This is a genomic window from Variovorax sp. J22R115 (assembly GCF_030317005.1).
Classification (GTDB): domain Bacteria; phylum Pseudomonadota; class Gammaproteobacteria; order Burkholderiales; family Burkholderiaceae_C; genus Variovorax.
Window position 1 is genome coordinate 169,508 of record NZ_JASZYM010000008.1, and the last position, 56,284, is coordinate 225,791.

The 56,284-nt window shown below is 63.2% G+C and carries 55 protein-coding genes and 1 pseudogene (2 of these 56 cut by a window edge); 31 read left to right on the plus strand and 25 right to left on the minus strand.

All coding sequences use genetic code 11. The features are described 5' to 3' along the window. The 8 genes in view from QTI04_RS15885 to QTI04_RS15920 are tightly spaced (at most 35 nt apart) and all read right to left on the minus strand, a layout consistent with a single transcriptional unit that may run on beyond the window. Positions 1–717, minus strand: partial view of an aromatic ring-hydroxylating dioxygenase subunit alpha gene (locus QTI04_RS15885; RefSeq protein WP_286616458.1) — the 5' portion only. It extends 381 nt beyond the left edge of the window; only the first 717 of its 1,098 coding nucleotides appear in the window; the start codon lies at positions 715–717; the stop codon falls past the left edge of the window. Positions 718–747: 30 nt separating this feature from the next. After that, entirely contained in the window at positions 748–1,704 is a 957-nt protein-coding gene (locus QTI04_RS15890) for a PDR/VanB family oxidoreductase (RefSeq protein ID WP_286616459.1), read from the minus strand. Beyond that, positions 1,701–2,270, minus strand: a complete 570-nt coding sequence (locus QTI04_RS15895) for a MarR family winged helix-turn-helix transcriptional regulator (RefSeq protein ID WP_286616460.1) — start codon at positions 2,268–2,270, stop codon at positions 1,701–1,703. Before QTI04_RS15895 ends, QTI04_RS15890 begins: the two co-directional genes overlap by 4 nt. A gap of 14 nt (positions 2,271–2,284) precedes the next feature. Next, entirely contained in the window at positions 2,285–2,998 is a 714-nt protein-coding gene (locus QTI04_RS15900) for an ABC transporter ATP-binding protein (protein ID WP_286616461.1), read from the minus strand. A gap of 1 nt (position 2,999) precedes the next feature. Beyond that, a complete protein-coding gene (locus tag QTI04_RS15905; protein ID WP_286616462.1) occupies positions 3,000–3,740 on the minus strand; it encodes an ABC transporter ATP-binding protein in 741 nt (246 codons plus the stop codon). After that, positions 3,737–4,729 carry a branched-chain amino acid ABC transporter permease gene (locus tag QTI04_RS15910; RefSeq protein WP_286616463.1) on the minus strand — a complete coding sequence of 331 codons (993 nt, stop codon included), beginning with the start codon at positions 4,727–4,729 and terminating at the stop codon, positions 3,737–3,739. Before QTI04_RS15910 ends, QTI04_RS15905 begins: the two co-directional genes overlap by 4 nt. Positions 4,730–4,734: 5 nt before the next feature. Continuing rightward, positions 4,735–5,592 (minus strand): branched-chain amino acid ABC transporter permease, encoded by an 858-nt coding sequence (locus QTI04_RS15915; RefSeq protein WP_286616464.1) that lies wholly within the window; start codon positions 5,590–5,592, stop codon positions 4,735–4,737. Between the two features lie 35 nt (positions 5,593–5,627). Further along, positions 5,628–6,806: an ABC transporter substrate-binding protein gene (locus QTI04_RS15920; protein WP_286616465.1), complete on the minus strand. Its 1,179-nt coding sequence runs from the start codon at positions 6,804–6,806 to the stop codon at positions 5,628–5,630. Between the two features lie 209 nt (positions 6,807–7,015). On the opposite strand from QTI04_RS15920, the gene QTI04_RS15925 reads away from it, so the two are divergent. Further along, the gene (locus QTI04_RS15925; protein WP_286616466.1) at positions 7,016–7,249 is read left to right on the plus strand and encodes a hypothetical protein; all 234 of its coding nucleotides are present in this window, start codon (positions 7,016–7,018) and stop codon (positions 7,247–7,249) included. Positions 7,250–7,527: 278 nt separating this feature from the next. On the opposite strand, the gene QTI04_RS15930 is transcribed toward QTI04_RS15925, so the two are convergent. Genes QTI04_RS15930 through QTI04_RS15945 form a run of 4 tightly spaced genes read right to left on the minus strand, consistent with a single transcriptional unit; the run spans position 7,528 to position 11,042 of the window. Then, positions 7,528–8,505, minus strand: coding sequence for a tripartite tricarboxylate transporter substrate binding protein (locus tag QTI04_RS15930; RefSeq protein ID WP_286616467.1), 978 nt, complete (start codon positions 8,503–8,505; stop codon positions 7,528–7,530). Between the two features lie 41 nt (positions 8,506–8,546). Then, positions 8,547–9,338, minus strand: a complete 792-nt coding sequence (locus tag QTI04_RS15935) for a class II aldolase/adducin family protein (RefSeq protein WP_286616468.1) — start codon at positions 9,336–9,338, stop codon at positions 8,547–8,549. A 25-nt stretch (positions 9,339–9,363) separates the two neighbouring features. Next, complete coding sequence (locus QTI04_RS15940) at positions 9,364–9,846, minus strand: MaoC/PaaZ C-terminal domain-containing protein (RefSeq protein ID WP_286616469.1); 483 nt, start codon at positions 9,844–9,846, stop codon at positions 9,364–9,366. Next, complete coding sequence (locus tag QTI04_RS15945) at positions 9,843–11,042, minus strand: CaiB/BaiF CoA-transferase family protein (RefSeq protein WP_286616470.1); 1,200 nt, start codon at positions 11,040–11,042, stop codon at positions 9,843–9,845. The genes QTI04_RS15940 and QTI04_RS15945 overlap by 4 nt, the downstream gene beginning before the upstream one ends. Before the next feature lie 117 nt (positions 11,043–11,159). Between QTI04_RS15945 and QTI04_RS15950 the strand changes: the two genes are divergently transcribed. After that, positions 11,160–12,089, plus strand: a complete 930-nt coding sequence (locus QTI04_RS15950) for a LysR family transcriptional regulator (protein WP_286616471.1) — start codon at positions 11,160–11,162, stop codon at positions 12,087–12,089. A 21-nt stretch (positions 12,090–12,110) separates the two neighbouring features. On the opposite strand, the gene QTI04_RS15955 is transcribed toward QTI04_RS15950, so the two are convergent. The 8 genes from QTI04_RS15955 to QTI04_RS15990 form a co-directional block, all read right to left on the minus strand. Beyond that, positions 12,111–13,148, minus strand: coding sequence for an L-idonate 5-dehydrogenase (locus QTI04_RS15955; RefSeq protein WP_286616473.1), 1,038 nt, complete (start codon positions 13,146–13,148; stop codon positions 12,111–12,113). 9 nt (positions 13,149–13,157) lie between these two features. Continuing rightward, positions 13,158–14,438 carry a TRAP transporter large permease gene (locus QTI04_RS15960; RefSeq protein ID WP_286616474.1) on the minus strand — a complete coding sequence of 427 codons (1,281 nt, stop codon included), beginning with the start codon at positions 14,436–14,438 and terminating at the stop codon, positions 13,158–13,160. Beyond that, positions 14,435–15,022 carry a TRAP transporter small permease gene (locus QTI04_RS15965; protein ID WP_286616476.1) on the minus strand — a complete coding sequence of 196 codons (588 nt, stop codon included), beginning with the start codon at positions 15,020–15,022 and terminating at the stop codon, positions 14,435–14,437. The genes QTI04_RS15960 and QTI04_RS15965 overlap by 4 nt, the downstream gene beginning before the upstream one ends. 94 nt (positions 15,023–15,116) lie before the next feature. After that, complete coding sequence (locus QTI04_RS15970; protein ID WP_286616477.1) at positions 15,117–16,145, minus strand: TRAP transporter substrate-binding protein; 1,029 nt, start codon at positions 16,143–16,145, stop codon at positions 15,117–15,119. Positions 16,146–16,197: 52 nt separating this feature from the next. Beyond that, the gene (gene dgoD / locus QTI04_RS15975) at positions 16,198–17,346 is read right to left on the minus strand and encodes a galactonate dehydratase (protein ID WP_286616478.1); all 1,149 of its coding nucleotides are present in this window, start codon (positions 17,344–17,346) and stop codon (positions 16,198–16,200) included. Positions 17,347–17,356: 10 nt separating this feature from the next. Next, entirely contained in the window at positions 17,357–18,604 is a 1,248-nt protein-coding gene (locus QTI04_RS15980) for an enolase C-terminal domain-like protein (RefSeq protein ID WP_286616479.1), read from the minus strand. A gap of 7 nt (positions 18,605–18,611) precedes the next feature. Continuing rightward, entirely contained in the window at positions 18,612–19,580 is a 969-nt protein-coding gene (locus QTI04_RS15985; RefSeq protein ID WP_286616481.1) for a tripartite tricarboxylate transporter substrate binding protein, read from the minus strand. Positions 19,581–19,626: 46 nt separating this feature from the next. Continuing rightward, entirely contained in the window at positions 19,627–20,397 is a 771-nt protein-coding gene (locus tag QTI04_RS15990) for an SDR family oxidoreductase (RefSeq protein ID WP_286616482.1), read from the minus strand. A 303-nt stretch (positions 20,398–20,700) separates the two neighbouring features. Here QTI04_RS15990 and QTI04_RS15995 point away from each other — a divergent pair, with 303 nt between their 5' ends. Continuing rightward, positions 20,701–21,432, plus strand: a complete 732-nt coding sequence (locus tag QTI04_RS15995; RefSeq protein ID WP_286616483.1) for a GntR family transcriptional regulator — start codon at positions 20,701–20,703, stop codon at positions 21,430–21,432. A gap of 255 nt (positions 21,433–21,687) precedes the next feature. Here the strand turns inward: QTI04_RS15995 and QTI04_RS16000 are convergent. After that, positions 21,688–22,234: pseudogene (locus tag QTI04_RS16000) on the minus strand (transporter substrate-binding domain-containing protein); the annotation flags it as partial. A gap of 336 nt (positions 22,235–22,570) precedes the next feature. Next, on the minus strand, positions 22,571–23,167 hold the full coding sequence (locus QTI04_RS16005) for a MarR family winged helix-turn-helix transcriptional regulator (RefSeq protein ID WP_286616484.1): 597 nt from the start codon (positions 23,165–23,167) through the stop codon (positions 22,571–22,573). Positions 23,168–23,375: 208 nt separating this feature from the next. On the opposite strand from QTI04_RS16005, the gene QTI04_RS16010 reads away from it, so the two are divergent. The 15 genes from QTI04_RS16010 to QTI04_RS16080 all read left to right on the plus strand — a co-directional run bounded on the left by QTI04_RS16010 (position 23,376) and on the right by QTI04_RS16080 (position 38,013). Next, entirely contained in the window at positions 23,376–24,545 is a 1,170-nt protein-coding gene (locus tag QTI04_RS16010) for an ABC transporter substrate-binding protein (RefSeq protein ID WP_286616485.1), read from the plus strand. A gap of 28 nt (positions 24,546–24,573) precedes the next feature. After that, positions 24,574–25,452: a branched-chain amino acid ABC transporter permease gene (locus tag QTI04_RS16015; RefSeq protein ID WP_286616486.1), complete on the plus strand. Its 879-nt coding sequence runs from the start codon at positions 24,574–24,576 to the stop codon at positions 25,450–25,452. Next, a complete protein-coding gene (locus QTI04_RS16020; RefSeq protein ID WP_286616487.1) occupies positions 25,449–26,432 on the plus strand; it encodes a branched-chain amino acid ABC transporter permease in 984 nt (327 codons plus the stop codon). The genes QTI04_RS16015 and QTI04_RS16020 overlap by 4 nt, the downstream gene beginning before the upstream one ends. A 29-nt stretch (positions 26,433–26,461) precedes the next feature. Further along, positions 26,462–27,247 (plus strand): ABC transporter ATP-binding protein, encoded by a 786-nt coding sequence (locus QTI04_RS16025; protein ID WP_286616488.1) that lies wholly within the window; start codon positions 26,462–26,464, stop codon positions 27,245–27,247. Further along, positions 27,240–27,935: an ABC transporter ATP-binding protein gene (locus QTI04_RS16030; RefSeq protein ID WP_286616490.1), complete on the plus strand. Its 696-nt coding sequence runs from the start codon at positions 27,240–27,242 to the stop codon at positions 27,933–27,935. The genes QTI04_RS16025 and QTI04_RS16030 overlap by 8 nt, the downstream gene beginning before the upstream one ends. A 16-nt stretch (positions 27,936–27,951) precedes the next feature. After that, positions 27,952–28,707, plus strand: coding sequence for an SDR family NAD(P)-dependent oxidoreductase (locus tag QTI04_RS16035; RefSeq protein ID WP_286616492.1), 756 nt, complete (start codon positions 27,952–27,954; stop codon positions 28,705–28,707). A gap of 16 nt (positions 28,708–28,723) precedes the next feature. Continuing rightward, complete coding sequence (locus QTI04_RS16040; protein ID WP_286616493.1) at positions 28,724–30,040, plus strand: Rieske 2Fe-2S domain-containing protein; 1,317 nt, start codon at positions 28,724–28,726, stop codon at positions 30,038–30,040. A 1-nt stretch (position 30,041) separates the two neighbouring features. Continuing rightward, complete coding sequence (locus tag QTI04_RS16045) at positions 30,042–30,494, plus strand: bacteriohemerythrin (protein WP_286616494.1); 453 nt, start codon at positions 30,042–30,044, stop codon at positions 30,492–30,494. Between the two features lie 90 nt (positions 30,495–30,584). After that, on the plus strand, positions 30,585–31,538 hold the full coding sequence (locus QTI04_RS16050) for a PDR/VanB family oxidoreductase (RefSeq protein WP_286616495.1): 954 nt from the start codon (positions 30,585–30,587) through the stop codon (positions 31,536–31,538). A 45-nt stretch (positions 31,539–31,583) separates the two neighbouring features. Next, positions 31,584–32,888 (plus strand): Rieske 2Fe-2S domain-containing protein, encoded by a 1,305-nt coding sequence (locus tag QTI04_RS16055; protein ID WP_286616496.1) that lies wholly within the window; start codon positions 31,584–31,586, stop codon positions 32,886–32,888. An 11-nt stretch (positions 32,889–32,899) separates the two neighbouring features. After that, a complete protein-coding gene (locus QTI04_RS16060; protein WP_286616497.1) occupies positions 32,900–34,174 on the plus strand; it encodes a Rieske 2Fe-2S domain-containing protein in 1,275 nt (424 codons plus the stop codon). Continuing rightward, on the plus strand, positions 34,174–34,995 hold the full coding sequence (locus QTI04_RS16065) for an SDR family NAD(P)-dependent oxidoreductase (protein ID WP_286616498.1): 822 nt from the start codon (positions 34,174–34,176) through the stop codon (positions 34,993–34,995). The genes QTI04_RS16060 and QTI04_RS16065 overlap by 1 nt, the downstream gene beginning before the upstream one ends. A 17-nt stretch (positions 34,996–35,012) precedes the next feature. Beyond that, complete coding sequence (locus QTI04_RS16070) at positions 35,013–35,960, plus strand: alpha/beta hydrolase (RefSeq protein WP_286616499.1); 948 nt, start codon at positions 35,013–35,015, stop codon at positions 35,958–35,960. Between the two features lie 32 nt (positions 35,961–35,992). Then, positions 35,993–37,138: an alpha-hydroxy acid oxidase gene (locus QTI04_RS16075; protein ID WP_286616500.1), complete on the plus strand. Its 1,146-nt coding sequence runs from the start codon at positions 35,993–35,995 to the stop codon at positions 37,136–37,138. Continuing rightward, positions 37,135–38,013: a TIM barrel protein gene (locus QTI04_RS16080; RefSeq protein WP_286616501.1), complete on the plus strand. Its 879-nt coding sequence runs from the start codon at positions 37,135–37,137 to the stop codon at positions 38,011–38,013. Before QTI04_RS16075 ends, QTI04_RS16080 begins: the two co-directional genes overlap by 4 nt. Here the strand turns inward: QTI04_RS16080 and QTI04_RS16085 are convergent, their stop codons facing one another. Beyond that, positions 38,014–38,508 (minus strand): Lrp/AsnC family transcriptional regulator, encoded by a 495-nt coding sequence (locus tag QTI04_RS16085; RefSeq protein ID WP_286616502.1) that lies wholly within the window; start codon positions 38,506–38,508, stop codon positions 38,014–38,016. 64 nt (positions 38,509–38,572) lie between these two features. Here QTI04_RS16085 and ilvB point away from each other — a divergent pair, with 64 nt between their 5' ends. The 3 genes from ilvB (at position 38,573) to QTI04_RS16100 (ending at position 45,092) form a co-directional block, all read left to right on the plus strand. After that, the gene (ilvB, locus tag QTI04_RS16090) at positions 38,573–40,378 is read left to right on the plus strand and encodes a biosynthetic-type acetolactate synthase large subunit (RefSeq protein ID WP_286616503.1); all 1,806 of its coding nucleotides are present in this window, start codon (positions 38,573–38,575) and stop codon (positions 40,376–40,378) included. Positions 40,379–40,502: 124 nt separating this feature from the next. Next, on the plus strand, positions 40,503–44,105 hold the full coding sequence (locus QTI04_RS16095) for an indolepyruvate ferredoxin oxidoreductase family protein (protein ID WP_286616613.1): 3,603 nt from the start codon (positions 40,503–40,505) through the stop codon (positions 44,103–44,105). Between the two features lie 12 nt (positions 44,106–44,117). Then, positions 44,118–45,092 carry a D-glycerate dehydrogenase gene (locus QTI04_RS16100; protein WP_286616504.1) on the plus strand — a complete coding sequence of 325 codons (975 nt, stop codon included), beginning with the start codon at positions 44,118–44,120 and terminating at the stop codon, positions 45,090–45,092. A 118-nt stretch (positions 45,093–45,210) separates the two neighbouring features. On the opposite strand, the gene QTI04_RS16105 is transcribed toward QTI04_RS16100, so the two are convergent. Both QTI04_RS16105 and QTI04_RS16110 read right to left on the minus strand, forming a co-directional pair. Then, positions 45,211–46,185, minus strand: a complete 975-nt coding sequence (locus QTI04_RS16105; protein ID WP_286616505.1) for a Gfo/Idh/MocA family oxidoreductase — start codon at positions 46,183–46,185, stop codon at positions 45,211–45,213. A gap of 11 nt (positions 46,186–46,196) precedes the next feature. Next, positions 46,197–46,895, minus strand: coding sequence for a GntR family transcriptional regulator (locus QTI04_RS16110; RefSeq protein WP_286616506.1), 699 nt, complete (start codon positions 46,893–46,895; stop codon positions 46,197–46,199). Positions 46,896–46,982: 87 nt separating this feature from the next. On the opposite strand from QTI04_RS16110, the gene QTI04_RS16115 reads away from it, so the two are divergent. From QTI04_RS16115 to QTI04_RS16160, 10 genes are all read left to right on the plus strand, one after another. Further along, the gene (locus tag QTI04_RS16115; protein ID WP_286616508.1) at positions 46,983–48,242 is read left to right on the plus strand and encodes a cytochrome P450; all 1,260 of its coding nucleotides are present in this window, start codon (positions 46,983–46,985) and stop codon (positions 48,240–48,242) included. Positions 48,243–48,330: 88 nt separating this feature from the next. Continuing rightward, entirely contained in the window at positions 48,331–49,299 is a 969-nt protein-coding gene (locus tag QTI04_RS16120; protein WP_286616510.1) for a PDR/VanB family oxidoreductase, read from the plus strand. A 53-nt stretch (positions 49,300–49,352) separates the two neighbouring features. Continuing rightward, positions 49,353–50,537 (plus strand): ABC transporter substrate-binding protein, encoded by a 1,185-nt coding sequence (locus tag QTI04_RS16125; protein ID WP_286616511.1) that lies wholly within the window; start codon positions 49,353–49,355, stop codon positions 50,535–50,537. A 47-nt stretch (positions 50,538–50,584) separates the two neighbouring features. Continuing rightward, the gene (locus QTI04_RS16130; protein ID WP_286616512.1) at positions 50,585–51,448 is read left to right on the plus strand and encodes a branched-chain amino acid ABC transporter permease; all 864 of its coding nucleotides are present in this window, start codon (positions 50,585–50,587) and stop codon (positions 51,446–51,448) included. Between the two features lies 1 nt (position 51,449). Further along, positions 51,450–52,433 carry a branched-chain amino acid ABC transporter permease gene (locus tag QTI04_RS16135; RefSeq protein WP_286616513.1) on the plus strand — a complete coding sequence of 328 codons (984 nt, stop codon included), beginning with the start codon at positions 51,450–51,452 and terminating at the stop codon, positions 52,431–52,433. Then, on the plus strand, positions 52,430–53,176 hold the full coding sequence (locus QTI04_RS16140; protein WP_286616514.1) for an ABC transporter ATP-binding protein: 747 nt from the start codon (positions 52,430–52,432) through the stop codon (positions 53,174–53,176). The genes QTI04_RS16135 and QTI04_RS16140 overlap by 4 nt, the downstream gene beginning before the upstream one ends. Before the next feature lie 46 nt (positions 53,177–53,222). Further along, a complete protein-coding gene (locus tag QTI04_RS16145) occupies positions 53,223–53,963 on the plus strand; it encodes an ABC transporter ATP-binding protein (protein ID WP_286616516.1) in 741 nt (246 codons plus the stop codon). A 17-nt stretch (positions 53,964–53,980) separates the two neighbouring features. Then, the gene (locus QTI04_RS16150) at positions 53,981–54,379 is read left to right on the plus strand and encodes a RidA family protein (protein WP_286616517.1); all 399 of its coding nucleotides are present in this window, start codon (positions 53,981–53,983) and stop codon (positions 54,377–54,379) included. Positions 54,380–54,401: 22 nt separating this feature from the next. Further along, positions 54,402–55,958, plus strand: coding sequence for a fatty acyl-CoA synthetase (locus tag QTI04_RS16155; protein WP_286616518.1), 1,557 nt, complete (start codon positions 54,402–54,404; stop codon positions 55,956–55,958). A 4-nt stretch (positions 55,959–55,962) separates the two neighbouring features. Further along, a protein-coding gene (locus QTI04_RS16160; RefSeq protein WP_286616519.1) for an RraA family protein crosses the window boundary here: on the plus strand, positions 55,963–56,284 show its 5' end (the start). Its footprint extends 344 nt past the window's final position; the window shows 322 of its 666 coding nt (coding positions 1–322); its start codon is at positions 55,963–55,965; its stop codon lies beyond the right edge, outside the window.

A 56,284-nucleotide genomic window follows, 5' to 3' on the forward strand; every position in this document is an offset into this window, starting at 1 on the left:
GAACTCGATCTCTTGCCAGCGCTCGCATTTGTCGCCAAAGGGCCATGCGGCGCGGTAGGTCGGCGGTGGCGACGAGTTGGGCATCAGGCGCACGACCTTGACCCGGTCGCCATCGGAGCTCACCTTCATCGGGGCGTTCATGTGCAGCTTGGCGTCGCCGCCGATGGTCTGAAGATGGACATAGCCCAGGTGGCTCAGGTCGAGCAGGTTGTCGTGGATCAGTTGCCAGGGCGACTGGTAGTGGTAGTTGCCGCTGCCGAACTTGTAGCGCGGGTCGTCGTGGAACGGGTAGTCGGGCGGCGCGCGGTTCGGCTCGGCCGCTTCGGCGCGAGGCATCCAGATCCAGATGATCTGGTTCTTTTCGAGTACGTGGTAGGCCTTGACCTTGGCCTTGGACGGGATGCGCTCCTGACCCGGAATCTCGATGCATTGGCCGTTCGGTGCGTAAAGCAGGCCGTGGTAGCCGCAGCGCACGCCGGATCCTTCGACCGTCCCGCACGACAGCGGCAGCGAGCGGTGGCAGCAACGGTCCTCCAATGCCGCGACCTGGCCCTCACCGGTGCGAAAGAGCACGATCTTCTGGTGGAGAAAGGTCCGCGCGATGGGCTTGTCCGTGAGTTCAGACGAGAAGCCGGCCACGTACCATTGGTCGAGCGGGAAGCGGCTGGGGGAGGCGGCGTCGGTGACGTCCTTGATGGGGATGCAGGTCGTGGTCATCGGGGAATCTCCTGAGGGGAAAGGGACGGATCAGAGGTCGAGCACCAGCAGCGGTGACAACGCGCGCGAGCAGCACGGCGTGAACTGGTCGTTGGCGGCGCGCTCGGCGTCGGTGAGGAAGCTGTCGCGGTGCTCGGGCGTGCCCTCGAGGACGCGGGTCAGGCAGGTGCCGCAGACGCCGGCCTCGCAGGAGGTCGGGATTTCCACGCCATGCGCCGCCAGAACTTCAATCACCGTCTTGCCGGCCGGGATCTGGCAGCTCAGGCCCGTGCTCGCCACGCGAACCTCGAAGTTGCTGTCCGAGGCCAATGCGGTCGCCACGCCCGCGAAGTACTCGCGATGCAGGTTCGCGTCGGGCCAGCCGAGGCGCCTCGCGGTATCGAGCACGTGATCCATGAAGCCATTCGGCCCGCACACGTAGAGATGCGTATCGGCTGCAGGTTCTCCCAGCACGCGCTCGGCGTCGAACTTTTGCGCCGGCATGTCGTCGGCGTGGAGGAAGACGCTGCCCGCGAATTCTGCCGCGGCAAGCTCTTCGAGAAATGCCATCCGGCCCGCGGATCGGCCGCAGTAGTGCATCTCGAAGTCTCGGCCCTGCGCGTGCAGGGCGCGCGCCATGGCCAGGATGGGTGTCACGCCGATGCCACCCGCCAGCAACAGGCTCCTCGGTGCGTCGACCAGCGGAAAATGGTTGCGAGGTTCACTCACGCGCAGCTCATCGCCCAGCTGCACGGCATCGTGCATGCCGGCCGATCCGCCGCGGGACGTCGTTTCGCGAAGGACCGCGATGCGCCAGCGATGGCGCTCGGATGGATCGTTACTGAGCGAGTATTGGCGGATCAGGCCCGGCGCCAGGTGGACGTCGATGTGCGCGCCGGCCGAGAAGGCGGGCAGGGCGCTGCTGTCCGCTGCCACGAGTTCGAAGCTGCATACGCCCTCCGCTTCCTCGATGCGTCGGGCGACGCGGACCTTCAGTTCATTCGTCATAGTTTTTCATCGGCTTTAGATTGCAGCGCCGAAGCGGCATGGGGAAATCGCACGCGCACATAGGCCTGCGTCGAGGCTTCGACCGCGGGCAGGTTGGCGTGCAGCCGGCGCATTAGGCCCAGCAGGACTTCCACCTCGTCGGCGTCGAGCACGGACAGGAAGGCGCGCTCGCGCTCCAGTGCCATGCCCATGATCTGGTCATGCAGACGTCGGCCCTTGGGCGTCAGCACGGCCATGCGAAGGCGACCGTCGGCGCCGTCGAGCTCGGTGCGGATCAGCCCGCGTTCCTGCATGCGCTTGAAGCAGCGGCTGACCGAACCCTTGTCCATGCCGATCACGGTCGACACCTGCTGCGCCGAGGTTGCGCCTTCGACCGCGAGCAGGACCAGGCAGCGCCAGGTTTCGATGCCGACGTCGAAGGTGCTCAGGTAGTGCTGCGAGGCGCCTCGCGAAAGCTTGTTCGCGATCCAGGTCAGATAGGCCGGAACATAGCGATCCAGATCCACGGTGTGGGGTGCATCACCACTTTTCGGGTCGGCGGCAATGTGAAGTCGGCGAGAGGCCATTGCTTTGCTCACTATCAGTGCACGGCCATGCCGACCCAGCGCTCCAGCGTCTCGGGGTCGTCGAGCAGCGCCGAGGCACTGCCGCTGTGGACCACCGTACCGTGGTCGAGGACGAGCGCGCGTTCCGCGTAGCCGAGTGCCTCGTCGACCTGCTGTTCGACAATCACTACGGCGATACCGGTCTGCTGGCTCAAATTGCGGAAGGCGTGCAGCAGTTCCAGGCGGATCAGCGGCGCAAGCCCTTCGAGTGGCTCGTCGAGCAACAGCAGCGAGGGTTGGCCGAGCAACGCCCGCGCGACCGACAGCATCTGTTGCTCCCCGCCCGAGAGTTGGGCGCCGCCATTGCGGCGTCGCTCGGCGAGTCTCGGAAACAGGGCATAGGCCTCGTCCAGCGCATCGCGCGACCGACGCTTGAGCCCGGCCAACAGGTTCTCCTCGACGGTGAGCGAAGGAAAGATGTCGCGGGTCTGCGGCACGTAGCCCAGGCCGAGCGCTGCGCGCTGGTGCGGCGCGAGCGCCGAGACGTCCTGGCCCTTGAACCGCACACGACCGCTGCGCAGCGGCACGAGACCCATGATGGCCCGCAGCGCGGTGGTCTTGCCGACGCCGTTGCGTCCGACCATGGCCAGCCGCTCCTGGGCGGCCATCTCGAACGTGAGACCGTTGAGCACGGTGGTCGGGCCGTAGCCGGCAACCACGGCCTCGAGCTGGAGAATGGGTTCTGCCATGTCAGTTTCCCAGGTAGGCGGCGCGAACCTTGGGGTCGCGGCGGATGTCGTCAGGAGAGCCGTCGGCGAGCACGGCGCCTTCTGCCAGCACCACGATCCGGTTGGCGAAGCGGAACACGAGGTCCATGTCGTGCTCGATGACCAGGACGGCCAGGTCGCTGGGCAGTGCGTCCAGCGCGTCCAGCAGACGCTGGCCATCGCCCTTGGGCACACCGGCCATGGGCTCGTCGAGCAGAAGAACCTTCGGGCGCAGCGCGAGTGCCAATGCCATCTCGATCAGGCGCTGTTCGCCATAGGCGAGGTCCTGCGTGGCCGTAGCTGCATGCGCTCGCAACCCGAAGCGGGTCAGGATGCCCTGGGCTTCCGTCTGCAGGACCGGGTACGCATCGACGTTGCGCCACATCCTGCCTGTCAGGCCTTCGCGCTCGAAGAGTGCAAGCTCAATCTGTCTTTGCACCGCGAAGTGCGGCGCCAGCGTCGTGATCTGGAAGGTTCGGGCCAGGCCGGCGCGCACGCGCTTGGCCTGGCTGAGTTGCGTGACGTTCTCACCGCGCAGCCAGATTTCGCCGGTATCGGATGCGAGCACGCCGCTGACTTGGTTGACGAGCGTCGTTTTGCCAGCGCCGTTGGGGCCGATCAACGCCAGCCGGTCGCCGGCGCGCAACGCAAACGACACCGCGCGAGTGACATGCAGGCCACCGAAGCGCTTGTCGAGCGACCGGAGTTCGAGCAGGGCACTCATCGCACACCTCCGGCACGGCGGCGCAACCAGGCCCAGGCTTTGGCCGGGGACACGAGAACTACCAGCATCAGCAGGGCCCCCACCACGAATAGCCAGTGATACGGATTGATGGAGGCGGCCGTGTGATGCAGCATCGTGAACACGGTCGCGCCGACCAGGGCGCCAGTCAGTCTGCCTGCGCCGCCCAGGATCAGCATGACCAGGGCTTCGGCCGACAGCGCGAACGACAGGCTGTCCATGCCGACCACCGCGTTCGTCTGCGCCGAGAGCGCGCCCGCGGCACCTGCCAGCGCCCCCGCCACCGTGTAGACCATCCACAGTCGCGCGAAGACCGGCGTGCCGAGTGCAGCCATCCGGGCCCGGTTCTCGTGAATGCCGCGCACGGCGAGGCCGAAGGGCGAGTCGACGATGCGTCGCGCGACGTAGAACAGCACAATCAGCACAGCCAGCGCATACAGCGCGGCAACGCGGCCTTCGAGATCGAACTCGAAGCGACCGAGGAGTGGTCCCATCACGAAGCCGGACAGGCCGTCGTCGCCGCCCGTCCAACGGCGTGCCTTCTGGGCCAGGCTCAGCAGGATCTGCGAGATGGCGATGGTCAGCATCAGGAAGGTGAAGCCCTGAAAGCGCAGCAGGAAGGCTCCCGACAAGGCGGCCAGGCCAGCGCCGGCGGCAATGCCGACGGCCAGGCCAACCAGCGGGTCGGGGTACACCTGCAGCGCGAAGATGCCTGCCGCATAGGCGCCCATGCCGAACAAGGCGGCATGGCCCAGCGTCGCGAGACCGGCGATGCCCACGACCAGATCGAGCGAGAGCACGAATAGCGCGGTGATGAAGATCCGTGTCATCAGACCCAGCTGGTCCGGCAGGAGGCCGCAGGCCGCAACGCCGATCAGCAGCAGGACGGCGGGCGCCCGCCAGGCCGGTGCGCAGCGCGGCGCGGCCGCGAGAACGGGTGCCACAGCGAGCACCGAAGTGTTGGAAGCCATCGTGTTCATCGTTTCAGCAGACCGTTGGGACGCCAGGCCAGCAAAAGGGCCATCGCGACAAAGAAGAACAGGCTTCCCCATTCCGAGGCGAGGTACTTGCTTGCGGTCTCGATGACGCCGAGCAGGACGGCGGCCACCAGCGAGCCGGTGATAGAACCCATGCCGCCGACGGACACGACCACCAGCACCAGCACGAGGTACTTGAGTGCGTAGTACGGCTCCAGCGGCATCAGCTCGGCGCCGAGGATGCCGCCCAGGCCGGCCAGCGCCGCGCCCGCGGCAAAGCTCGCGCATTGCACCGTGCGGATCGGGATGCCGAGCGCCGAAGCGGTGCCGCTGTGATCGACCGCCGCACGCAGCCAGATGCCGAAACGGGTACGCGTGACCGTCCACGCGGCCAGCGCCGCCACCGCGCAACCAGCGCCGATCACCAGCAGGCGTTGGGCCGGCAGGGTGCGAAAGCCCAGGTCGACCGAGCCTGCAAGGAGCGGCGGCAGCGGAATCATTTGCACCTGCGGACCGACCAGCGCGTTGGTGGCGGCGATCAGCACAAAGCTGAGCCCGATCGTGAACAGCACCTGCTCGAGTTCCTTACGGCGATAGAGGTGCCGCAGCACCAGCGCCTCGAGCACACCGCCCAGCAGGGCCGTCGCCAGGATCGCGGCAGGCACGGCGAGCCAGAAGCTCCACTGGGCCTCGCGCGTCAGAAGGGCCGCACAGTAGCCCCCGACCATGGCGAAGGCGCCGTGACTCAGATTCACGAAGCGCATCAGGCCCAGCGTCACCGAGAGCCCGACGGCGATGACGAACAGCACCATGCCGTAGGCCAGCCCGTCGATGAGGATGTTGAGAAAGGTGTTCACGGCGAGACTTCAGGCGTGGCGATGACCGCGCTTGCTTACTTCTCAAGCCCGAAGTCGGTCTGCGGGCCGAAGCTCTGCAGTTCCTTGTTAACCAGTTGGTCGCCGGACTTCTCCACCTTGCGCAGGTACACGTTCTGCGTGATGTGGCGCGTCTTCGGGTCGATGCTGACCGGCCCGCGCGGGCTTTCCCACTTGAGCGCGCGGGCGGCGGCCAAGGCCTTGGGGCCGTCCTTCTTACCGTCCGTGGCCTCGATCATCTTCTGGATCACGTACATGCCGTCCCAGGCGCCGACCGATGCGTAGTTGGCGACCGCACTGGGGTCCTGCTTCTTAAGGGCGGCGACGAACTTCCTGTTCTCGGGCGAGTCGTGCGCGCCCGAGTAGTGGAAGGCGGTCGTCAGGCCCAGCGCGGCGTCGCCGAACTTCTGCAGGTCGTATTCGTCGGTCTCGGCCGAGCCGAGGAACTGCACGCCGGCCTTGGCCAGGCCGTTCTCGTTGTACGCCTTCACGAAGCCCAGGTTCGGCGGGCCGCCCGGCAGGAAGGTGTAGACGGCCTGCGCGCCGCTCGCCTTGATGCGCTGCACGAAGGGTCCGAAATCGGTGGTGGCGATCGGCATGCGGATGCTCTCGACCACGGTCCCGCCTTGCTTGGTGAATTCGCTCTTGAAGGCGGATTCGGCGTCGATGCCGGGGCCGTAGTCGGTGACGGCAGTCACCACCTTCTTCATGCCGTTCTTGGCAGCCCATTGCGCGACCGGTACGGTGACCTGCCACAAGGTGTAGCTGGTGCGCAGAAAGTACTCGGACTTCTCGGTGATGGCCGACGTCGCGGCGTTGAAGATGACGGTGGGCGTCTGCGACTGCTGGATCAGCGGTGCTACGGCCATGGCATTCGGGGTAAAGACGAAGCCGCCGAGGTAGTCGATCTTGTCCTTGACCAACAATTCCTGAACCAAGGTCTTGGTCAATGCGGGGTTAGGACCGCCGGTGTCGCGGTAGATGAATTCGATGTCCTTGCCGGCCAGCTTGCCGCCCTGGCTTGCGACGTAGCCCTCCGCCGCGGCCTTGAAGAGCGTGCCGTAGTGCGCGAACGGGCCCGAGAAAGGACCGACGATGCCGACCTTGACGGCTTGCGCCATGGCCTGGGGGGAGGCGAGCGACAGCGTGGCCGAGGCGAAGAGCGCACATGCAATTGCGCGACGGTGGAATTTCATCGTGAGTCTCCAGTAGTGGTTCGTGCCCGAAATGCCACCGCTGTGGACTGCTCCGGTTGGCGTATTTTGATTGGCATGCCAACTAGTTGCAATCCCAACCGATTGGTATTTACCCGCATCAGGCAAACACGCGGCTCGGGCATCCACCCTGTTGATTTCGGTGCGGCCTGCCTTCGTTCTGCGGCCGCGATGCCGGATGTGATGCAAAGATGGCCGAACGCGGCCTCGAGATGCTGAACACTACGCCGGAGCAGTTCAACCAGAGCGACAGGCGCGATTTCGAGGTGATCACGAAACGGATGCAAGAGTTCGGGATCGAGGCGCAATGCAGCTCTTTCAGCACTGCGCTCGGTCGTCCCGAATGGCGTGTGCGACTACAACAAGCCGGGCTTGCAAGAGCAGCCGATCGCTGGCACCTGGATTCAGATCACCGGGGTCAATGAGATGAAGATCGGTCACCCGCTGAGCGAGTAGAGGCGCGTCGCAACTTCGACGACGCATTGGCCAGCGCGCCTTTGTCAGGCCGATTGCTCTTGCTTGAATTGAGGTTCTCGACGCGCAAGGGTCAGTTCGCTGTGCCCCTGCGTGTTGTGATGGACGCTGGAACGCAGGCTGAGGCGACCGACTTCGGTGCTTGCCTGATCAATGCAATTCAAGCGGGCTTCCGGTTTGCTGTATGACTTGCCGAGTCGCCCAGGGTCGTGCGCTCGGCCCCGGAATATCAGTCGACCTTGACGTTCGCGCTTTTCACGATGGCACCCCACTTGGGCACTTCCTTGGCCAGGTAGCTGCCGAAGTCAGCCGGCTTCATCCACTCGGCGGCAAAACCCTGCGCCGCCAGCTTGTCCTTGATTTCCGGCATCGCGAGAATCTTCTGCATGTCCGCGTTGATCTTGTCGATGATCGGCTTGGGTGTCGCGGCCGGCGCCATCATGCCGATGAACGCGACCGCTTCGAAGTTGGGGTAGCCCTGTTCGGCCACAGTCGGCACGTTGGGTAGAACAGGCGAGCGTTTCTTGCCCGTGACAGCCAGCGCCTTGAGCTTGCCCGACGTCACGAAGGGCGTGGCCGAGATCATGGTGTCGAGCATGTAGGTGGTCTGGCCGCCCATCACGTCGGTGAGGCCCGGGCCGCTGCCTTTGTAGGGCACGTGAATGGTCTTGATGCCGGCTGCGCTGTTGAGCATTTCGCCACCGAGATGCGTCGACGAACCGTTGCCCGAAGAGGCGAACGACAACTCACCGGGCTTTGCTTTGGCCGCTGCGACGAGTTCTTTCAGGTTGCTGGCCGGGAAGTCAGGCCGCGTCACCAACACCAGCGGCCCGGTCATGATCATCGAGACCGGCGCGAGGTCCTTCAGCAGGTCGTACTTCAGCTGCTCCTTCGGGAACAACGTCATGTTGATGGCATGCGAGGTCGCAGCGATCAGGAAGGTGTAGCCGTCGGCCGGCGCCTTGGCGACGAAATCGGCGCCGATGTTAGACCCGCCGCCCGGCTTGTTCTCGACAATGAAGGATTGCTTCTCGATCTCACCGAGCCTGGCTGCGAGCAACCGGGCCACGATGTCGTTCGGACCGCCCGGCGCATAGGGCACGATGATCTTCACCGCCTTGGACGGGTACTTGTCTTCGGCATGCGAAAGCAGAGGCGTGGCGAAAACGGCCGTGGCGGCAAGGGCAAGGGCGAGGGGCTTGAACATGGTTGTCTCCGGTTTATTGAATGGGGTGAGCGTTCAGCCGCTCAGGTCTTGTACGAAGGGTCTTCGCGATCGAGCTGGCGCAGCAGCGCAGGCCATTCCATCGGAGAAAAGTTGACCTTGCCTTGCGGGCCGTAGCGCTTCGCCATCTGGGCGGCCAGTTCGGCGCTGGGCATGCTGACTTCGGCGCCACTGGCCAGCACGTCGACCTGCACCTGGCACGCGGTCTCCAGCCAGTACATGAGGTTCCAGGTGTCCTGCACGCTCGGGCCGCATGCCACCAGTCCGTGGTTGCGCAAGATCAGCGTGCTGTGCGGGCCAAGGTCGCGCGCGATGCGGTCGCGCTCGCTCATGTCAACCGTGGGCTGCTCGTAATCGTGGAAGCCGATCGCGCCGTAGAAGCGCATGGCCGATTGCGTGAGCGGCAGCAATCCCTGTTTCATCGCGGAGACCGCCATGCCAGCACGGGTGTGCGTGTGCATGACGCAGTTCAGGTCGGGCCGTGCGCCATGCACGGCGCTGTGGATCATGAAGCCCGCGCGGTTCACGGGGAACTCGCCGAACTCGCCGTCGGGCTTGTCGACGACGTTGCCGTCGAGGTCCAAGGTGTAGAAACACGAGGCCGTGATCTCCGTGTAGAGCAAGCCGAACGGGTTGATCAGGAAGTGCTTCGCATCGCCCGGCACTTTGGCCGTGATGTGGTTGTAGATAAGGTCGCTCATGCCGTACTTGGCCACCAGGCGGTAGCAGGCGGCAAGGTCGGTGCGAACCTTCCATTCCGCATCGCTCACGCGATCACGAACGGAGGCAGGGCGGGTCTGGACAGCAGCGGTCATGGTGAGTGGGCCTTGCATTGAAAGGTCAGTGGGATTCGGGGCGGCCAGCGAGCATGCGGCGCGCCGTGTAGCGCAGAACGGCTTCGCCGCGCTGGTTGAAGACGTCGATGTTCGAGTCGACGATGGCGCGGTTGCCCTTGGAGGTGGGCTTGACGCCGGCGACCTCGACCACCGCGTGGATGGTGTCGTTGACGCGCACCGGGCCCAGCACCTTCTGCGTGCATTCGAGCATCGCCATGCCCGTGCCCTGGATCATGGTCTGCAGGATGAAGCCTTCGATGAGCGAGTAGGTGAGGGCGGCCGGCACCGGGCGTCCACCGATGGCGCTGGCCGCACCTTCGGCATCGATGAAGATGATCTCCAGCATGCCGGTGCACGAGATGAAGTTGACTAGGTCGGTCTCGGTCACGGTGCGGTTGAAGGTCTGGAATTTCTGGCCGACCTCGAGGTCTTGCCAGAAGAAGCCGTGGCCCAGCAGCGGGTACTTGGCTGTTGTGGGTGCGCTCATATCGGTGCTCCTTGCAATGCGGGTTGTTCGGTGCCAACCGGTGCGATGCCGGCTTCGCTCAATACCTGGTGGGTGTGTTCGCCCAGTCGCGGTGCCATGCGCACCGGCAGTTGTTGTCGATCGATGCGCACCGGCGCACCGGGGAAATTCAGCTTGCCCATCTTCGGGTCATCGATGGTCTTGAAGAAGCCGGTGGCCTTGAGGTGCTCGTCGTCAGCTAGGTCTTCGAGGCGGTTCATGCGCGAGGCCGGCACTTCGAGACGCGCGAATACGTCGAGCCATTCGTCGGTGCTACGCGTCTCGATGACTTGCGCGGCCAGCGTGTAGAGCGCATCGATGTGTCGCGTGCGTTCGGTGATGTTGGCAAAGCGCGGATCGGCCGCGGCTTCGGGCATGCCGCCTTCGGTGAAGAAGTGCTTCCAGTGCGCGTCGGTGTAAGGCATGGCGCAGAGATAGCCGTCGGCGGTGCGGTAAGGCCGGCGATGCTTGGCGAACAGGCGCGGATAGCCAGTGTCCGCAAGGGGCGGCGAGAAGTGATGGCCGTAGAAGTGCTCGACCAGGTTGAAAGACACCATCGATTCGAGCATCGGCACCTCGACATAGCCGCCCTTGCCGGTGCGCTCACGCCGGAACAGCGCGGCCAAGATGGCATGGGTGGCGACGAGGCCAGAGGTCTTGTCGGCCGCGATCGTCGGGAAATACTGCGGCGCGCCGGACTGCCGCTCCATCAGCGCCGCGCAGCCCGACAGGCCCTGGATGATGTCGTCGTATGCCGGCATGCCGCCGTAGGGGCCGTCCTCAGCGAAGCCGTGCAGGCCGACGTAGACCAGGCGCGCGTTGCGTGCCAACAGCGTTTCGGGATCGAGGCCGATGGCCGCGAGCTTTTGCGGTCGAATGCTGTGCATCAGCACGTCAGCGGTGTCGACCAGCGTGAGGAGTGCGGCGCGGGCATCGGCGCGCTTGAGGTCCAGCACCACGCTGCGCTTGCCGCGGTTGACGCCCAGGAAGATGGCGCCCATGCCGGGTTCGGTGCTCGGGCCGGTGCGCCGAGTGGAGTCGCCTTCGGGCGGCTCGATCTTGATGACGTCTGCGCCGTACTCGGCTAGGTTCTGGCTGGCGTAGGGGCCGAGCACGACCGCGCTCAGGTCGAGGATTCGGACGCCTTCGAGTGGCAGGTTCGACGCAGGAGTGGTCATGGTGGCTGGCGGTGTCTCGGGCCGCTCGTCTGTTGGGGTATGCACGAATCGTAGAACCGGAGCATTAACGCGTCCAATACCATTCATGTCATTTGCCATACATGCAGAGTAAGCCTCATGGAACTGCGCCAGTTGCACCAGTTCATTGCCGTGGCCGAGACGCTCAACTTCGGCCGTGCCGCCCAGCGCTTGCACATGGCTCAGCCTCCGCTCTCGGTGGCGATCCGCAAGCTGGAGGAGGAGGTGGGCGCCGCACTGTTCGAGCGCCAGGCGCGCGGCGTCGCGCTGACGGCTGCTGGCACCGCCGCACTGGCCTTGGCCCGGCGTTGCGTCAGCGACGCGAGAGCCTTGCGTGACGCCGCGATCGCCGCGGCCGGTGGCGAGCGAGGGACGCTACGCGTGGGCTTTGTCGGATCGGCCACCTATGCGCTGCTGCCGAGCCTGCTGCCCACATTTCGCGCCCGCTATCCTCAAGTCGAACTGGTGCTGCGCGAGTCCGCCAACCTGGAACTGCTGGCCATGGTTGACAGCGGTGAGCTGGACGTGGGCCTGGTCCGCTATCCGACGGGATCGGCCAGCACCTTGCTGTTCGAGATCGTCGAGCGCGACGTGTTTTGCGCGGTCCTGCCGTCGGCGCATGCGCTGGCCAGGAAGAAGAGCCTGAGCCTGAAGGAACTGTCGCGCGAGCCCTTCGTGGACTACGCCTCGACGCACGTCCCCGGCTTGCACGCCATGGTGATGCTGGGTTTCCAGCAAGCCGGGCTGACACCGCGCATCTCGCAGGAAGCGACCCAGGTGCAAACCGTGATCAGCCTGGTCCAAAGCGGCATGGGGGTGGCGCTGGTTCCCTCGGTCAGTGCGCGATTGGCAGCGCGCGACGTGGTGTTCCGCCCGGTTTCGGGGCTCCCGGCATCAGCAGGCATTTCATTGGCGATGGCCACGCGCGACGACACGCACAACCCGGCGGTGCTTCGGTTTCGGGAACTGGCATTGCGTCAAGCCTCGCCAAGGCGAAGTGCGCCATCCGACCCGCGGGCGGCGGGTTGATTGGTCGAGCTACCTTGCCCCTCAATCGAAACTCAACAGCACCTTCATCGCCTGTGAGCGGTCCGCCGCCAGCGCAAAGGCGCGGGCGGAGTCGCGGTAGGAAACGGTGGCCGAAATCAGCGGCTTCACGTCGACCAGGCGCTTGTTGAGCAGCTCCACCGCCGTGGCGAATTCCTGGTGGAAGCGGAACACGCCACGCAGGTCAAACTCCTTGGCCACGATGGCATTGATCGGCAGCGTCATCTCGCCCCCCGACAGGCCCAGCTGCACGATGATGCCGCGCGGTCGCAGCACTTCGAAGGCGCCGCGCAATGCGCGCTCGTTGCCGCTGGCTTCGAACAGGACGTCGAACTGACCCTTGTCCACCGCAAAACGCGCCAAGCCATCCGGTTCTTCAACAATGTTGACGACCTCGTCGGCGCCGACCTTGAGTGCCTTGCTCAAAGGATGCGCGCCCATGTCGGTCGCCACGATATGCCCTGCGCCGGCGCGTCGTGCCGCAATGATGGCAAGCGCACCGATCGGTCCGCAACCGGTGACCAGCACCTTCTTGCCCAGCAGTAGCCCAGCGCGGTTGATGCCGTGCAGCGCCACCGAGAGCGGCTCGGCCATCGCGCCTTCCTGGTCGGTAAGGTGGTCGGCCAGCCGGTGCGCCTGGTAGGCGTCCACCACTATCTGTTGGCGGAAGGCACCCTGCACGTGCGGGTTACGCATGGCGCTGCCGTAGTAGCGCATGTCCAGGCAATGGTTCTGCAGGCCTTCCTGGCAGAAGCGGCACAAGCCACAGGGCCGGCTGGGGCTCACCGCGATGCGCTCGCCGGGCGCATAGGCCGTAACGCCTTCGCCCACGGCTTCGATGACGCCGGCCACCTCGTGGCCAAGCACCATCGGTTGCTGGATGCGAACGGTGCCGAAGCCGCCGTGCTGGTAGTAGTGCAAGTCGGATCCGCAGATGCCGCCACAGCGCACGCGCACGCGCAACTGTCCGGGGCCGAGTTCGTCCGTGGGAAATTCCTCGACGCGCAGGTCGCCGGGGGCGTGGATTACAAGGGCTTCCATCTCAACTCCTCATCGGGTCATCATTCGAAGCGGCCACATCACAATCTCCGGGAACACTACAAGCAGCAGCATCACCAACGTCTGCGCGATCATGAAGGGCATCACGCCCTTGATCGCGCCGCTCATCGGGATCTTGGCGATCCCGCACACGACGTTCAGCACCGTGCCCACCGGCGGCGTCACCAGGCCGATGGCGTTGTTCATGATGAACAGCACGCCGAAGTACACCGGGTCGATGCCGGCCTGCTTGAGCACCGGCATCAGCACCGGCGTCATGATCAGCACAGTGGGCGTGAAGTCCAGCGCGGTGCCCACCAGCAGCACCAGCAGCATCAGCGCGAAAGTGAGCAGCATCTTGTTGCCCATGAGAGGCTCGACCAGGTCGGCCAGTTGCTGCGGGATGTTCGCGGTGGTGATCAGCCAGGCCGATACGCCCGCGGCCGACACCAGGAACATGATCACCGCCGTGGTCTCGGCCGCCCGATAGAACAGGTGGAAGAGCTGGCTTGGCTTGATCTCGCGATACACCACCAGCCCGACGATGAGCGAGTACACGGCCGCGATCACCGCAGCCTCGGTCGGCGTGAACCAGCCGAGCTTGAGGCCGCCGACGATGACGATCGGCAGCACCAGCGCCCACAAGGATTCGCGCGTCGCGGTGCGCCGCTCAGCCATGCTTCGCTTGGGTTCGCCATTGACCTTGTCGCGCTGGATCGACCAGCGCCACGCCACCATGATCGCCAGGCCCATCATCACGCCCGGCACGATGCCGGCAATGAAGAGCTTGGTGATCGACACCCCGCCTGTCACGCCGTACAGGATCATGCCGATCGAGGGCGGGATCACCGGCGCGATGATGCCGCCGCAGGCGATCAGGCCGCAGGAGCGGTTCACGTCGTAGCCGGCGTTGCGCATCATCGGCACCAGCACCGCGGCGAGCGCGGCCGTGTCGGCCACCGCCGAGCCGGAGAGCGAGGCCATGATGACGGCCGCCACCACCGCCACGTAGCCCAGTCCGCCGCGGATGTGACCGACCCAGGACATCGCCATGGTGATGATGCGGCGCGTCATGCCACCGGCGTTCATGAACTCGCCGGCCAGCATGAAGAAGGGCACCGCCAGCAGCGGAAAGCTGTTGGCGCCGTCCCACATGTTCTGGATCACGATCTGCGGGTCGGTGACGCCCAGGTAGAACATCATCGAGAGGCCACAGCCGATCAGGGCGAAAGCGACCGGCATGCCCAGGGCCATGAGGGCCAGCAGGGATCCAACGAATACGAAGATGGTCATGGCTTGCGCCCTCCGTCGATACGGGCGCGTTGTTCTTCCATCTCGTGCTCGGTCTCGAGTGCCTCGGCCATGCCCTCTTCATGCACGTCGATCAGCTCGTCGTCAGACACCTTGCCTGCGAACAGGCGGACGAGATTGGACAGGCAGATCAGGCCGATCGCCGTGCCGGTGAGGTAGCTCACGCCGAACACCCACAGCGTGCTGATCTGGGCCACCGGCGAGGCGGTCTCCTTGATGATGTCGTGCTGCAACCAGGTGCCGTAGACGATGTAGATGCAGCACACCAGCATGATGGCCTGGCTGATGCCCCAGCACACGCGCCGGCCGAACACCGGCAGCGCCTGCACCAGCATGTCCACTCCCAGGTGCGCCCGGCGCCGCATGCCGACGATGGCCCCCAGGAAGGTCATCCACACGAAGGCGTAGCGCGGTATCTCTTCGGACAGGTCGATGCCGGTGTTGAAGAACAGCCGGAGCACGACATTGCCGAACACCATCACGAGCATCACGATCATGCACAGGACCATGACGACCTCCAGCGCGCGCGTCAGTGCGTCTGCCAAGGCTTTGAGGGGCTTAGTCATAGAAATCCCAATGGGGTGGGGTGAAGAACGGGTGGCCGGCCGGCGAGGCAGTCGCAGCCGCCGGCAATATGCAGGCGCGTGTCAGGCGGCCGGACTACTTGCTCGCCGTGCGCGCCTTGGCAATCTCGTCGTAGAAGCCCTTGACGAACTCGTCTCCGATGATGGGCGAGAACTTCGCGACCACCGGCTTGACCTTGTCCTGGATGCGCGCGAGTTCGGCCGGGCTCACGGTGTTGACCGTCACGCCGTCGGCCTTGAATTTGGCTATGACGTCTGCGTTGCCCTGGTCCAGCAACTGGCGCTGGTAGAGGCCGGCTTCGACGGCGGCCTTCTGCACGCCGGCCTTGTCGGCGGGCGAGAGTGTGTCCCAGAATTTCTTGGACGCCACCAGCGCCGACGGCGTGTAGACGTGGTTGGTCACCGAGATGTACTTCTGCACTTCCTGCATCTTGTTGGCGTACATGTGCAGCAGCGGGTTCTCCTGGCCGTCGAGCGCCTTGATTTCAAGGGCCGGGAAGACCTCGGCAAAGGCCATCGGCACGGCGTTGGCGCCAATGGTCTTCCAGGTGTCCAGTGCGACGGGGTTGGCCATCACGCGGATCTTCAGGCCGTTGACGTCTTCCAGCTTGGCGACGCTGTGCTTGCTGTTGGACAGGTTGCGAAAACCCATGCCGGTCCAGGTCAGGCCCACCAGCCCGGTCGGTTCGAGCTTCTGGAAGATCCTCTTGGACGAAGCGCCGTCGAGCAGCGCGTACACCTCGCGTTCGTTCTGGAACATGAAGGGCAAGTCCCAGATTTGCACTTCCTTGACACGTGTGGACAGCGGCGCGAGCGTGCCGATGTAGAACTCCTGCGTGCCGGCCTGTACCGCCTGCAGTTCCTTCTCGTCGCTGCCCAGCACGCCGCTGGAGTAGGTCTGGATCTTGACGTTGCCATTGGTGTAGGTGCTCGCGAGTTCGGCGAACTTCTTCATCGCGACCGATTGCGGATGGCTGTCGGGCATGGCCTGGCCGAGCTTGGCCTTGACCTCGGCGAAGGCGCCGGTGGCACCCATCGCCAATGCAGCGACGGCGGTGATGGCGAGGCGGCGCGCGGCCTTGAAGGAATTGCGTTGGATGTTCATGGTATGTCTCGGCTTGGGTTGGGTGGGGTTTGAGGTTGGGGGCGAAGAGGGCTCACCACTCGGCGATGCTGCCATCGGCGTGGCGCCAGACCGGGTTGTGCCAATCGGGCGGGTTCTGGCTGGCGTGGATCACCCGCTCCTCGTCGATCTCCACGCCCAGCCCCGGCTTGGGAAGTGCGCGGATGTGGCCTTCGTCGATGCGGAAGTCGTCCTTGTTGATGACGTAGTCCAGCAGTTCGGCGCCGCGGTTGTAGTGGATGCCCATGCTCTGTTCCTGCAGCACCGCGTTGTGCGCCACGAAGTCGATCTGCAGGCAGGCGGCGAGGGCGACCGGGCCGAGTGGGCAGTGCGGTGCAAACGCCACGTCGTAGGCTTCCGCCATCGAAGCGATCTTGTGGCACTCCGTGATGCCGCCGGCGTGCGAGAGATCGGGCTGCAGGATGGCAATGCCGCCTTCCTGCAGCACGCGCTTGAACTCGAAGCGCGAATACATGCGCTCGCCGGCCGCCAAGGGGATAGAAGTTGCGGCTGCGAGGCGGGGGTAGTGCTCGGCCTGTTCGGCCAGCACCGGCTCTTCTACAAACAGCGGCCGATAGGGCTCAAGAGCTGCGAGCAAAGTCTTGGCCATCGGCGCGGACACGCGTCCATGAAAATCCAGCCCGAAGCTCACGCTCATGCCGAGCGCATCGCGCACGGCGGCAATCTTTGCCACGGCTTCATCGACCGCACGCGGCGAGTCGAGCAAGCCCATCTCTTCACAGCCATTGAGCTTGAAGGTGTCGATGCCTCCTTCGAGCAGGCGCTGCATGTCGTTGACGATGTCGCCTGGGCGGTCGCCGCCGACCCAGCTGTAGACCTTCATGCGGTCGCGCACCTTGCCGCCGAGCAACTCGTACACCGGTACGCCCAGCGCCTTGCCCTTGATGTCCCACAGGGCCTGGTCGATGCCGGCGATGGCGCTCATCAGGATGGCGCCACCGCGGTAGAAGTTGCTGCGGTACATGGTCTGCCACAGGTCGTTGATGCGCGAGGGGTCCTTGCCGATCAACGTTTCGCCGAACTCCTGCACGGCCGTCTCGACCGTGCGCGCACGGCCTTCGATGACGGGTTCGCCCCAGCCGGTGATGCCCTCGTCGGTCTCGATCTTGAGGAACATCCAGCGCGGTGCGACGCGGTAGGTGGTCAGGCGGGTGATCTTCATGGGCGTGTCTTCAGGGCGTTTGCAGCGTGCCGTCCACGAGGCGCGTCTGGGTCCACTTCGTCACGGCGTTTTCGCAGGGGTACTTCGCGGCAGCACGTTCGTCGATGTCGACACCCAAGCCCGGCTTGTCGTTGGCATACACGTAGCCTTGGCGGAATTCAGGCAGGCCAGGGAATACCTCGAGCAGTGCATCGCGCGGGCCTTTGAGGTCCTGGATGACGAAGTTGGGCGGCTCGGTGCCCGACCACTCCTGCACGCCGAAATTGCGCGCCGCCAAGTCGATGTGGATGTTGGCCGCATGCGCCATCGGCGACATGTCGCCGGGGCCGTGCCAGGCGGTGCGCACGCCGAACTGCTCGGCAAAGATCTGGAGCTTGCGCCCCGGCGTAATGCCGCCGATCTGGCTCAGGTGCACGCGGATGTAGTCGATCAGCTGCTCGCTGATCAGCGTCTTCCACTCGCTCGGGTTGTTGAACAGCTCGCCCTGCGCCAGCGGGATCTTCGTCTTCTCGCGCAGCTGGCGCAGCCACTTGCCTTCTTCGAGCGGGATCGCGTCTTCAAGAAAGAACAGGTCGAACTGCTCCATCTCGCAGGCAAAGCGGATGGCGTCGATGGGCTGCAGCCGCTCGTGCACGTCATGGCACAGCTGCACGTCGAAGCCGACCTTGCTCCGAATGCCTTCAAAGAGCTTGAGCGTGTCGCGCATGTATTTGCGGCTGTCGAGGTACACGCCGTCTGCGGCACCGGCAGGTGCGCTGGATGGCGCCGCCCCGAAGCCCCCGCCACCGTAGCCGCCACTCTGGCAACGCACGTGCGTGATGCCCTGTGCGCGGTACTTCTCGATGTTGTCGCACAGCTCGCTCAGGTCCTTGCCGTCGGCATGGCGATAGATCGGCACGCCCTCGCGCACCTTGCCGCCGAACAGCTGGTACAGCGGCATGCCGGCCATCTTGCCCTTGATGTCCCACAGGGCCATGTCGACGCCGGAGATGGCGTTGTTCTCCACGGGGCCGTTGCGCCAGTAGGCGTTCTGGTGCATCAGTTGCCAGAGTTCTTCGATCGCAGTCGCATCGCGGCCGATGAGCAGCGGGCGAATGTATTCCTCCAGCAGGCACTGCACCACGCGGTGGCGGTAGGCGAAGGTCGCGCAGCCCAGGCCGAACAGGCCCGGCTGGTTGGTCTCGACCTTCACGACGATCAGGTTGATGCCTTCGGGCGCTGTCAGGATGACCTTGACGTCGGTGATGAGGGTGGCCATGACGCCCTTACTTCTGGATGGTCAGGCCGCTGAGCAACTTCTTGAAGTAGTCAGACTGGCTGTTCATGAAGGCCTTGAACTGCTCGCCGTCCATGTAGGCCGGCTGCAGGTTGGCCTTGAGCAAGGCTTCGCTGAAGGCGGGGTCTTGCGCCGTCTTGCGGGTGGCTTCGCGCAGGTAGGTCACCACTTCCGGCGGCGTGTTCAGAGGAACGCCCAGCCCGCGCCAGGTTCCGATGACGAGGTCCGTTCCCTTCTCCTTGAAGGTGGGCACCTTGTCGTAAGGCGCCGGCAGGCGGCGGTCCGCCATCGAGATCAGCACGCGCAACTTGCCCGCTGCGACGAAGGAGCCGATCTCCGCGGGGCTGACGGCGATGGCATCCACATGGCCGCCGGCCAGCGCCATCACGCTGGGCGCGGCGCCCTGGTAGGGCACATGGTTGAACTTGACGCCGGTCTTTTCCTCGACCGCCGCTGCGGCAAGGTGCCAGATGGTTCCGCTGCCCGCGTTGCCCATCGTGACGCTGCCGGGCGTCTTTTTGGCCTGGGCCAACAAGTCGTCGATGGACTGGAATGGCGAATCGGCACGCACGGCGATCAGGCCCGGGTCGCCGTTCAGGCGTGCCAGCGGGATGAAATCGTTCGTGGTGACCTTGGTCATCGCCAGGTGCGGAATGATCGCGAGTTCGGAGATCAGCACGCCGACCTTGTAGCCGTCTGGCGCCGCGCGCTGGACTTCGGTCATGCCGATGCCGCCGCTCGCACCGGGCTTGTTGCTCACCACGATGGGTTGGGTGATGTACTTCTTGGAGACTTCCGCGAAGAGGCGCGCCATGACGTCCGTGCCGCCGCCGGCGGAGGAGGGCACCACCATTTCGATCGGATGGTTGGGGTAGTCGGACGCGGCCGTTGCCACCGGGGCCTGCATTGCCGCCGCCGTGGTGAGGATGGCGGCAAGCGCCACGCGAATCTGCTTCATGGGGGTCTCCGTTCGTGTAGGAAGATGAATGGGCTCGGGACGCGCTTCAGAGCACGGCCAGCATGCCGCCGTCGACATAGAGGATCTGGCCGTTGACGTAGTCAGAGGCCGCGGATGCGAGGTAGATGGCTGTGCCGCCGAGTTCATCGGGCCGGCCCCAGCGGCGCGCCGGCGTGCGGGCCTTGACCCAGGCATCGAACTCCGGGTTTTGCAGCAGGGCGGTGTTCATCTCGGTCGCCATGTAGCCCGGGCCGATGGCGTTGGCCTGGATGCCGTGCTGCGCCCACTCGGCCGCCATCGCGCGCGTGAGCATCTTGATGCCGCCCTTGGCCGCGGTGTAGGGCGCCACGGTGGCGCGGGCGGCTTCGCTGGTGAGCGAGCCGATGTTGATGACCTTGCCGCCGGATTGGCGCGCGATCATGCGGCGGGCGGCTTCCCGGCCGACCAGAAAGGCGCTGGTGAGGTTGGTGCGCAGCACCTTGTCCCACTCGTCCACCGACAGATCGACCAGGAGCTTGCGAAGCTGAATGCCGGCGTTGTTGACCAGGATGTCCACCGCGATGCCGCGCGAGTCGAGTTGTTCGAAGGCTGCACAGACGGCGGCGTCGTCGGTCACGTCGAAGGGGGCCGTGTCAACCCGGTGGCCCTTGCCGCGCAGCGATTCGGCGCTCTGCGCCAGTCGCTCCAGGTCGATGCCGTTGAGCACGATGCGTGCGCCGGCCTGTGCCAGGGCTTCGGCAATTCCGTGACCCAGTCCGCGCGAGGAACCGGTGACCAGGGCCGTACGGCCGGAGAGGTTGAACAGTGGGTGGGACATCGGGCGTGTGTGTCGGTGTGGTGCGTCGAAGAATACTGTGATATTTCACCATATGTTTAGGCGTTTTCCCTGACGCAGGGCGGGTGGACCGATTTCCGGCGGTTTCCCATAAATACACCTGAAACCGGCCTGAATTCAATGAATTTCATTGCATATCACGATATGCTCGACGCCTTGAAGAGGTCGCGGCATGTCGCCGCCTGCGTCCGAACCACCCTTATGGCACCATCCAAGCGCCCCAGTGCGAAACCCCGAACTGTTGCGAGTGAAGAGCTCGCCAGCCATGAGCCCCAGCGCCGCCGCATGCCGGTCAGCCTGTCGGATGCGGCCTATGAGCGCATCGAGGAATTGCTGGTGTGTTGCGAACTGAAGCCCGGCCGCTTCCTTGCAACGCACGACCTGCAGAAGTTGACGGGCTTCGGCCGCACGCCGGTGCTCCAAGCTGTCAACCGGCTGGCGGCGGACACCTTGCTCATCGTCGCGCCGCGCCATGGTGTGCAGATTGCGCCGGTCGACCTCACGCGCGACCGTGTGCTGTTGCGCTTGCGCCGTGACATGGAGCGTTTCGTGATTCGTCTGGCCACTGAGCGATCAGGTGCATCGCAGCGCAACCAGATGCTGCACCTCAAGCGCCATTTGATCGAGCGCCGCGGCGAGCTGAACCTCGACCAGTTCAACCTGGTCGATCGGCGGATCGACAAGCTCTTCATGGCGGCCGCCGGCGAGCCTTTCGTGGAAAGCACGCTGCGTCCGCTTCACACCATCTTCAGGCGATTGGGTTGGATTTATCACACCCAGACTGGACGGGGCGTGAACCTGAACGACACGGTCGACGGCCATGTTGCGGTCATCGAGGCCGTTGCCGACGGCCAGGTCGACAAGGCCATCGCAGCATCCGACCATCTCATGGACTTCGTGGAGGGCATGTTCGATGTGCTGGAACGTGAAGTCTCGCCCACGCTGTTGGATTGCAGCCTGGACATGCTGGACGACACCTTCATGGAAGGCGCGGCACTCGCACGCATCGAAGCGTGAAAAAGTTGGGCGGCGGACGGCGCGGGCCGCGATAAGCGCACCGGGCCGCCGAATGGCGGGGGACCGGCGTCGACGCGGCTCAAACGATCACATCGCAGGATCCGTGGCCAGCGTGCGCTACCTGATCCAGTCCAAGAATATCGTCCCGCAAGGGCCCGCATGTGTCGTCGAGAAATGCGGACTGGCGTTCTCCATGAGCTTTGCCTGCACTACTGATGCCTCCAGTACGGCGGCGAATTCCTAACGAGCCACAATTCACACCGTGGCGGCGGCCGGTGCCACCGATGCACCCTGTACGTCGTGCCTTCTCAAGGCATCGGCCACGAAGCCGGAGGCTTTCATTTCCTCCACGAAGCTGCGCAGCGCCCGAGTTGCTTCCGCGCCTAGCGACTTGGGCGTGCCCATGGCCTGCTGGATGACCATGAAGCGGCCCGGGAGGAGCCGCAAGCCGGCATGCTTGCGGCAGTCGGCTTCAGTTGCTGCTTGACGCCGGCAGCCACATCGTGGTTCTGTTCGAGGAACGTCTGCACCACCGTGGGTGAAGTCGGAGCTCGGACGATGTGAGCGCTCTTGAGCTCGCGCGTCAAGAAGAGGTCGTACGCACTTCCCTTGCCGACGGTCACCAGTACCCCCTCTCGATCGACTTGCTCGTCTGTTGAAGCGGTGCACTGTCGCGAACGACGTACCTGCCTTCGATCAGCACATAGGCCTCGGTGAATGCGATCTGGGCACCTCGCAAAGGGTCGATCGCGAAGAAGCCGATGTCCGCCTGTTCGTTGGCAACCGCCTCGACCGACTTGCCGCCAACGCATATGCTGGTGCTACCGTTTCGCGAATTTGGTCTGCAGCATCGCAAATAATGGGAGGCGCGCAATAACGCGTGCTTATCGAACCATACTGCGGCGACAAGGCCTTTGCTGGGGCGCAGCTGCGCATCGAGCTCAGAAGAAACTCTTCACACATCCAATCGAAGGCTTGCGAGCTGACCGAGAGCAGCGATGACCAGGGCACGATCTACGAGTCCTCGACTCAAACGCGACTCAAAAACCATGGGCGACCCAGCGAAGGTTGCACCGGATTGCGTTCGAAAGATTGAATGCATTGCGCTAGCTTAGTTGCCGCGCAGCCGTATACCGGCTCATTCAACATCGGTCGTGTCGTAGGAGAGTTCATTGACCTCCATCGCGGCAAGGGTGCGCAAGGCAAAGTTGCATCCAGTCCTGAATTCCTCCTTGCTGAACTGCGCCACGGCAGGTGCCAGGACAGACTCACGGGCGAGCATTTCGACCGCCTCTTCCACCACGCCCAAGCCCTTCTTCGTGAGATGTACCAAAAAGCCGCCTCCGTGCCCAGGGTCCGGCAGCCGCTCGACGTAGCCTGCAGTGGCTAGCCGGTCGACCTTCTTTGTCATCGCTCCCGATGTCACCAAGAGGGCGCGAAACAGGTCTGTCGGTCTCTTCACGTACGGGTGGCCACCCCTTCGCAGGGCCAACAGCACCCGCATGTCGGCCCCGGCTATCCCATACCGCTGAGCGCACATCCGGCCGAATGCGCGATCCACGAGGGTGCCGAGGCGCATGAAGTAGATGGCCAGCAAGAAATTATCGAGATCCAGGTCCGATCGCTCTCGTTGCCATTGCAAAGCAATCAAGTCGATCAGGCTGGTGGCAGGCACCGGCACCGAGTCGGGTTGGTCGCGCTTCTCGACGGGTCGCCTTTTCACGATGTTACGCATAGGGGTTCTTCCTTGGAAGTTATTCTAAGGCCAGCGGTTGCTCGCGAACAATCGCCCGCCTCGTCGCTGGAAGATCGACCCAGCAAAACTCGGTACTAACCCTAGCTAGACTCGCCGAGGTATTTCAAATATCTTCCATGGAAGACGTTTGGGGCTTCAATTCCCAAGCTTTTCTCGTCGGGCGCAGACGGATAACTAGGTGACAACGATGAACAAGTTTTTTTCCCGCATCCTCGCGGCGCTATGCGCCATCCTTCCTCTTGTCGCCGTCGCGCAAGAAACGGTGAAGATCGGCATCGTGGGGCCATTCACAGGAGCCTTCGCGGTCGCCGGGCAGTCCTTCAAGCAGGGCGTGGAAGCGTATGTCGCGCTCAATGGCGATCAAGCGGGTGGGCGCAAGGTGGAACTCGTGTACCGCGACAGCGCGGGCGCAGATCCGACGCTGGCAAAGCGGCTTGCCGAAGAGTTGGTGGTGAAGGACAAGGTCGCCATCCTCGGCGGCTTCTACCTCAGTCCCGAGGTCTCCGCGGCAGCGCCGGTCGCCAACGCCTCGAAAACGCCTTTGTTCATCGTGAATGCGGCCACGCCGTCTCTGATGAAGCTGTCGCCGCTCTTCCTGCGCATGGGCCAGGCGATCAACCAGCCTGCCGAGCTCGCGGCCACTTATGCGCGACAGCAAGGCAAGTCCAAGGGCTATGTTGCCGTCGCGGACTACGGACCGGGCCATCTTGTTGAACAGGCGTTCACGGCCAAATTCGAGGCTGAGGGCGGCAAGATGGTTGGCAACGTGCGCATTCCGTTGAACACGGCAGACTTCGCGCCGTTCGCTGAACGCATTGCCAATGCGAACCCCGACGTGTTGCAAATATTTCTGCCCCCGGGTGCCGCATCAGTTGGCTTCAGCAAGGCGCTGGCCGCGCGCGGACTGACCACGAAGGTAATGATCATCGGCCAAGGCGAGGCCGAAGACAGTGACCTGCCCTTGTTTGACGATTCCATCGTTGGCTTCAAGTCGATCATCTATATCGATGCGAACGCGACCAACCCCGAGAACGTCGCATTTTCGAACTGGCTCAAGAAGAACGTCGGCCCCACCGTACGCCCTAACTCGTTCCACATCGGAGCCTTCGATGGCATGCACCTGGCCTACAAGATGCTGAATGACCAGGCCGGCAAGCCGTTCAACGGTGAAGCTGCGGTCAAGGCGCTGGCAGGGTATTCGTTCAAGAGCCCACGCGGGCCGGTCACCATCGATCCGGCTTCGCGGGAGTTGGTGCAGAACTTCTACCTGCGCGAAGTGGTCAAGGGCGACGACGGCCAGAAGCGCAACCGTGTCGTGAAGACCTGGGAGCGTGTGCAGCCGGTGGCGTTGAAGTGACCCACGACCGCGTCTGACAGGTTCACTCATGTCTGCCTTGGCCTTCATTCTTCTTTACGGGATCTCGTTCGGCCTCGTGCTGTGCCTGATCGCGCTCGGGCTGGTCATCACCATGGGGCTGATGCGTGTGGTGAACCTGGCGCACGGGGCCTTCGCCGCGATAGGCGGCTACATGGTGATCAATCTGATGCAGCAGCACGGCTGGCCGTATGTCTTGGCCGTCCCGTCAGCGGTCGTCGCCGTGGCGGCGTTCGGAGTCCTCGCGGAACGACTGCTCTATGTGCACCTCTACAAGCGACCCCAGCTCGACCAGGTCCTGGTCACCATTGGATTCAACTTCATCGTCATCGCGCTTCTCACCTTGGTGTTCGGTCCCAATGTGATGAGCATGGAACTTCCGCCATCGCTGAAGGCCAGCGTGGACCTGGGGTTTCGCGACTTCGAGGTGTATCGCATCGTCGTCTCCATTGTCTGTGTCTGCGTGATCGGGGCGCTCTGGTGGATGTTTGACCGTACTGGTATTGGCGCCAAGCTCCGTGCGGCCGTTGACAACCCCACGATGACTCAAGCGATGGGTGTGAATGTGCCGCTGCTCTTCTCTGCGACATTCGCTCTGGGCTGCGGGCTGGCGGCGCTGGGCGGCGCGTTGGGCGCACCGATGCTGCCGATGGAACCCATGTGGCCACTCAAGTACCTGGTCTTGGTCCTGGTGGTCGTCGCGCTCGCCGGACATGGCCAGATCCGCGCGTCGGTGGCCGTCGCGGTGATCGTAGGAATTGTCGAGACTGCCGGCCGTTACCTCTTCCCCCAGTTCGGGGCCTTCTTCATCTACGCCCTGCTGATCGTGCTCATGATCTGGCGACAGGATGGCCTTTTCGTGCGTCGCAAGACCACGCGTGTCGCATGACCTCACTACCTCGAGATTCGATCCTGTCGCGGCATAGCCTGCGTGTTGGAGAAGTCGCGTGGCTGCTCCTGGCCCTGGCCATCTTCTTCGCCTTTCCAGAATATCTCTCGCTCGGGACCTCCGTGCTTGTGATGGTAATCCTGGTGCTCTCGTTTGACCTTCTGCTGGGCTTCTCCGGCGTGCTGACGTTCGGCCACGCTGTGTTTTTTGGGCTCGGGGCCTACATCGCTGGCTGGCTATCGCTGGCGGGCTGGACTGAGCCCATCAGTGCGGTGCTCGTGGCTGGCCTCGCATCGGCACTGCTCGCACTGGCGCTGGGCCCCTTTGTCCTGCGGCTGACCCATCTACCCCTGCTGATGGTCACGCTTGCTATCGGTGTGTTGGTGTTCGAGGCGGCTCACAAGGCTACCGGCATCACGGGAGGCGATGACGGCCTCTCTGGTATCCAGTTTGCGCCGATTCTCGGCGTGTTCGATTGGGGGCTCGGCGGCAAGACCAGCTACCTCTATACCCTGGGATGGTTAGTGGTTGTCTTTTGGCTGTTGAAGCGGGTGGTCTCTTCACCCTTTGGAGTAGCCCTGCAGGGCATCCGAGAGAACCCTGGCCGCATGCGGCTGATCGGCAACTCGGTGTTGCCGCACCTCACCCTGGCTTACGCAATCAGTGGCGCAGCGGCCGGCATCGCAGGGGCGCTCTTTACCCAAGCCAATGCGTTCGTTGGTCTTGGGGTGTTCGCACTCGACACCAGTGTCGACGTGCTTGTGATGCTGGTGCTGGGGGGTCTTGGAGGTCTGTATGGCGCGCTGATCGGAGCGCCAATCTACATGCTGCTCAAGCATTTCTCGTCGCAGTGGAATCCGTACTACTGGATGCTCGTGATTGGCGTCCTGCTGATCGCCGTAGTTATGTTCGGCCGAGGTGGCCTGATGGGTATCGCCCAGCACGCTTGGCGCAACCTTCGTCTGGGGGGGCGTTCTTGACTACCGTCGCATCTCTCGTAGAAGTTGGCATGATGCCCGCGCTCCAAGCCTTCGGGTTGAGCAAGAGCTTCGGCGCCCTCCAAGTGACAAAGGACGTCAGCCTGACCTTGGCCCGAGGTGCGCGCACCGCGCTGATCGGGCCGAACGGCGCGGGCAAAACCACGCTGGTCAATTTGTTGACGGGAGTCCTCAAGCCCGACTCCGGCCGGCTTCAGTTGTTCGGCGAGGACCTCACCAAAGCCTCTGCCCCTCAGCGTACGCGGCGCGGTCTTGTCCGTACCTTTCAAATATCGAGCCTGTATGCGGAACTGACTGTCTTCGAAAACGTGTTCATTGCTGTCAGCCAATGCGCGGGTCGAAGTTTCGACATGTGGAGGCCGGCCGGCAAGCAGAAAGACCTTCTGGAGCGCACAGAGGTTCTCCTTGATCAGTTGCGACTGGCCGACGATATGCACCGCAAGGTCTCCGAGATCGCCTATGGGCGCCAGCGCCTGGTGGAAATCGCCATCGCGCTAGCCATGGAACCCAAAGTACTTCTGCTTGACGAACCCGCGGCCGGAATTCCCAGCAACGAACTGGACCTGTTGATCAACGCAATTGAGCGCCTACCGGCGCACATTGCGGTACTCATGATCGAGCACGACATGGAGATGGTCCGTCGCTTCGCATCGGAAGTCTCAGTGTTGGTTCAGGGCGAGGTCTTGATCTCAGGGACGCCAAAGGAAGTCATGTCCCATACAGAAGTTCAGGCCGTCTACCTGGGCACGGCTGGAACCAAGCGCTTCGAAGGCACAAAGGTGGCCGTCCATGCTTGAGATTCGCAACCTGGGAGGCGGCTGGGGCCCGACTCAAGTGGTCGAGGAGTTCAGCTTGAACGTGGCCAGCGGGGAGACCGTGGCTGTCATTGGTCGAAATGGCGTCGGTAAGAGCACCCTGCTCGAATTGCTGATGGGGCGTGCCAAGCGGCGGGGTGGTCAAATTCTCCTTGAAGGAAATGACCTGTCTGCCGCGCCGATCCACGAGAGGGCGCGTCGCGGTTTCGGCTACGTGCCACAGGGCAGGGAAGTGTTTCCCAGTCTCACCGTCCAGGAGCACCTGGATGCCGCATCGCGCCAAGGCCCGTGGTCCATAGAGCGGGTACTCCAACTCTTTCCGCGTCTTGGCGAAAGGCTCGAAAGCTACGGGACGCAGCTCTCGGGTGGAGAGCAACAGATGCTGGCTGTCGCTCGAGCGCTGCTCGGCAATCCCCGCGTCCTGCTAATGGATGAACCTTTCGAGGGATTGGCGCCAATCGTGGTCGAGCATTTGGTGGACAGCATCCGAAAAATTGTTGCAAGTGGCTCGGTTGCCCTGTTGCTGGTCGAGCAGCGCGTCGACATCGCTCTGGATCTGTCACAGCGTTGCGTCGTCATGGACCGCGGTCGCTGTGTTTTCGAGGGCCTGTCGAAGGACGTGAACGAGGAAGGCCCGGCGCTCGCGGCGCTCATGGGCCTCAGTCACTGAGATGAGAAAGCAATAGATGAAGCTCGAAGGAAAAGCGGCCATTGTCACCGGCGCGGCCACGGGAATCGGCTTGGCCATTGCACAGCGCCTGGCACACGATGGCGCCGCTGTTGTCTTGGCAGACGTGGCAGACGCAGAACCCCGCGCTGCGGAACTGAGAGCCAGCGGCGCGCGAGCGGTGGCCCTCAGAACGGATGTGGCTGACGAGGCATCCGTCAGCGACATGGTTGAGCGCACGATGAAGGAGTTCGGTCGCATCGACATTCTCGTGAACAACGCAGCGATCGCTGCCACGATTCAGCTTCGGCCGTTCGAAGACATCACGGTAGCGGAATGGCGGCGCATGCAGGACGTAAATGCGATGGGGCCGTTCCTTTGCATTCGTGCAGTGTCGCCGCACATGCGGGCGCAAAAAACCGGCCGGATTGTCAACATCACATCTGGCACCGCCTTCAAGGGCGCGCCGTTCATGCTGGACTACGTGGCGAGCAAGGGGGCGTTGATGACGATGACACGGGCGCTGGCCAAGGAGCTGGGCCCTGCGTTCGTGACCGTCAACGCCGTTTCGCCAGGGTACACGTTGAGCGAGGGCAACCTGGCGAACGAAGCTTTTCGAGAGACCTATCGCGAAGCTGCAATCGCCACGCGAGCGCTGCCGCGCGATGGCTGGCCCGCCGACATCGTCGGTGCCGTTGCGTTTCTCGCGAGCGACGATGCCTCCTTCATTTCGGGCCAGATCCTCGCGGTGGACGGTGGCTCCGTCTACCACTGACTTACAGGGAGTTTCGATGCTCAATGACAAAGCCAACGAACGCATGTGCCGTGTCGGCGCCGACACGCCGATGGGCGCTGCGATGCGTCGCTACTGGCTGCCCGCGTTGAAGTCCTGCGAGCTGGCGACGCCTGCAGGTGACCCGAAGGGCGTCGAGATGCTGGGCGAGCGATTTGTCGCGTATCGTGACGGCACCGGGCGCGTGGGTTTTTACGACGAGGCTTGCCTTCACCGAGGTTCTTCGATGTTGTTGGCGCGCGCCGAGCCTGAAGGTCTGCGCTGCATCTACCACGGCTGGAAGTTCGCGGTCGATGGCACGGTCTTGGAGACCCCCAACGTCGCCGACCCGAAATTCCGCCAGCGGATTCGCGGCCGCACCCATCCTGTGGTCGAGGCGGGCGGCCTGATCTGGGTCTATCTGGGGCCTGTCGAGCACCAGCCGGACTTTCCCCGCTGGCCGTGGATGGACCTGCCACCTTCGCAGGTACTGGTGACCTACCACGTCGAGGAGTGCAACTACGTGCAGGTGATCGAGGGATTGGTCGATTCTTCCCACCTTGGCGTCCTGCACTTGAATGGGATGAAGCAGTCGGGAAGCAGCGACGTGGCCTTCGCGCAAAAAGTCAATTCGATGCAGAACAACCTTGCACCTCGCATCGAGGCAGAAGACACGGAGTTCGGCTTCTACTACGCGGCCCTTCGTGAGGTGGCCGAGGGTACGTCGACGCGCGTCGATGCCCGTGTGACGGCGTTCATCGCGCCATGCACGATCCTGAACCCTAACGGTGACATCATGACGGTCGTCGTTCCGATCGACGACGTCCGTTCGGCCTTTTTCCATGTGTTCTGGAGCGAGACCGAACCCTTGGGCGCCGAACCGCTTCGTTCCAAGCACCTGCATTTTGTCGGCCTGGAGGACGAGGTCCTCGACGCCTTTGGCATCACAAACGACACGCTGGGACGCAACGATCGGCCCAACCCGCGCAACAACTTCTTTCAGGACCGGGGCGCGATGCGTCGCGGCGAAAGCTGGAGCGGGCTGCCTGGCTTGATTGAAGAGGACGTGGCCGTCTCGGTATCGGCCGGGCCTATTCGCGGTCGCGGCCAGGAAATGCTGTCGAGTGCAGACGTGGCCGTCGGTCGTCTGTATCGCTCTCTGCTGAGCTGTGCTGATGCGATCGAAGCAGGGAAGGCCCCGCCAGGGCAGGGCGTGCGCATCGACTGGCGCGGCGTCGTCGGCACCCATGGAGCAGTGAACAGTGAACAGCCCTGGCGCACCCTGATGCCCTCACACAAAGTGAATGCCGCGAGCGCGGCATTGCAGGAGACCTGAGATGGGTGACATCAACTTCGAATGGCGCCCTGAGTTCGCCCTCGGTCACGCCGAGATGGATGACACGCACCACGAGTTCGTCGAGTGTGTCCAGGCGCTGCTGACCTGCGATGACTCCCAAGTCGGCGCAGCGCTGGCCCGTTTTGAAGATCATGCGCGCCGGCACTTCGCGGAAGAGGACCAGTGGATGCGCACGGGCGACTATCCGTCAGCCGGCTGCCATGTCGATGAGCACGCCGCGGTTCTGCGCTCCGTGGTGGAAGTGGGTGAACATGTACAGGCCGGGCGTCTTGACGTGGCGCGCGCATTGGCGAAGGAACTCGCCCGCTGGTTTCCAGAACATGCGCAGGTCATGGACCAAGGGCTTGCGCGTTGGTTGGCGCAGCGTCAACTCGGCGGAGCTCCGATGGTCATCGTCCGGCGGCGGCCAGCCGCCACCGCACTTTCCAACTGAGGCGCGACATGTTCAAAAGGCCAAAATCCGCCCTATACATCTTCCATGGAAGATTAAATGCTCAGTTGAGCGAAGCTGAGGAGTGCAAGCATGCGTGAAGTCAAAGTTGTCGAACGACGCACCCGAGCGGAGGGGGTGGAAAGCTACGAGCTCTCTCCTGTCGACGGGATGCCGCTGCCCGCGTTCGCCGCGGGCGCGCACATTGACGTCCATGTGCCTGGCGGTCCCGTGCGTCAGTATTCGCTCTTCAATCCATCCTCCGAGACCCATCGCTACTGCATCGGAATTCTTCGAGACCCAGCCTCTCGCGGAGGGTCGGATCGCATGCATGAGCTGGTGCGAGAAGGCGAGGTGCTGACGATCAGCGAACCGCGCAACCATTTCCCGCTGGAGAAGTCAGCCAAGCGTTCTCTGCTGTTCGCGGGAGGCATCGGGGTGACGCCGCTGCTTTGCATGGCGGAGCAATTGGCTCAGGACGGCGCGGCGTTCGAGCTCCACTACTGCGGCCGTTCGCTTTCCAGGATGGCGTTTGTCGAGTACTTCCACAGCGCGGACTTCGCGTCGAATGTGCGACTGCATGCCGACGACGGCCCAGAGGATCAGCGCTTCGACGCAGTGCGCTCGATCGGGGCACCGGAGCCCGACACGCATCTCTACGTCTGCGGCCCTTCGGGATTCATGGACCATGTACTTCGCACTGCACGTGAGCTTGGCTGGCCAGAGGAGCGACTTCATCGCGAGTACTTCGCGGGCGCCGTCATCGACCATTCGGCCGACGATGCCTTCGAACTGGTCCTGGGGCGAACCGGTCGGGTCATCCGAATCGAGGCAGAGCAAAGCGTCGCGAGCGCGCTCATCGACGCTGGCTTGCCGTTGGAAGTCTCATGCGAACAAGGCGTCTGCGGAACCTGTTTGACGAAGGTCTTGGCAGGAAAGCCAGACCATCGCGACATGTACCTCACCGATGCTGAGCGAGCGCGGAACGACTGCTTCATGCCTTGTTGCTCGCGGTCTCTCGAGCCGCGTCTGACCGTTGATCTCTAGAAAACTTCCGATGAAGTGTCCCACCACGATTGAGAGGATCTCCGAATGTTGAAAGCCCAAGACAACGAACTGATGTGCCGGGTTGGACCCGGAACCGGGATGGGCGATGTCATGCGTCGCACATGGCTACCTGCTCTGCAATCTTCCGAACTCCCGGAAGCGGGCGGTGATCCGAAGGGGGTGGAGTTGCTGGGGCAGCGCTTTGTCGCATGGCGTGACGGTGCGGGCCGTCCAGGCTTTTTCGACGAGGCCTGCCTGCACAGGGGCTCGTCGATGCTCCTCGCTCGTGCTGAGCCCGAGGGCTTGCGCTGCATCTATCACGGCTGGAAGTTCGCCGTTGACGGGGCAGTTCTGGACACGCCCAATGTGGCAGATCCGAAGTTCAAGGAGCGGATTCGCGGCAGGACGTACCCCGTTCGCGAAGCGGGGGGACTGATCTGGGTTTACCTCGGCCCCAAGGAGCACGAACCCGAGTTTCCGCGCTGGCCCTGGATGGATGTGGACGCCGCGCACCGTATCAATGCCGTAGCGGTGGAGAACTGCAACTTCGTTCAAGTCATCGAGGGTCTGGTGGATTCTTCCCATCTCACCTTGCTCCATGCCTCGGGCCTGGCCAAGACCAACGGTTCCGACATGGACTTTGCGAAGAAAACATCGCACATGCAGTTCGATGCGTCGCCGCAGATCGAGGCGGAGGAGACCGAATTCGGTTTCCACTACGTGGCGATTCGTCCGGCCGGGGATAAACGCATGGCGCGGATCGCTTCGTTCATCGCTCCGTGCTTCGTGGCAAATCCGAACGGCGACCTCTTCTTTGCGGTGGTGCCAGTCAATGACGAGCGCTGCAACTTCTATCACGTCTGGTGGAACACCGAAAAGCGAATCGGCGAAGAGCCGTTGCGTTCGCAGCAGTTGGCATTTGTCGGACTCGACGACGCGACGCTATCCGCGTATGGCATGACGGCGGACACGTGCGATGGTCCCAACAAGCAGAGCTGGGCCAATGGCTACGGACAAGACCGGGCCCTACAGCGCGCGGGGCATTTCACAGGGCTCGCCAGCTTTTCTCAGGAAGACGCCGCCTGCAGCATCTCCAGCGGTGCGCTGCGCGACCGGTCCCGCGAGATGCTCTCGACTGCGGACATCGCCATCACCCGGCTCTACCGTTCGCTATTGAACTGCGTCCGGGTCTTGCGCGAAACAAATGAGTTGCCGGTGGTGCGGGTCGACACCGCTCAAATCATCGGGATCTCGGCCGAGATTGAGACTGAACAACCCTGGCAAAGCCTGGTGCCGAATCACCGGCCGCCGGCCGTCCCTCAATCCGAGCCAGCGCGTACTGCGAACTGAAAGGAATCCCAATGCTCAAGACTGAAGATAACGCCCTGCTGTGTCACGTCGGACCGGAGACGCCCATGGGGGCGGTCATGCGCCGATACTGGCACCCGGTATGCACCTCCGCACAATTGCCAACCCCTGACAGCGATCCGCTGCGCGTTCGGCTGCTTGGCGAGGATTTCGTGGTCTTTCGGGACACAGAAGGCCGAGTCGGCATGTTCGATGAGTTGTGCATGCACCGGGGCGCCTCACTTGCGCTGGGGCGTGTGGAGGAAGGCGGTATCCGGTGCCTCTACCATGGCTGGAAGTTCGACGTGACAGGGGCCCTCCTGGAAACGCCCAACCACGATGATGCGAAGTACCGGGCGCGGATGAAGGCACCGGCCTATCCGGTGCGAGAGGAAGCTGGCCTGGTGTGGGCCTACGTTGGCCCGCGCGACCGCGAGCCAGCGTTTTCTCGCTACGCCTTTATGGACACCAAGTCCGAGAATCGCGCCGTCATCCGCATCAACATCAACTGCAACTACCTGCAGCTGGTGGAGGGCGGTGAGGACACGTCGCACGTGGGGGTCCTGCACACCAACATGGCCCGGCCGGGCTGGAAGGATAAGGAGTTCCAGCCCAACAAGGATGTCGTCAATCCGGCAGCTCTCGCGACCAACGACCTTCACCCGGAGCTCGAACTTGAAGACACCGAATTCGGCTTTCACTATGTGGCTCTTCGCAAGACCGACGAGCCCGACGTGCGCAATGCCCGGGTGGTCCCCTTCGTTGTGCCCTACGGACGGGTGATTCCATCTCCCGCGTTCTCCTTCTTCGTGTTCGAAGTTCCGGACGATGACACGCACACGAGCACCTACATCGTCATTTATGGCGACGCTCCCGTGGAGGCTGACCGCGTGATCGAACTGCTTGGCCTGGACGACAAGCGCTACTACAACCGCGAGACTTGCCTGTTCACGGCGACGTGGGCGGATTCCTTCGGCCAAAGCCGCAAGCTGATGAAGGATTCGAGCTGGACAGGTCTGGTCGGTGTCGAGGTGGAGGATGCCGCCATTGCACTCTCGCAAGGCGCACTCTATGACCGCTCGAAGGAGCATCTCGTGCCATCAGACCGGGCGGTCATGCGAGTGAGGCGGATATTGCTCGATGCGGTGAAGGGTTTAAGCAATGGCGTCGAGCCCCCCGGCGTTGGCATGGATCTCACTGGCGTCGGCGCGTGCGACGCCAGCCTGCGAGCGGGGCAGCCGTGGCGCGAACTGATGCCGGGTCATCGTCCGCTGAAGGCCGCTGCGTAATGAGCCCGCAAAGTGCCCCCGACGCGTCGGTGCCCGACTACCTGTCGCAACTGAGATTGGACGGGCGCGGGTTCATTGTGCTTGGTGCCGGGCAGGGAATCGGCGAGCAAACAGCGCACGCATTGGCCCAAGCGGGCGCACGCGTCCTGTGTGTCGATCGCGACGAGGGCTTGGCTGATCGCATCGCCAAAGCAACTGGCGGCATCCCGTTCTCCGCCGACGTGACGGCTCGGGCAGACATGGAGCGGCTCTTCGCTCATGCGCGTCGAGACCTCGGCAGGGTACACGGCGTGGTCGACATCATCGGTGTCGCTGGCATCAAGCCGCTGTCCGAGACCGACGATGTGGCCTGGGATCGCCAATTCGACATCGTGCTGCGCCACGCCTACATGGCGATCCAGATTGGCGGGGAGGCGATGGCAGCCGACGGGGGTGGTTGCCTGACCTTTGTTGGATCGATGTCTGGCAACCTCGCGGTCCCCAATCAGACGGCATATGGAGTGTCGAAGGCGGCTCTCCACCATCTGGTGCGCTGCGCAGGGGCCGAGTACGGCCCGCGCGGCGTGCGCGTGAATGCGGTGGCGCCCGGCTACGTACGGACACCGCGCCTCAACGTGCGGCTTGACGATGCGGCGTGGCAATCCATCGGCAAGACCGTACCTCTGGGAAGGGCTGCCACCCCCGCAGAGATCGCAGGTCCGTTGTTGTTCCTGTCATCCGACCTCGGTGCGCATGTCACGGGCGCCGTGCTCGCCGTCGATGGCGGGGTCAGCGTGACCACCGCTCTTCCCAATATCACCTTTGGTCCTCCCCCGGGCTGAATACTGCTGCAGACACCATGTCCAACGTCCCCACCGATATTCACCCCCACCTGCGTGCCCTCGCAGAGGCCGCGGCCGGGAAGCCCAGTCTCGCCGATACCACGCCCGAACAGGCACGCGCGGGCATGGCGGCTCGTACCGCCTCGCGGCCTCGCGGTCCCGAGATTGAGCGTGTCTTCGACCTGCGCATTTCCCATGCCGACGGCGAACTGCCGGTGCGCGTCTATCGCCCTGCAAACCCGCACGGCGTCGCCCTCGCGTTTCATGGGGGCGGTTGGCTGATGGGAAACCTGGACAGCTTCGACGCCACTTGCCGGTATCTCGCCGCGGAATCCGGACTCGCGATCGTCAATGTTGACTACCGGCTCGCGCCGGAGCATCTGTTCCCCGCTGCCGCAGACGATGCCTGGACCGCTGCGACCTGGGTTGCCGCCCATGGTCAGGAGCATGACCTGCCAGCCGAACGGCTCGCCGTGCTGGGCGAGTCGGCTGGCGGCAATCTGGCTGCCGGGCTGTGCCTGCGGGCGCGGGATGAGGGCGGTCCACGCATCCTTGCGCAAGTGTTGATCTACCCCGCAACGGATGCCCGCCAGCAATCGGCATCGATGAAGCAGTACGCCAATGGCTACGGACAACGATCCGCCGACGTTACCCATGCGTTCAACAACTACGGCCTTGGCCGGACGGCAAAGGTGGACGACTGGCGTCTGTCGCCGCTGCTCGCTGCCTCGCATGCGGATCTGCCGCCGGCATTGGTGATCACGGCGGAATGTGACGTGGTGCGCGACGACGGTGAGGCCTACGCGGCACGTCTGGCGGAGGCAGGCGTAAGTGCCACCTGTGTGCGCTATGCCGGCATGCTGCACACCTTTTTCGGCATGCGAGGTCAACTTGACGCGGCCGCAACTGCGCAGCGCCAGGCTGCAGATGCACTTCGGACGGCGGCGCAGAGCGCAATGCGATAGCCGTGTCCCGCGGACTGCAAGAAGCCCACAGCGTGCAGGACCTGCGCGAAATGGCGCGAAAGCGTCTTCCGCGCGCCGTCTTTGATTTCTTCGATGGGGGTTCCGAAGACGAATGCACCCTGCGCGACAATCGTCACGCTTTCGAGCGGATGCGCTTGGCGCCGCGAGTGCTGGTGGACGTATCGAACGTGGACCTTACTACCACGATCGTCGGCGCACCTGCGGCTGCCCCGATGCTGATCGCGCCGACGGGTGCCATCGGTTCCGGCTGGCCGCAAGCCGATCTCGCCATCGCACGCGCGGCGGCCAAGGCAGGGCTTCCGTACACTTTGTCCACGACGGCCACGTCCTCGATCGAGGCCATTGCCGAAGGTGCCGGCGGCCGACTATGGTTCCAGCTCTATGTGCTTCGCGATCGCGACTTCACGAACCGCCTGATGGCGCGTGCGCGCGATGCCGGATACGAAGCACTGGTTGTCACCCTCGACCTCGCGACGGGCGGCAAGCGTGAGCGCGATCTCAGCAACGGGTTTACCGTGCCTTTGCGCCCCAACTGGCGGCTCGCCGCGGATTTCCTCGGCCATCCGGCGTGGCTTTGGCACATGCTGCGCGCGGGTGCGCCGCGTTTCGAGAACCTCGACGGCCTGGAAGGCATGGCTGCGCCCGATGCTTCCATTGCCGCCAAGGTGGGGCAAAACCTCGATGCGGGTTTCGACTGGCAGGCGCTGCGACGGCTGCGCGAAGCATGGCCGCGCAAGTTGATCGTCAAGGGGGTGCTTCGTGGCGATGATGCACAGCAGTTGGCCGAACTGGGCGTCGATGCCATCTGGGTGTCCAACCACGGGGGCCGGCAACTCGATGGTTCCGTCGCAGCAGTCGACGCGCTGACCGATGTGGTGAGAGCAGTGGGATCGCGCATTCCGGTGATCCTCGACTCGGGCGTTCGTCGGGGCAGTGATGTGCTCAAGGCAGTGGCCTCTGGTGCCCAAGCTGTGGCTATGGGCCGCGCCACACTCTATGGCGCGTCCGCGGCGGGAGAGGCAGGCGCCGCCCGTGCTTTGGACATCCTGCAGGAAGAGTTGCGTCGGGCCATGCAGTTGTGCGGCGTGCCTCGGATTGCCGAGCTCGGCCCGGACATCCTGCGTCTTCCTACCTCCGCGGAAAGGGGCGTCCGGTGACCTGGAACCTACGTTATGCGCCACATCTCGGCTACCGGCCGCCATTCGACCCGTTGTTCTGTGCCACCGTGGGCTCCGACGATCCCGTCGCCCACATTGAGTTCGCGCGAGACCAAGGGTTTGCAGGCGTCCTGTACGCCGCCGCGCGCGCCCGAACGGTCGACGAGCAGCACCGTGTCGGCGAGGCGCTTGCGCGCAACGGCCTTGAGGCGGGTTGTTTGCTCTACACCACCTTCGACAAGCTGCGGACCACGATGTGGGCCGTTGATACGCGAAATGCCCGTGACGCAATTGCTGCCGAATTGAGATTGGCCATTGATGCTGCGAGACGTATTGGCGCTAAGCGGCTGGCGGTGCTCGGCGGTTCGGATCCTGAACGGCCCATGGCGAAACAACATGCGGCTTTTACCCGGAATCTTCGATTTGCTGCGGAAATCGCCGCCTCTGCGGGCGTGACTCTGTGCTTGGAGACTCTCAGCAACAAGAGCGTGCCTGACATGCTGCTGCAGCACATCGCCGACGCCTACGCCATCGTGCGCGCCGTCGATCATCCTGCGGTGCGACTGATCTTCGACACCTCTCACGTGCAGATCATGGACGGCGACCTGCTCGCCAACCTCGAGGCCACCTGGGATGCGATCGACATTGTGCAGTTCGCCGACAACCCGGGGCGGACGGAGCCCGGCAGCGGAGAAATCAACTTCGAGAGCGTGCTGCGCTTGCTGCATCGCCTTCAGTACCGTGGCCTCGTCGAGTTGGAGCACGGCTGGCTGCGGCCGGGCACCGTGTCAGAGCGTAACGGACTGACGCTCCTGCGAGAGCTTGACGCCGCTGCGACGCGTCCGTTTGGCGCGACCGCCGGTGATGAATCGTGATCAGCCAAGCGGCACGCTGGCTTCTTTCAGCACGCGCAACACGAAGCTCGACTTGCTGTGGCGAATGCCGGGGATCTTGTAGAGCTTCTCGCGCAAGAGACGCTCGTAGTCGCGCGTGTCGCGCACCGCGATACGGATGTAGTAGTCGTAGTCACCTGAGACCAGGTACGCCTCCTGAATTTCGGGGATGGTCGCCAGCACGCGGCCGAACTCATAGAGGGTTTCATCGGTATGGCTCTCGAGTGTGAGTTGAACGATGACGAAGTCGTGGTAACCGAGTTTCGCCGGGTCGAGGTCGACCGTGTAGCGCTTGATCACGCCTTGCGCTTCCAGCTTCTTGATGCGGCTCCAAGTACTCGTGGGCGACAGGCCGACAGCGGCACCGACGTCCTGAAGCGTCTTGCGCGAATCCTCGCGGAGCTCACTCAGGATGGCTATGTCGATCTTGTCCGGAGATTCTTCGGAAGAACTGGCCATTGGGCGATTGGTTTTCATAGATAGCCTCCAACTAGCCGGAAATATGACACATATTCTGCGCCTCAGACCGAAAAATAGAGCGATGGAATCTCATTCACCTGCCGCTTTGGCAACTGCACCCTCCACGCCGTTGTCGGCAGGTCCGGTCCGTAACGGCGCCCAGGCACTTCTCGAGACATTGGTTGAATGCGGCGTCGACACGCTCTTCGGCTACCCGGGCGGCGCCGCGTTGCCGTTGTATGACGCCCTGCACGGCGAGCCGCGGCTGCGCCACATCCTTGTTCGACACGAGCAGGCGGCCGTGCACGCTGCCGAGGGCTACGCGCGGACGACCGGTCGCGTCGGTGTGGTGCTCGTGACTTCGGGCCCGGGGGTCGGCAACACGATCACCGGCCTGCTCGATGCCATGAGCGACTCGGTCCCCGTGCTGTGCATCAGCGGGCAGGTCGCCACAGCGGTGATCGGCACCAACGCATTTCAGGAAAGCGACGCGCTCGGCATGTCTCGCCCCGTGACCAAATGGAATCACCAGCTGCGCATAGCGGATGACATCCCCGGGGTGGTCCGCCGCGCCTTACAGATCGCCGGCGCCGGTCGGCCAGGTCCGGTTTTGCTCGATGTGCCGAAGGATGTGCAGCTCACGCCGCTGGGGCTAGGGCGCCAAAGCCCGGTCGCCAATCGCACGCGGACGTTGGAAGGCACGCTGTCGCTGCCGCCGCGCGGCAGCTTGCAACGCGCGGCGGACCTGCTGTCCACGGCGCGCCGCCCTGTGGTGTACGGCGGCGGAGGTCTGATCAGCGCTGGCCCAGAGGCCTGCTCGGCTCTCACTCAGCTTGTACGGCGCCTTGGTGCACCGTGCACGCTCACGTTGATGGGGCTCGGGGCATTTCCGGCGAGTGATCCGCAATTCCTCGGCATGCTCGGCATGCACGGCACGCTCGAGGCCAACCTGGCCATGCACGAGGCCGACTTGGTGATCTGCATCGGCGCGCGCTTCGATGATCGTGTGACTGGCAAGCTGGAAGAGTTCTGTCCGCACGCCCGCAAGATTCATATCGACATCGATCCTGCCAACATCAACAAAGTGGTGTCGGTGGATGTGCCCATGGTCGGCGACTGCCGTGCTGTGGTCGAGGCCTTGCTGGCATCGAGCGCACTGGACAACCTCACGCCTGAGCGACTGGCGCCCTGGTGGCAGCGGATCTCACGCTGGCGTTCGCGTAAATGCCTTGAATTCACGCCGCGTACCGACGTCATCCTGCCGCAGCAGCTGATGGCTTCGCTACAAAGTCAGCTGGTCGGACGCGATGCGATTGTTTCCACCGACGTAGGCCAGCACCAGATGTGGGCCGCCCAGTATCTGTGTTTTGAACGTCCGCGGCGCTGGCTCACCTCTGGTGGTGCAGGCACGATGGGCTATGGATTGCCCGCGGCGATCGGCGCCCAGGTCGCGCATCCGGAAGCACTGGTCGTTTGCGTCAGTGGCGATGCCTCAGTGCTGATGAACATCCAGGAACTGTCCACCGCGGTGCAGCACCGGACGCCCGTGAAGCTTGTGCTTTCGAACAATGGCTACATGGGAATGGTGCGTCAGTGGCAAGAACTCAATCACGGGAATCGACTGAGTCATAGCTGGAACGAGGCGCTGCCGGATTTCGTGGCACTCGCAAAAGCATTTGGCTGGGGCGCACGGCGCGTGTCCGAGCCCGCAGAACTGGAAGCCGCACTGGCCGAGTGCCTCGCATACGACGGGCCTTTCTTTCTCGACGTGCAGGTGGCCGCGCAGGAAAACTGCTTTCCGATGATGCCCTCTGGACAGGGACACCACCGCGTAATGCTGGGGAAGGACCGCTGGTATCGGGAGGAGGACGAGATTCCCGCCCACTGACTGATTCGAAGAACTTCCCGATAGTGCCCCGGGGGCTATACCCGCCGCCGGTTGCTCGACGCGCAGTGCCGTTTACCGATGGCCAAGCGTGCTTTTTGTGATTCCTACCGGATTCAAGACCATGATGAAGAGCCCCGAACTAGCCAGCGTCTCGCTGGACGACAAGTACACATCGACGAGCGGCCGCGTCTATCTGAGCGGCATCCAGGCGCTTGTTCGCCTCATGCTCGTGCAGCGTTGGCGCGACCAGGCGGCCGGCCTGAACACGGCCGGCTTCGTGTCGGGCTACCGCGGATCCCCGCTCGGCGGAATCGACGAAGCGTTCTGGCACGCTCAAAAGCATCTCGATGCCAATGGCGTCAAGTTCCTTCCTGGGGTCAACGAAGAACTGGCGGCGACGGCAGTCTGGGGGACGCAGCAGGTGCACCTCACGGGCGAGAGCGCGGTCGACGGCGTGTATGCGATGTGGTACGGCAAGGGGCCGGGCGTCGACCGCTGCGGCGACGTGTTCAAGCACATGAGCCACGGAGGCACCTCCCCCCATGGCGGCGTCTTGCTTGTTGCCGGGGATGATCATGGCGCGTACTCATCGACATTGCCCAACCAAAGCGACCACATCTTCTCGGCGGCGATGATTCCGATGCTGTATCCGCAGAGCGTAGAGGAGTACATCGAGCTTGGCCTGCATGGTTTCGCGATGTCGCGCTTCGCAGGTTTGCCCGTCGGCTTCAAAGCGTTGGCCGACACAGTCGAATCTTCGGGTCCGATCGGCGCCGACGCGATGGGCGTGCAAACCGTGCTGCCTCGCGATTTCGTGTTTCCCCCGGGCGGCGTACATGCGCGGCTGTCGACCGACACACTCGGCTTGCAGGCGCGCAAACAAGAGTCGTTGATGCAGGATTACAAGATCTACGCAGCCATCGCCTACGCGCGAGAGAACAAGCTCAATCACGTCACCCTGGACTCCCCCCATGCCAAGCTTGGCATCGTCGCATCAGGCAAGTCATACCGTGATGTTCTTGAGGCATTGGAGGAGCTCGGAATCGACGCCGAGATGGCAGCGCGGGTGGGCGTGCGCGTGTTCAAAGTGGCGATGCCGTGGCCTCTTGAGCCCGATTCGATCCGCGAGTTCGCCGACGGTCTCGAAGAGATCTTGGTGGTCGAAGAGAAGCGGCAGGTCGTCGAGTATCAGCTCAAGGAACACCTGTACAACTGGCGTGAGGACGTCCGCCCGCGGGTCATCGGCAAATTCGATGAAGCGGGCGAGTGGGCCCATCCGCGCGGGCGCTGGCTCTTGCCCGCGACTGCGGACTTTTCAGTCGCGCAGATCGCGCGCGTGATCGCCGGGCGTATTGCGCGCTTCCACACCAGCGACATGATCCGTACGCGGTTGGCGATCCTCGATGCGAAAGACGTCGTGCTTGGAAAAGCAGTGGCCACGCCCCCACGGCCGGCATGGTACTGCTCGGGCTGCCCACACAACACCTCGACCAAGGTCCCCGAGGGTAGCCTGGCGCTCGCGGGCATCGGTTGCCATGTAATGGCAACGGCGATCTATCCGGAACACAACAAGACAACGACGCATATGGGAGGCGAAGGTGCGCCTTGGCTTGGGCAAGCCTGGTTCTCAAAACGAAAGCACGTCTTCGCAAACCTTGGCGACGGCACCTACTACCATTCGGGCTCGATGGCAATCCGGGCGGCAGTCGCCGCGAAGGTGAACATCACCTACAAGATTTTGTACAACGACGCTGTGGCCATGACGGGCGGTCAGCCGGTCGATGGCCCCATCAGCGTGCCGCGAATCGCACAACAGGTCGCGGCAGAGGGCGTCACGAGGATCGCGCTCGTCGCCGAAGACCCGACCCGCTGGCACGATCGTTTGGCGCTGCCAAAGGATGGCGACGGCCTGACTTTTACCGTGCATCATCGTGACGAGTTGGAGAAGGTCCAGCGCGAGCTACGCGACTTCGAAGGCGTCTCGGTTCTGATCTACGACCAAGTGTGCGCGGCCGAAAAGCGCCGTCGCCGCAAGAAGGGCGAGTTTCCAAAGATCGCGCAGCGCGTGTTCATCAACGATGACGTGTGCGAGGGCTGCGGCGATTGCGGAGAACAGTCGAATTGCACGTCACTGCAGCCTCACCCGACGGACTACGGCCTGAAAAGGCGTGTGGATCAGAGTTCCTGCAACGCCGACTATTCCTGCATCAAAGGCTTCTGCCCGAGCTTCGTGAGCGTGGAAGGCGTCGTGCCGCGCAAGAACAGACCCGTCGAGACCAAGGCCGACGTGGCATTCACATTGCCCGAGCCACCGTTGCCATCGCTCGTTCTAATCCACAACATCCTTATCACCGGTATCGGGGGCACCGGGGTCATCACGGTCGGTGCACTGATCGGCATGGCCGCGCATCTGGAGGGGAAGGGGGTCAGTGTGCTCGACATGACCGGAATGTCGCAAAAGAACGGCTCCGTGACCTCGCACGTTCGCATCGCTTCGGACAACGCTCATTTGAAGGCGCAGCGCATCCCGACGGGCGAGGCGGACCTAATCCTGGGGTGCGACATGCTGACCGCGGGTGCACCGGATGCCATCGCCAGGATGCGGCCGGGCCGCACCTATGCCTTGGTGAACACGTTCGAGGAGCCGACCGGTCACTTTGCTCAGGACGCGGACTGGGAGTTCCCCGCGACGCAGGTGCGCGAACTCATTGAGGATTCCGTCGGTGGCCATACGGATTTTGTCGACGCGACGCAGCTGGCGACCCGCTTGATGGGCGATGCGATCGCCGCCAATCTGTTCCTGCTCGGATTCGCATTTCAAAAAGGCGCTGTACCCGTGTCTTCGCAAGCGTTGCTGAAGGCCATCGAGATCAATGGCGTAGCGATCAAAGCCAACCAATCAGCTTTTCAGTGGGGACGCAGGGCGGCGCTGGACCTTTCTTCCGTAGCGCGCGAGGCCTCGCCGTCGCAGACAGTGGTCATCGTGCAGAAGCCAAAGACAGGAGCCTCGTTGATCGCCGACCGCACTGCCGTTCTGAAGGAGTACCAGGATGCCGGCTATGCGAAGAGCTACGCTGACTTCGTCGGACGGGTCCAGCAGGTCGAATCCGACGGGGGCGGAAATGGGGACCTGACTCGAGCAGTGGCTTCGAACCTTTTCAAGCTGATGGCCTACAAGGACGAATACGAAGTTGCGCGCCTCTACACGGACGGCAAGTTTCGCGCAAAGCTCGCCCGAGAGTTCGAAGGCAAGCCGAAGCTCACTTTCCATTTGGCGCCGCCAATTTTCGGCAAGCGTGACGCACAAGGTCAACCTGTGAAGCAGGCTTTCGGGCCTTGGATGATGCCGGTCTTCCGTACGCTAGCGGGGCTGCGCAGGCTGCGCGGGACACCGATGGACTTCTTCGGACGGACTTCGGAACGACGCGAGGAGCGGCGCCTTGTGGAGGACTACCGAACGGCCGTCGAAGAGATTCTGTCCCGGTGGGACGAGGTCAACCTAGATCATGCGCTCGCCATCGCGAGGTTACCTGAACAGATCAGGGGCTTTGGGCACGTCAAACAGGCCAGCATCGCGACTGCGCGCGTGCGCTGGACGGTGCTCAATGAGAGGTTGTTCCAGGTGACATCCGCTCACGACGTAGCCAAGTCGGCAGTCCAGCCGGTGACGTCGCACGGCACGAAGGAAGCCCCTGCCACGCCCATGTCCGCTCGCACCGTGGCTTAACAGGACCCCGACATGGACAGAAGACGCCGAAAACTGCTGATCACGCGCGCGCTGAGCGATCGAGTGCTGGCGCACGCCCGAGAGAATTTCAGTACCACCGTCTGGTCGAAGGACGAACCGATCGGCGCTAAGTTCGACGCAGCAGCCCGTGGCCAGGATGCGGTCCTCGTCATGCCGACCGAAGCTCTCGACGCAACGCGGTTGACCCGACTCAGGGACGATGGGGTGCGGGCGGTCGCAACCTTTTCCGTCGGCTATGACCACATCGATGTCGCGGCGGCCTCGCGCTTGGGGCTGCCGGTGTTTCATACGCCCGATGTGCTGAGTGATGCGGTGGCCGATTTAGCGATGTTCCTGATTCTGGCGGCCACTCGGGGCACCACCCAATCCGAGCGCATCTTGCGTGCCGGCCAGTGGGGGCCGTGGTCGCCAACGGCGATGCTTGGCCGCCAACTCGGGGGGTTGAGGCTTGGTGTTTACGGCATGGGTCGCATCGGTCGTGCGGTGGCGCGCAGGGCGCGGGCGTTCGATCTCGAGATCCACTATCACAACCGAAGCCAGCTGGCACCGCCGTTGGAGCAAGGGGCCCGCTTTCACGCTGAGATCGATACCCTCATGCGGGTGTCCGATGTGCTGTGCATCTGTGCGCCAGCGACGGCGCAGACGCGCGCATCGATCAATGCGCAGCGACTCTCATTGCTGCCCACCGGCGCAGCCGTGGTGAACGTTGCACGAGGAGATCTGATTGACGAGGATGCGCTCATCGCGGCCCTTGAGAGTGGGCGCATAGGAAGCGTCGGGCTGGACGTATTCCAGAACGAGCCACACGTCGATCGCCGGTTCCTCGAGTTGGCCAACACGACCTTGCTCCCACACATCGGCAGCGCTACACAAGATGCGCGGGACCAAATGGGCATGCTTGCCTTGACCGGTCTGACAACCTACCTGGTCCATGGCAAGCTGGCGGCGAGCTGCGTCAATCCTTAGCGAGGTGACGATCTCGAGCGAAGACCGGCTGTCGCAGATCAATTTGATCAATGATCAGCCGAGATGGCCACTGATCTCTGGTAGGAGTTTGGGGATGGCTTGGCGGACCGTGTCAGGCTCACGAAAGCCCATCGGGAGCCGGGGTGAGGTGCTCGGCCATGCATCGTTCGATGCGGTCGAGGATGCGCATGGAAGGCAAGCACGCTGCCACGCTCGCTTCCGGAAGCCGACGCTCGGCGATGGCGGCGATGAACTCCCGGTCCTGGCTCTCGATGCCGATGCCGGTCAAGCCGATCGGATTGCCTTCATCGTCGAGGAGTTCGTCCCTATAGGCGCGGTAGGTCCCTTCTTCCCCGATGTAGCGGTAGAAGCCGCCGAACGGCCCTCGGTTGTTGAAGGAAAGCGCAAGTGTTCCCAGCGCGCCTGCACTCCGACGCGATCGCAGAGCGATCGTCATGTCCATCGAAGTTCCGAGCGTCGGATGCACCGGACCCTGTTGGCCCCAAGCATCCAGCTCCGGGTCATCCAGCAGCCAAGTCATCAAGTCCACAGAGTGGCATGCGTGATGCCAAAGCAGACTGTCGACCCACGAGCGCGGCTCGCCTCGCGCGTTGGTGTTCTCACGGCGAAAAAAATAGGTCTCTGATACGAGGTGCTGGAGGTGAAAGTGCCCTTCGGCGATGCGCCTTCGCATCTCTCGGTGTGGGGCGTTGAATCGGCGCGTATGGGCCACCATGCAAACGAGGTCGGGGCGCGCAGCGGCCGTTGCCGCGACCCGCTCGCTGTCGGCTACGTTCAGCGCCATCGGGATTTCAATCAGCACATGTTTGCCGGCGCGCAGACAGGCCACCGCCTGCTCGGCGTGAAGATGGCTAGGTGTGGCAAGGACGACTGCATCGATGCCAGGCTTGGCAAGGCACTCGTCCAGATCCATGCTGAGGTGAGGGATGGACCATTCCTGCGCGAACAATGCCGCGGGTCCGGCAACGCCCCCCACAAGGCACACCACTGCCACCCCGGGGGTCCGCTTGAGGACCTCCATGTGCGACCGCGCGATCGCTCCTTCGCCCGCAAGACACAGATGAAGCGTCATCGCGCGGTCTTTCAGTTCATCGCCCGCCCTGCGGTGAGTGAGGCCCTCGGATGGGTGAGGCGCAGTTGAGCGTCAGGTGCCAAACCGCTCGCCGTGCTCGCGCGATGCACCTCCATTGCTGCCAGGCAAACGTCGTGATCGCGTCGGATCAAGCAATCGATCAAGCGGTCGTGTTCCTCCACCGTGCGCAGTCGGGCGCTGACCTCGGACATTTTTGTAGCAATGAACGTATCCGCCTGCGTCCACAGACGCTTGACCTCCTCCAGGATGATTCGATAGGGCGACAGCGAATAGATCTGCAAGTGGAACTCACGGTTGAGCCGTACTAGTGGGGTCCAGTCGTCCGCCACGGCGACGGCGCGCATCTCCTCGTTGAGCGCCCTAAGCGTTGCGATGCAGTCTTCATCGGGCCAGGAAATCGAACCCAGGAGCTCGTTTTCGAGCAGCTGCAGGATGCGGCTGATCTGGGCCAGCTCGTTCGGCGCGCGCTTCGCAACGAAGTAGCCCGAGTTGGGACGGTGGACCAAAAGGCCCTGATCGGCGAGGAGGTTGAGCGCCTCTCGTAAGGGGACCCGGCTCACCCCCAGTTCTTCGGCCATTTCCTGTTGCCGGATCTGTTCGCCCGGCATCAGCTCGCCCGAAACGACCTTTCCGCGAAGTTGTTGGAGGGCCCGCTCCATGACTTGGGCCTTTTGTGCGACTGGCGGCATGCGCTCGCCTCCTGTTGTGCGGTTGATGCCTGCAAGTGTAGTCCTAACACGCATTCACGATTGAATTCAATCTTAGTGGAATCCCTAATGGCATTCACGATTGAATTCAATCACAGTCACCACATCGGCAAAACGCGACTTTCCTCACAAACAGGAACAGAGATGGCCAACGAGACACCCTTCGAATTCGATCCGTATTCGGTCCACGTACAGGAAAACCCTTACCCGTACTACGCCGTGCTTCGGCGCGACCACCCCCTGTATTGGTGCGAAAAGGCCAACTGCTGGGCCTTGTCGCGATACGAGGACATTGCCAACGCTTGCAACGACGCGAAAAGGTTCTCGTCGGCCCGGGGCAATGTTCTGGATGACGATCCGGCCCGCATGGGCAACACGCTGGGCACGAGCGATCCGCCCAAGCACGATCAGCTGCGTGGCCTGGTCAATGCCGCTTTCATGCGGGGGCGCGTCGTCGAGAGGGAGCCCCAGATGCGCGCCATCACCCAAGAGTTCATGAACGAATTCTTCGCGGCCGGCGGCGGAGACATCATCAAACAGCTCACGGCCCGAATCAGCACGTCGACGATTTGCGACCTGCTCGGATTCGAGCGCGCCGACCATGTCCAGCTGAAGATTTGGGTCGACGGCCTGGTGTACCGAGATCCTGTGACCCGTCAGTTGCCGCCCTCCGGTCACGAGGCGCGGCGTGCGATGGTCGACTACGCACAGAAGACCATCGAGGCCCGCCGCATCCAGCCGCGCGACGACCTGATCAGCGCACTCATCGCCGCCGAGGTCGAAGGACAAAAACTCTCTCCGGTCGACCTGATGCACACGGTGGCCACGCTTTTGGGAGCCGGCATCGAGAGCGCCTCGAGCTTCATCGGAAACGCGATGTTGGCGCTCAACGAGCATCCCGACCAGGCTGACCTGCTCGCCTCAGATCTGTCGCAGGCTCCGACTGCCATCGAGGAGATGCTGCGGTATGACACCCCGACTCAGCGCTTTCATCGCACCGCCACACAGGACATCGAACTGCATGGCCAAACGATTCGCGCGGGACAAAGCGTGCTTGTGATGTATGGGTCGGCCAACCGTGATGAGCGCAAATACACCGACCCCGATCGATTTGACCTGACGCGTCCGCCAAGCCGGCACCTGGCAATGGGACACGGCGTCCACTTCTGCCTCGGCGCTCAGCTAGCCAAAGCCATGTCGCGAATCTTCCTCGAGGAGTGGTTCTCGCGGAATCGCAGGTTCACCGTGTTGCACGACCGAGTCGTTCGGATGCATTCGCCCGTGTTCCGTGGACTTAGTTCCATGCCCGTACAAGTCCCCGCCCAGTAAGCGCACAGCTTTCTGCTCAAACCTGACCCTCCGAGAGCCTTACACCATGGCACCCCCGAATTCGATGCCCACTACCACCGGCCTTAACGTGCGGGTGCAGGAGCGCCGTGTCGTCGCAGACGGCGTGGTCGCGATTGAGCTGCGTGCGGTCGACGGCTATGAACTAACCCCTTTCGCAGCAGGCTCCCACATTGACGTTGAACTGCCGGTGCGTGACGCGCACGGTCACTTCATCGTGCGCCAGTACTCGCTGTGCAACGACCCGGCCGAACACGATCGGTATGTGATCGGCGTCGGCAGGGATGCCAACACGCGAGGCGGGTCGGCCTACCTGCACGACAACCTGCAGGTTGGCGACGTTGTTCACATCAGCACGCCCCGCAACCACTTCCAGCTCTACGAGCCTGCACCATCTTCCGTGCTCGTGGCAGGTGGGATCGGCGTGACTCCCATGTTGGCGATGGCGCGGCGATTGAGCGCCCTTGGCCAACGCTGGACCCTCTACTACTGTGCCAGGACACCCGAGCGGGCCGCCTTTCTGGATGAATTGAAGGCTCTGCCTGGCCACGTGATTCCAGTATTTGACGGGGTGCCCGGTGGTACTCCGATCGACCTTTCGAAGGTGATGGCCGACGCGCCCACCGATGCGCATCTCTATTGCTGCGGTCCAACGACGCTGATGGAGGCGTTTGAGCGCGCAGCGGCCACCCGCGATCCAAGCACGGTTCATGTCGAATGGTTCAAGCCCAGGCCCGTCGTCGCCAGCGCGACGGCCGGCGTCAAGGGAGACGGCAATTTCGTCGTGAAGCTCGCAAACAGCGGCGTCACCCTGACGATCCCGCCGCAGAAGTCCATCCTCGACGTCCTTATCGAAGCCGGAATCGCCGTGCAGCACTCCTGCTGCGATGGCGTCTGCGGAACGTGCGAGACCCGCGTGCTCGAAGGCATCCCAGACCACCGGGACTCGGTGCTGCTCGGCGAAGAAGCCAACGCCACGGATCGAATCATGGTCTGCGTGTCGCGTTGCGCCGGAGCTTCGCTGACCCTCGATCTCTAGTGTTGTTCCCACTCGGCCGGTCGCGGCCTTTCTATAAATCAACGGAGACATCAATGCGCCGTAGCTTTCTTCACTCTCTCACCGCGCTCACCGGCGCTGTGGCATTCGGGCTCGCGTTCGGTACGACCGCCCTGGCTCAGGAAACGGTCAAGGTCGGTTTGCTTTTCACCTATTCCGGTGCATCAGGCATGACCGGTCAGCTCAGCGACAACACCATCAAACTGTTCCAACAGAAGAATGGTTCAACCGTCGGTGGGAAGAAGATCGAATTCGTCAAGCGGGACACCACTGGCCCTAACCCGGAAGTTGCCAAGCGCCTTGCGCAGGAACTCATCGTTCGCGAAAAGGTACAGATTCTCATCGGACCCGACTTCACTCCGAACGCGTTGGCCGTTGCGCCCCTGGTGACGGAGGCGAAGGTTCCGACCTTTCTGACCGGCGCAGCAACGGGTGGGATCGTTGGCGAGAAATCGCCTTACTACGTGCGCACGTTCTTCTCCATCCCCCAGGCGGTCAAGCCAATGGCAGAGTGGGCACACAAGAATGGCGTGAAGAAGCCGTACGTACTGGTGGCAGATTTCGGACCTGGCCATGACACGGAAGCCACCTTTACAAAAGCATTCACTGCACTGGGAGGAACGCTGGCGGGGACCGGTCGCGTTCCGGTCCGCAGTCCAGAGTTTTCGAGCTACATGCAGCGCATCAAGGACGCTCAGCCGGATGCCGTTTTCGTCTTCCTACCGATCGGTGAACTGGTGCCGCAGTTTCTCAAGGCCTACGCCGATTCTGGGCTCAAGAACACCAACATCAAGCTTCTTGGCACCGGTGACCTGACAGACGAAAGCGTGATCGATGCTGCCGGTGATGCGGGGATGGGCGTGATCACGTCGGGTGTCTATTCTGCGGCGCATGAGTCGCCGGCCAACAAGCAGTTCGTGGCCGACTATGTAGCTCAGTTTGGCAAGTCTCCCCGCGTGACTGCGTCCAGCGTCGCCGTGTGGGATGCGATGCGCCTGATCTATGACGGCATCGCCGCACAGGGAAGCGCTCCGTTCGACGCAGACAAATTCATGGCCTTCGTCAAGGGACGCTCCATCGAGAGTCCCCGCGGCCCGATCACCATTGACAAGGGCAACGGCGACATCACGCAGAACGTCTACATCCGGAAGGTGGAGAAGCGCGACGGCGTGCTCCAGAACATCGAGATCGCGACGACCAAAGACGTCGCGGCCAAGTGACCGGCGCTCTCTGAACGCCGACCCAGATCACCTCTGAGCACGACGCCATGAATGCGCTATTGACCATTCTCTTTAACGGGCTCGCGTACGGCGTGCTGCTATTCATCATCGCGGTGGGTTTGTCAGTCACGATGGGAATGATGCAGTTCGTGAACCTCGCGCAAGTGAGCTTCTCGATGCTCGGGGGCTACGTGATGGTGACGGCGATGGAATCGCTGGGCCTTCCATTCCTAGCGAGTCTTCCACTCGCCTTCGTCGCCGTCGCGGTTTTCTCCGTGGTCTTGGAACGCTTGGTGCTGCGCCACTTCTACGACACAGACGATCTGACGCAGGTGCTGTTGACGTTGGGCCTTGTCTTCATGTCGATCTCGGCGGTTGCCTTCTTTTGGGGGCCCTCGTTCCGGCCGGTGACCGTTCCCTCCTGGCTGAGCGGCCAGGAGCCGGTCCTTGGTCTCATGCTCGAACGCTACCGCATCTTTCTGCTCGTGGCCGGCGCCTTGATTGCCCTGGTGCTCGTGCTTGGTCTCGAGCGGACGCGATTCGGCGCCATGGTGCGTGCATGCGTCGACAACCGACGCGCCGCTTCCGGGTGCGGCATGAACACCAGCGCCGTCTTCGCTCTGACCTTCGCGCTCGGCGGTGGTCTCGCCGGATTGGGCGGCGCTCTTTCGGCCAATTTGCTGAGCCTGGACCCCAATTTCCCACTGCGATACCTGGTGTACGTGCTGATCGTTGTTTCGGTCGGGGGCATGGGAAACATCTTCGGCAGCCTGCTTGCCGCGCTCCTGATCGGCGTGGCCGACGTGGTGGGCAAGTACTACGTCCCGGAAGCGGGTGGTCTCTTCATCTACCTGCTGACGGTGCTCATCATGATGTGGCGTCCGCAGGGATTGCTCGGTCGAAAGGTTTGACATGACGCGTCCTGACATTTCGCAGTACTTCTCGACACGCGGCGGCTGGAGTCGGTGGGAGTTCGCCTTCTGGGCTGTACTTCTGGTGTTGTTCTTCATCCCCAACAGCAATCTTGTTTTGCTGTCGCAGATCCTGATCTGGGGGCTCTTTGCGCTCTCGCTGGACCTGCTGCTCGGCTACCGGGGCATTCCTTCGCTCGGTCACGCTGCGTTCTTTGGGATCGGGGCTTACACCGCTGGGTTCCTCGGCAAGTACGGCTGGACAGAGCCGATCAGCGGCCTTCTCGTTGCCGGTCTGGTGGCTGGCTGCGCCGGCTTGGCGACGGGACGCATTGTTCGCGGATTGCATGGCATCGGGTTGCTGATGGTCACGCTCGGACTCAACATGATCCTGTTCGACTTCGTGCACCGTTCGACACATCTCACCGGTGGCGATGACGGTCTGCAGGGCATCGCGATCGCACCGGTGCTCGGAATGTTCCGCTTCGACATGGTCGGACGCACCGCCTACCTCTATACCTTCGTGGTGGTGCTGGTCTGCTTCCTGGCGGTCCGTGCCCTTGTCAAATCCTCCTTCGGTCTCTCGCTCCTCGGCGCAAGAGAGAACACGCGGCGAATGATGATGCTCGGCACGCCGATTGACCGTGACGTCACCGTCGTGTTCGGGATCTCCGCGGCTCTGGCTGGAGTCGCCGGCGCCTTGCTGACCCAGACGACGCAGTTTGTATCTCCCGAGGCAATGGCATTTACCCGCTCGGCTGACGTGCTGGTCATGTTGGTCATCGGTGGCACCGCAGTGCTCTATGGCGGGTTCATCGGCGCCGCAGTGTTCATGCTGCTGCGCGACCAACTGTCCTCGTACAACCCCATTTACTGGTACTTCTGGATCGGTCTGCTCCTGGTGCTCATCGTGGCGACCTTCCGCAAGGGGATTCTCCCAACGCTCCTTGGCCGCCTGGCCCTGCGTCGCGAGGCACGCGCATGAACACCGACACCGTCCTCGAGACCCGCGATCTGCGGATGGCCTTTGGCGGACTGAAGATCTTCGACAAGCTCAACTTTTCGATGCGACGCGGCGAAAGACATGCCGTCATCGGGCCGAACGGCGCTGGAAAGAGCACGTTCGTGAATCTTGTGACGGGGCTTCTGACACCCACGGACGGCAAGTTGTTCCTCGAAGGGCGCGACGTGACGGCCACCACCCCGCAAGAGAGGGTGCATGCCGGCTTGGTGCGGACGTTTCAGATCAACACGCTCTTTGCGACGCTCAATCCTCTCGAATCCGTGGTGCTCGCACTGTGCCAGCGCGACGGCCTCGCGCGTCCCTCGTGGCGTCCGATCAGCCGGATGACCCGACAGATCGATGAGGCGTCCGCACTGCTCGACCGCTTCGGGCTGCTGGGCTCGGCGCTCAGGCCGACCCAGGCACTGGCGTACGGCGAGCAACGGGTGCTTGAGGTGGTACTGGCCTTCGCCATGAAGCCGCGGGTGCTGCTTCTGGATGAGCCCGCGGCCGGCCTGTCGACCTCGCAGGGAGTGGCGTTGTTCGACCAGCTCTCAAGTCTTGCCGGAGAGACGACGGTGCTCTTCATCGAGCACGACATGCACTTGGTGTTCCGCTATGCGGATCGGGTGTCGGTTTTCGCGGGGGGCGATCTGATCGCACAAGGCACCCCCGATCAGGTTCGCGCAGATGAGCGCGTGCGAAAGGCCTATCTTGGAAGCTGAACTCAAATCCAGGTCGGAGGCCACCTCCAGGGGCCCGCGTCCTGTCGTGCAATCTGCAGCAACGGCCCGACCGACGGTCGGAGCTGAGGCACTCCTGGAAGTGCGCAAGGTATGTGCCGGTTATGGGCCGGCCCGCGTATTGCACGACATGGAGTTGTCGGTTCGCCGCGGCGAAACGCTCGTCGTGATCGGCCGCAACGGGGTGGGCAAGACCACTCTGATCGAGACCATCATCGGGCTAACGACGCACCATTCCGGCGAGATCTGGTTCGACGGCAAGCGCATCGATGCAGAGCCTGCGCATCGCCGCAATCGACTCGGCGTCGGTTGGGTGCCGCAGCAGCGGGAGGTGTTTCCATCACTGACCGTGGAGGAGAACCTCACGGTCGTGGCGCGCTCTGGCACCTGGAACCTCGAGCGGGTCTACGGCCTCTTTCCTCGCTTGAAGGAGCGCCGTGGCAACTACGGCAACCAACTCTCAGGCGGCGAGCAGCAGATGTTGGCGCTGGGACGGGCACTGATGACGAACCCGTCACTCCTGCTGCTCGACGAGCCGGTGGAAGGGCTCGCGCCCTTGATCGTCAAGGAGATGCTGGCGGCGATCGAGCGAATGCGCCATGAGAGCGATATGGCCATCGTGTTGGTCGAACAAAAGTACGACCTGGCGCTGGCGCAATCCGAGCGCTGCGTGGTCATCGATCACGGTGCGGTCGTCCACAGCGGTCCCAGCGAAGAGCTGCTGGGCAACCAACCCCTGATCGACAAGCTACTCGGCGTGTCGGCCTGATCTCCGGAGCAAAACAAATGCAGCAATCTCGTCGACGCTCGATCGAAGTCACCGGTGTCTCCCACGGCGCAGCCCCCATTCCCATGGGCGCCCGCGTTGGCAACACGCTCTATTCCTCTGGCATCCCGGGCATCGATCCATCCACGGGAAAGCTTCCACCCGACGCAGCCTCGCAGACCCGTTTCGCATTCGACCATGTCCGCTCCCTCCTCGCCGGGGGAGGGGCCACGTTGGATGACGTGGTGCGCATGACGGTCTACCTGAAGGACGGTGCCGCGCGGGAGCACGTCAATGCCGAGTGGCTCAAGTGCTTTCCGGATCCACACGACCGCCCGGCCCGCCACACCCTGATGTACGACCTCCAGAACGGCATGTTGCTGCAGCTGGAAGTCATCGCCATCGTCAACGAACTCTGATCCAACGACCGAGGGAAGACCAATGACCAATGACCTTGCGCGCCACACGCTTGGAGACCTGCTGCGGCGCACCAAACAACGCTTTCCTGAAAAGCTGGCTATTCGCTGCGGCAGCGTCGACTGGACCTATACCCAGTTCGACGAGGTTTGCAACAAGCTCGCAGGCGGCCTCGCAGAGCGCGGCATTGAGATCGGCGACCGTGTCGCAGTGATCTCGCGGAACTCTCACGCGTTTGCGGCTCTACGGTTCGCGCTGGCCAGGCTGGGTGCGGTGCTGGTCCCCATCAACTTCATGTTGAGCACCGACGAGGCGCACTACATCCTTGAGCATTCCGGGGCGCGGATGCTTTGTGTCGATTCGGATTTTGCCGCGCTGGGCACGGCCGCGAGCGTTGATACCTCGGTCAGTGAAACGGTCTGGCTTCCGAGCGAAGGGCCGAGTGATCCGGTGCCCGGACTGACGACGTTCGATAAGCTGCTGGAGAAGGGCGACGCGCCACCGCGAGCATTGACGGGCTCGATGCTGGCCCAAATCATCTACACCAGCGGAACCGAATCACGTCCCAAAGGGGCGATGCTGACGCACGACGCGATCATCTCCGAGTACGTGAGCTGCCTGGTTGACATCGAGGTCGCAGAGAACGATCGGGTCCTGCATGCGCTCCCGCTGTACCACTGCGCGCAACTGGATGTCTTCCTCGGCCCCTGCGTCTACGTCGGCGCGACGAGCGTCATCACAGGCAAGCCTAACGCTGCCAATCTCCTGGCGTTGATGGCGCGCGACAGCATCAACTCCTTCTTCGCGCCCCCGACCGTATGGATTGGTTTGATGCAGGCGCCTCAGTTCGAATCAACGGACCTTTCCTCTCTACGCAAAGGCTACTACGGCGCCTCAATCATGCCGGTAGAGGTGTTGAAAGAGATTCAGCGACGCATGCCGGCGGTCCGCCTCTGGAACCTCTATGGCCAGACCGAGATCGCGCCGGTGGCTACCGTGTTGAAGCCTGAGGACCAGCTTCGCAAGGCAGGCACTGCCGGCCGCGCGACGCTCAACGTCGAGACCAGGCTTGTTGACGACGAGATGAACGATGTTGGCCCCGGCGAGATCGGCGAAATCGTGCATCGCTCGCCTCAGCTTCTGTCCGGCTACTACAAGGACGCGGAGCGCACCAAGCTTGCATTCCACGGTGGTTGGTTTCACAGCGGCGACTTGGGAACCATCGACGAGGAAGGCTATATCAGTGTGGTTGACCGTAAGAAAGACATGATCAAGACCGGCGGCGAGAACGTCGCCAGTCGCGAAGTCGAAGAGGCGATTTACGGAATCACCGGGGTGTCCGAAGTCGCGGTGATCGGACTGCCAGACCCGAAGTGGATCGAGGCGGTCACTGCCGTGATCGTGACGAGGCCGGGCCACGAGCTCACCGAGCAGAGTGTGCTGGAGGCCTGCGCCGGAAAGCTGGCGCTGTTCAAGATCCCCAAGCGCGTGATCCTGATCGACGCGTTGCCAAAGAACCCTACTGGCAAGGTGCTCAAGCGCGAGTTGCGTCTCAAGTACCTGTCTTCATCAAAGGCTTGATCTCATGAATGATTCCGTCAAACGCCTGAACCGCCTCGATTGCTGCGCGGTGTCTGATGCGCTCGACAAGCTCGGCTTGCGCGATCGTGTCGTGAGCGGTCTGGAGCAGCGGTCGACCACTCGGCGTATCGCCGGGCGCGTGGTGACCTACCGGCTTGTGCCGGCGGACAAGGCGCCGCCGCCGGCGGGCGGTGCGCCCCGGCACCTGGGCACGACTGCCATTGAACTGGTGCAACCAGGCGAAGTGATCGTTGTCGAGCAACGCACCGGACTGGACGCCGGTAGCTGGGGCGGCATCCTCACTTTGGGAGCGAAGGTCCGTGGTG

Coding starts and splice junctions, on each gene's coding strand:
- QTI04_RS15890 (WP_286616459.1), bottom strand. CDS start 1,704: ATGACGAATGAACTGAAGGTCCGCGTCGCCCGACGCATCGAGGAAGCG.
- QTI04_RS15895 (WP_286616460.1), bottom strand. CDS start 2,270: ATGGCCTCTCGCCGACTTCACATTGCCGCCGACCCGAAAAGTGGTGAT.
- QTI04_RS15900 (WP_286616461.1), bottom strand. CDS start 2,998: ATGGCAGAACCCATTCTCCAGCTCGAGGCCGTGGTTGCCGGCTACGGC.
- QTI04_RS15905 (WP_286616462.1), bottom strand. CDS start 3,740: ATGAGTGCCCTGCTCGAACTCCGGTCGCTCGACAAGCGCTTCGGTGGC.
- QTI04_RS15910 (WP_286616463.1), bottom strand. CDS start 4,729: ATGGCTTCCAACACTTCGGTGCTCGCTGTGGCACCCGTTCTCGCGGCC.
- QTI04_RS15920 (WP_286616465.1), bottom strand. CDS start 6,806: ATGAAATTCCACCGTCGCGCAATTGCATGTGCGCTCTTCGCCTCGGCC.
- QTI04_RS15925 (WP_286616466.1), top strand. CDS start 7,016: ATGGCCGAACGCGGCCTCGAGATGCTGAACACTACGCCGGAGCAGTTC.
- QTI04_RS15930 (WP_286616467.1), bottom strand. CDS start 8,505: ATGTTCAAGCCCCTCGCCCTTGCCCTTGCCGCCACGGCCGTTTTCGCC.
- QTI04_RS15935 (WP_286616468.1), bottom strand. CDS start 9,338: ATGACCGCTGCTGTCCAGACCCGCCCTGCCTCCGTTCGTGATCGCGTG.
- QTI04_RS15940 (WP_286616469.1), bottom strand. CDS start 9,846: ATGAGCGCACCCACAACAGCCAAGTACCCGCTGCTGGGCCACGGCTTC.
- QTI04_RS15945 (WP_286616470.1), bottom strand. CDS start 11,042: ATGACCACTCCTGCGTCGAACCTGCCACTCGAAGGCGTCCGAATCCTC.
- QTI04_RS15950 (WP_286616471.1), top strand. CDS start 11,160: ATGGAACTGCGCCAGTTGCACCAGTTCATTGCCGTGGCCGAGACGCTC.
- QTI04_RS15955 (WP_286616473.1), bottom strand. CDS start 13,148: ATGGAAGCCCTTGTAATCCACGCCCCCGGCGACCTGCGCGTCGAGGAA.
- QTI04_RS15960 (WP_286616474.1), bottom strand. CDS start 14,438: ATGACCATCTTCGTATTCGTTGGATCCCTGCTGGCCCTCATGGCCCTG.
- QTI04_RS15965 (WP_286616476.1), bottom strand. CDS start 15,022: ATGACTAAGCCCCTCAAAGCCTTGGCAGACGCACTGACGCGCGCGCTG.
- QTI04_RS15970 (WP_286616477.1), bottom strand. CDS start 16,145: ATGAACATCCAACGCAATTCCTTCAAGGCCGCGCGCCGCCTCGCCATC.
- dgoD (WP_286616478.1), bottom strand. CDS start 17,346: ATGAAGATCACCCGCCTGACCACCTACCGCGTCGCACCGCGCTGGATG.
- QTI04_RS15980 (WP_286616479.1), bottom strand. CDS start 18,604: ATGGCCACCCTCATCACCGACGTCAAGGTCATCCTGACAGCGCCCGAA.
- QTI04_RS15985 (WP_286616481.1), bottom strand. CDS start 19,580: ATGAAGCAGATTCGCGTGGCGCTTGCCGCCATCCTCACCACGGCGGCG.
- QTI04_RS15990 (WP_286616482.1), bottom strand. CDS start 20,397: ATGTCCCACCCACTGTTCAACCTCTCCGGCCGTACGGCCCTGGTCACC.
- QTI04_RS15995 (WP_286616483.1), top strand. CDS start 20,701: ATGCCGGTCAGCCTGTCGGATGCGGCCTATGAGCGCATCGAGGAATTG.
- QTI04_RS16005 (WP_286616484.1), bottom strand. CDS start 23,167: ATGCGTAACATCGTGAAAAGGCGACCCGTCGAGAAGCGCGACCAACCC.
- QTI04_RS16010 (WP_286616485.1), top strand. CDS start 23,376: ATGAACAAGTTTTTTTCCCGCATCCTCGCGGCGCTATGCGCCATCCTT.
- QTI04_RS16015 (WP_286616486.1), top strand. CDS start 24,574: ATGTCTGCCTTGGCCTTCATTCTTCTTTACGGGATCTCGTTCGGCCTC.
- QTI04_RS16020 (WP_286616487.1), top strand. CDS start 25,449: ATGACCTCACTACCTCGAGATTCGATCCTGTCGCGGCATAGCCTGCGT.
- QTI04_RS16025 (WP_286616488.1), top strand. CDS start 26,462: ATGATGCCCGCGCTCCAAGCCTTCGGGTTGAGCAAGAGCTTCGGCGCC.
- QTI04_RS16030 (WP_286616490.1), top strand. CDS start 27,240: ATGCTTGAGATTCGCAACCTGGGAGGCGGCTGGGGCCCGACTCAAGTG.
- QTI04_RS16035 (WP_286616492.1), top strand. CDS start 27,952: ATGAAGCTCGAAGGAAAAGCGGCCATTGTCACCGGCGCGGCCACGGGA.
- QTI04_RS16040 (WP_286616493.1), top strand. CDS start 28,724: ATGCTCAATGACAAAGCCAACGAACGCATGTGCCGTGTCGGCGCCGAC.
- QTI04_RS16045 (WP_286616494.1), top strand. CDS start 30,042: ATGGGTGACATCAACTTCGAATGGCGCCCTGAGTTCGCCCTCGGTCAC.
- QTI04_RS16050 (WP_286616495.1), top strand. CDS start 30,585: ATGCGTGAAGTCAAAGTTGTCGAACGACGCACCCGAGCGGAGGGGGTG.
- QTI04_RS16055 (WP_286616496.1), top strand. CDS start 31,584: ATGTTGAAAGCCCAAGACAACGAACTGATGTGCCGGGTTGGACCCGGA.
- QTI04_RS16060 (WP_286616497.1), top strand. CDS start 32,900: ATGCTCAAGACTGAAGATAACGCCCTGCTGTGTCACGTCGGACCGGAG.
- QTI04_RS16065 (WP_286616498.1), top strand. CDS start 34,174: ATGAGCCCGCAAAGTGCCCCCGACGCGTCGGTGCCCGACTACCTGTCG.
- QTI04_RS16070 (WP_286616499.1), top strand. CDS start 35,013: ATGTCCAACGTCCCCACCGATATTCACCCCCACCTGCGTGCCCTCGCA.
- QTI04_RS16085 (WP_286616502.1), bottom strand. CDS start 38,508: ATGAAAACCAATCGCCCAATGGCCAGTTCTTCCGAAGAATCTCCGGAC.
- ilvB (WP_286616503.1), top strand. CDS start 38,573: ATGGAATCTCATTCACCTGCCGCTTTGGCAACTGCACCCTCCACGCCG.
- QTI04_RS16095 (WP_286616613.1), top strand. CDS start 40,503: ATGAAGAGCCCCGAACTAGCCAGCGTCTCGCTGGACGACAAGTACACA.
- QTI04_RS16100 (WP_286616504.1), top strand. CDS start 44,118: ATGGACAGAAGACGCCGAAAACTGCTGATCACGCGCGCGCTGAGCGAT.
- QTI04_RS16105 (WP_286616505.1), bottom strand. CDS start 46,185: ATGACGCTTCATCTGTGTCTTGCGGGCGAAGGAGCGATCGCGCGGTCG.
- QTI04_RS16110 (WP_286616506.1), bottom strand. CDS start 46,895: ATGCCGCCAGTCGCACAAAAGGCCCAAGTCATGGAGCGGGCCCTCCAA.
- QTI04_RS16115 (WP_286616508.1), top strand. CDS start 46,983: ATGGCATTCACGATTGAATTCAATCACAGTCACCACATCGGCAAAACG.
- QTI04_RS16125 (WP_286616511.1), top strand. CDS start 49,353: ATGCGCCGTAGCTTTCTTCACTCTCTCACCGCGCTCACCGGCGCTGTG.
- QTI04_RS16130 (WP_286616512.1), top strand. CDS start 50,585: ATGAATGCGCTATTGACCATTCTCTTTAACGGGCTCGCGTACGGCGTG.
- QTI04_RS16135 (WP_286616513.1), top strand. CDS start 51,450: ATGACGCGTCCTGACATTTCGCAGTACTTCTCGACACGCGGCGGCTGG.
- QTI04_RS16140 (WP_286616514.1), top strand. CDS start 52,430: ATGAACACCGACACCGTCCTCGAGACCCGCGATCTGCGGATGGCCTTT.
- QTI04_RS16150 (WP_286616517.1), top strand. CDS start 53,981: ATGCAGCAATCTCGTCGACGCTCGATCGAAGTCACCGGTGTCTCCCAC.
- QTI04_RS16155 (WP_286616518.1), top strand. CDS start 54,402: ATGACCAATGACCTTGCGCGCCACACGCTTGGAGACCTGCTGCGGCGC.